The sequence below is a fragment of the Geomonas diazotrophica genome (assembly GCF_019063885.1).
Taxonomy (GTDB): Bacteria; Desulfobacterota; Desulfuromonadia; order Geobacterales; family Geobacteraceae; genus Geomonas; species Geomonas diazotrophica.
Window position 1 is genome coordinate 2,711,346 of record NZ_CP077684.1, and the last position, 57,671, is coordinate 2,769,016.

At 62.1% G+C, this 57,671-nt stretch carries 49 protein-coding genes (1 of these 49 only partly in view); 5 read left to right on the forward strand and 44 right to left on the reverse strand.

Annotated elements, in window-relative coordinates:
- Window positions 1-129: 129 nt before the first annotated feature.
- Window positions 130-1,590 (reverse strand): molybdate ABC transporter ATP-binding protein ModF, encoded by a 1,461-nt coding sequence (gene modF, locus KP003_RS11795; protein ID WP_217299635.1) that lies wholly within the window; start codon window positions 1,588-1,590, stop codon window positions 130-132.
- Between the two features lie 96 nt (window positions 1,591-1,686).
- Here modF and KP003_RS11800 point away from each other — a divergent pair, with 96 nt between their 5' ends.
- The gene (locus KP003_RS11800; protein WP_216497769.1) at window positions 1,687-1,920 is read left to right on the forward strand and encodes an RH3 domain-containing protein; all 234 of its coding nucleotides are present in this window, start codon (window positions 1,687-1,689) and stop codon (window positions 1,918-1,920) included.
- A gap of 120 nt (window positions 1,921-2,040) precedes the next feature.
- Here KP003_RS11800 and nifS read toward each other — a convergent pair whose 3' ends face one another.
- The 3 genes from nifS to KP003_RS11815 form a co-directional block, all read right to left on the reverse strand.
- Window positions 2,041-3,210, reverse strand: a complete 1,170-nt coding sequence (nifS, locus tag KP003_RS11805; protein WP_217299636.1) for a cysteine desulfurase NifS — start codon at window positions 3,208-3,210, stop codon at window positions 2,041-2,043.
- On the reverse strand, window positions 3,207-4,067 hold the full coding sequence (gene nifU, locus KP003_RS11810) for a Fe-S cluster assembly protein NifU (RefSeq protein WP_216788465.1): 861 nt from the start codon (window positions 4,065-4,067) through the stop codon (window positions 3,207-3,209). Before nifU ends, nifS begins: the two co-directional genes overlap by 4 nt.
- A gap of 468 nt (window positions 4,068-4,535) precedes the next feature.
- The gene (locus tag KP003_RS11815; protein WP_216788467.1) at window positions 4,536-5,960 is read right to left on the reverse strand and encodes a phosphoglucomutase/phosphomannomutase family protein; all 1,425 of its coding nucleotides are present in this window, start codon (window positions 5,958-5,960) and stop codon (window positions 4,536-4,538) included.
- Window positions 5,961-6,196: 236 nt separating this feature from the next.
- Here KP003_RS11815 and KP003_RS11820 point away from each other — a divergent pair, with 236 nt between their 5' ends.
- Complete coding sequence (locus KP003_RS11820; RefSeq protein ID WP_216497773.1) at window positions 6,197-6,490, forward strand: PxxKW family cysteine-rich protein; 294 nt, start codon at window positions 6,197-6,199, stop codon at window positions 6,488-6,490.
- An 84-nt stretch (window positions 6,491-6,574) separates the two neighbouring features.
- Window positions 6,575-7,033, forward strand: a complete 459-nt coding sequence (locus KP003_RS11825) for an NUDIX domain-containing protein (RefSeq protein ID WP_216788468.1) — start codon at window positions 6,575-6,577, stop codon at window positions 7,031-7,033.
- Between the two features lie 582 nt (window positions 7,034-7,615).
- Here the strand turns inward: KP003_RS11825 and KP003_RS11830 are convergent.
- The 39 genes from KP003_RS11830 to secA form a co-directional block, all read right to left on the reverse strand.
- The gene (locus KP003_RS11830) at window positions 7,616-8,437 is read right to left on the reverse strand and encodes a menaquinone biosynthetic enzyme MqnA/MqnD family protein (protein WP_216788470.1); all 822 of its coding nucleotides are present in this window, start codon (window positions 8,435-8,437) and stop codon (window positions 7,616-7,618) included.
- Between the two features lie 85 nt (window positions 8,438-8,522).
- Window positions 8,523-8,912 (reverse strand): glycine cleavage system protein GcvH, encoded by a 390-nt coding sequence (gcvH, locus tag KP003_RS11835; RefSeq protein ID WP_216788472.1) that lies wholly within the window; start codon window positions 8,910-8,912, stop codon window positions 8,523-8,525.
- Between the two features lie 2 nt (window positions 8,913-8,914).
- Entirely contained in the window at window positions 8,915-10,255 is a 1,341-nt protein-coding gene (gene accC / locus KP003_RS11840; RefSeq protein WP_216497777.1) for an acetyl-CoA carboxylase biotin carboxylase subunit, read from the reverse strand.
- Between the two features lie 122 nt (window positions 10,256-10,377).
- The gene (gene accB, locus KP003_RS11845; RefSeq protein WP_216497778.1) at window positions 10,378-10,854 is read right to left on the reverse strand and encodes an acetyl-CoA carboxylase biotin carboxyl carrier protein; all 477 of its coding nucleotides are present in this window, start codon (window positions 10,852-10,854) and stop codon (window positions 10,378-10,380) included.
- A 73-nt stretch (window positions 10,855-10,927) separates the two neighbouring features.
- The gene (locus KP003_RS11850; protein ID WP_216788474.1) at window positions 10,928-11,995 is read right to left on the reverse strand and encodes a M24 family metallopeptidase; all 1,068 of its coding nucleotides are present in this window, start codon (window positions 11,993-11,995) and stop codon (window positions 10,928-10,930) included.
- A gap of 21 nt (window positions 11,996-12,016) precedes the next feature.
- The gene (gene aroQ / locus KP003_RS11855) at window positions 12,017-12,460 is read right to left on the reverse strand and encodes a type II 3-dehydroquinate dehydratase (protein WP_216497780.1); all 444 of its coding nucleotides are present in this window, start codon (window positions 12,458-12,460) and stop codon (window positions 12,017-12,019) included.
- Window positions 12,457-12,816, reverse strand: coding sequence for a roadblock/LC7 domain-containing protein (locus KP003_RS11860; RefSeq protein ID WP_216497781.1), 360 nt, complete (start codon window positions 12,814-12,816; stop codon window positions 12,457-12,459). The genes aroQ and KP003_RS11860 overlap by 4 nt, the downstream gene beginning before the upstream one ends.
- Window positions 12,806-14,011 (reverse strand): tetratricopeptide repeat protein, encoded by a 1,206-nt coding sequence (locus KP003_RS11865; RefSeq protein WP_216788476.1) that lies wholly within the window; start codon window positions 14,009-14,011, stop codon window positions 12,806-12,808. Before KP003_RS11865 ends, KP003_RS11860 begins: the two co-directional genes overlap by 11 nt.
- A gap of 9 nt (window positions 14,012-14,020) precedes the next feature.
- Window positions 14,021-15,100 carry a 3-dehydroquinate synthase gene (gene aroB, locus KP003_RS11870; protein ID WP_216788478.1) on the reverse strand — a complete coding sequence of 360 codons (1,080 nt, stop codon included), beginning with the start codon at window positions 15,098-15,100 and terminating at the stop codon, window positions 14,021-14,023.
- Window positions 15,097-15,606 (reverse strand): shikimate kinase, encoded by a 510-nt coding sequence (locus tag KP003_RS11875; protein ID WP_239027519.1) that lies wholly within the window; start codon window positions 15,604-15,606, stop codon window positions 15,097-15,099. The genes aroB and KP003_RS11875 overlap by 4 nt, the downstream gene beginning before the upstream one ends.
- Window positions 15,607-15,755: 149 nt before the next feature.
- Window positions 15,756-16,937 carry a chorismate synthase gene (aroC, locus tag KP003_RS11880; RefSeq protein ID WP_216788479.1) on the reverse strand — a complete coding sequence of 394 codons (1,182 nt, stop codon included), beginning with the start codon at window positions 16,935-16,937 and terminating at the stop codon, window positions 15,756-15,758.
- 169 nt (window positions 16,938-17,106) lie between these two features.
- Window positions 17,107-17,409 carry a disulfide isomerase DsbC N-terminal domain-containing protein gene (locus KP003_RS11885; protein WP_216497785.1) on the reverse strand — a complete coding sequence of 101 codons (303 nt, stop codon included), beginning with the start codon at window positions 17,407-17,409 and terminating at the stop codon, window positions 17,107-17,109.
- Window positions 17,410-17,445: 36 nt separating this feature from the next.
- Complete coding sequence (locus KP003_RS11890; RefSeq protein WP_216788481.1) at window positions 17,446-21,573, reverse strand: Ig domain-containing protein; 4,128 nt, start codon at window positions 21,571-21,573, stop codon at window positions 17,446-17,448.
- A 38-nt stretch (window positions 21,574-21,611) separates the two neighbouring features.
- Entirely contained in the window at window positions 21,612-22,148 is a 537-nt protein-coding gene (locus KP003_RS11895) for a hypothetical protein (RefSeq protein WP_236026756.1), read from the reverse strand.
- 49 nt (window positions 22,149-22,197) lie between these two features.
- Complete coding sequence (locus KP003_RS11900) at window positions 22,198-24,942, reverse strand: type IV pilus secretin PilQ (protein WP_217299637.1); 2,745 nt, start codon at window positions 24,940-24,942, stop codon at window positions 22,198-22,200.
- A gap of 12 nt (window positions 24,943-24,954) precedes the next feature.
- Window positions 24,955-25,485: a pilus assembly protein PilP gene (locus KP003_RS11905; RefSeq protein ID WP_216791966.1), complete on the reverse strand. Its 531-nt coding sequence runs from the start codon at window positions 25,483-25,485 to the stop codon at window positions 24,955-24,957.
- Window positions 25,466-26,071: a type IV pilus inner membrane component PilO gene (locus tag KP003_RS11910; protein ID WP_216497790.1), complete on the reverse strand. Its 606-nt coding sequence runs from the start codon at window positions 26,069-26,071 to the stop codon at window positions 25,466-25,468. Before KP003_RS11910 ends, KP003_RS11905 begins: the two co-directional genes overlap by 20 nt.
- 75 nt (window positions 26,072-26,146) lie before the next feature.
- Window positions 26,147-26,695 (reverse strand): PilN domain-containing protein, encoded by a 549-nt coding sequence (locus KP003_RS11915; RefSeq protein WP_216497791.1) that lies wholly within the window; start codon window positions 26,693-26,695, stop codon window positions 26,147-26,149.
- Window positions 26,692-27,744, reverse strand: coding sequence for a type IV pilus assembly protein PilM (pilM, locus tag KP003_RS11920; RefSeq protein WP_216497792.1), 1,053 nt, complete (start codon window positions 27,742-27,744; stop codon window positions 26,692-26,694). Before pilM ends, KP003_RS11915 begins: the two co-directional genes overlap by 4 nt.
- 18 nt (window positions 27,745-27,762) lie before the next feature.
- The gene (locus KP003_RS11925) at window positions 27,763-27,960 is read right to left on the reverse strand and encodes a helix-turn-helix transcriptional regulator (RefSeq protein WP_041248407.1); all 198 of its coding nucleotides are present in this window, start codon (window positions 27,958-27,960) and stop codon (window positions 27,763-27,765) included.
- A gap of 257 nt (window positions 27,961-28,217) precedes the next feature.
- Entirely contained in the window at window positions 28,218-28,835 is a 618-nt protein-coding gene (locus KP003_RS11930) for a pilus assembly PilX N-terminal domain-containing protein (protein WP_216497793.1), read from the reverse strand.
- A gap of 12 nt (window positions 28,836-28,847) precedes the next feature.
- Window positions 28,848-30,026, reverse strand: a complete 1,179-nt coding sequence (locus KP003_RS11935; RefSeq protein WP_216497794.1) for a PilW family protein — start codon at window positions 30,024-30,026, stop codon at window positions 28,848-28,850.
- Window positions 30,023-30,433 carry a prepilin-type N-terminal cleavage/methylation domain-containing protein gene (locus tag KP003_RS11940; RefSeq protein WP_216497795.1) on the reverse strand — a complete coding sequence of 137 codons (411 nt, stop codon included), beginning with the start codon at window positions 30,431-30,433 and terminating at the stop codon, window positions 30,023-30,025. Before KP003_RS11940 ends, KP003_RS11935 begins: the two co-directional genes overlap by 4 nt.
- Window positions 30,399-30,893 carry a pilus assembly FimT family protein gene (locus KP003_RS11945; protein WP_216497796.1) on the reverse strand — a complete coding sequence of 165 codons (495 nt, stop codon included), beginning with the start codon at window positions 30,891-30,893 and terminating at the stop codon, window positions 30,399-30,401. Before KP003_RS11945 ends, KP003_RS11940 begins: the two co-directional genes overlap by 35 nt.
- Before the next feature lie 247 nt (window positions 30,894-31,140).
- Window positions 31,141-31,761 (reverse strand): pilus assembly PilX N-terminal domain-containing protein, encoded by a 621-nt coding sequence (locus KP003_RS11950; RefSeq protein WP_216788485.1) that lies wholly within the window; start codon window positions 31,759-31,761, stop codon window positions 31,141-31,143.
- Window positions 31,762-31,776: 15 nt separating this feature from the next.
- Window positions 31,777-32,964, reverse strand: a complete 1,188-nt coding sequence (locus KP003_RS11955; RefSeq protein ID WP_216788486.1) for a PilW family protein — start codon at window positions 32,962-32,964, stop codon at window positions 31,777-31,779.
- Window positions 32,965-32,978: 14 nt separating this feature from the next.
- Window positions 32,979-33,389, reverse strand: a complete 411-nt coding sequence (locus tag KP003_RS11960; RefSeq protein WP_216497799.1) for a type IV pilus modification PilV family protein — start codon at window positions 33,387-33,389, stop codon at window positions 32,979-32,981.
- The gene (locus KP003_RS11965) at window positions 33,361-33,846 is read right to left on the reverse strand and encodes a pilus assembly FimT family protein (protein ID WP_216788488.1); all 486 of its coding nucleotides are present in this window, start codon (window positions 33,844-33,846) and stop codon (window positions 33,361-33,363) included. Before KP003_RS11965 ends, KP003_RS11960 begins: the two co-directional genes overlap by 29 nt.
- A 3-nt stretch (window positions 33,847-33,849) precedes the next feature.
- Window positions 33,850-38,745 (reverse strand): pilus assembly protein, encoded by a 4,896-nt coding sequence (locus KP003_RS11970; RefSeq protein ID WP_216788490.1) that lies wholly within the window; start codon window positions 38,743-38,745, stop codon window positions 33,850-33,852.
- Window positions 38,746-38,808: 63 nt separating this feature from the next.
- Window positions 38,809-39,603: a DsbC family protein gene (locus tag KP003_RS11975; RefSeq protein WP_216788496.1), complete on the reverse strand. Its 795-nt coding sequence runs from the start codon at window positions 39,601-39,603 to the stop codon at window positions 38,809-38,811.
- Between the two features lie 219 nt (window positions 39,604-39,822).
- A complete protein-coding gene (locus KP003_RS11980; protein WP_216788498.1) occupies window positions 39,823-41,190 on the reverse strand; it encodes a sigma-54-dependent transcriptional regulator in 1,368 nt (455 codons plus the stop codon).
- An 81-nt stretch (window positions 41,191-41,271) separates the two neighbouring features.
- Window positions 41,272-42,747, reverse strand: coding sequence for a sensor histidine kinase (locus tag KP003_RS11985; protein ID WP_216497804.1), 1,476 nt, complete (start codon window positions 42,745-42,747; stop codon window positions 41,272-41,274).
- Between the two features lie 10 nt (window positions 42,748-42,757).
- Window positions 42,758-43,582, reverse strand: a complete 825-nt coding sequence (locus tag KP003_RS11990) for a prepilin peptidase (protein ID WP_216497805.1) — start codon at window positions 43,580-43,582, stop codon at window positions 42,758-42,760.
- A 123-nt stretch (window positions 43,583-43,705) separates the two neighbouring features.
- A complete protein-coding gene (locus KP003_RS11995; protein ID WP_216788504.1) occupies window positions 43,706-46,372 on the reverse strand; it encodes a valine--tRNA ligase in 2,667 nt (888 codons plus the stop codon).
- Between the two features lie 295 nt (window positions 46,373-46,667).
- Window positions 46,668-47,963 (reverse strand): response regulator, encoded by a 1,296-nt coding sequence (locus tag KP003_RS12000; RefSeq protein WP_217299638.1) that lies wholly within the window; start codon window positions 47,961-47,963, stop codon window positions 46,668-46,670.
- 237 nt (window positions 47,964-48,200) lie between these two features.
- On the reverse strand, window positions 48,201-49,349 hold the full coding sequence (locus KP003_RS12005; RefSeq protein WP_236026757.1) for a serine hydrolase domain-containing protein: 1,149 nt from the start codon (window positions 49,347-49,349) through the stop codon (window positions 48,201-48,203).
- Between the two features lie 66 nt (window positions 49,350-49,415).
- Complete coding sequence (locus KP003_RS12010) at window positions 49,416-49,823, reverse strand: DUF2914 domain-containing protein (RefSeq protein ID WP_216497809.1); 408 nt, start codon at window positions 49,821-49,823, stop codon at window positions 49,416-49,418.
- Window positions 49,824-49,909: 86 nt separating this feature from the next.
- Window positions 49,910-51,085, reverse strand: a complete 1,176-nt coding sequence (argJ, locus tag KP003_RS12015; RefSeq protein ID WP_216497810.1) for a bifunctional glutamate N-acetyltransferase/amino-acid acetyltransferase ArgJ — start codon at window positions 51,083-51,085, stop codon at window positions 49,910-49,912.
- Between the two features lie 110 nt (window positions 51,086-51,195).
- Window positions 51,196-54,075, reverse strand: coding sequence for a preprotein translocase subunit SecA (secA, locus tag KP003_RS12020; RefSeq protein WP_216497811.1), 2,880 nt, complete (start codon window positions 54,073-54,075; stop codon window positions 51,196-51,198).
- A 229-nt stretch (window positions 54,076-54,304) separates the two neighbouring features.
- Here secA and mnmH point away from each other — a divergent pair, with 229 nt between their 5' ends.
- Window positions 54,305-55,330 (forward strand): tRNA 2-selenouridine(34) synthase MnmH, encoded by a 1,026-nt coding sequence (gene mnmH, locus KP003_RS12025; RefSeq protein WP_216788507.1) that lies wholly within the window; start codon window positions 54,305-54,307, stop codon window positions 55,328-55,330.
- Window positions 55,331-55,626: 296 nt separating this feature from the next.
- On the opposite strand, the gene KP003_RS12030 is transcribed toward mnmH, so the two are convergent.
- On the reverse strand, window positions 55,627-56,532 hold the full coding sequence (locus tag KP003_RS12030) for a DUF2156 domain-containing protein (RefSeq protein WP_216788508.1): 906 nt from the start codon (window positions 56,530-56,532) through the stop codon (window positions 55,627-55,629).
- A gap of 237 nt (window positions 56,533-56,769) precedes the next feature.
- On the opposite strand from KP003_RS12030, the gene KP003_RS12035 reads away from it, so the two are divergent.
- A protein-coding gene (locus KP003_RS12035) for a cache domain-containing protein (RefSeq protein ID WP_216497814.1) crosses the window boundary here: on the forward strand, window positions 56,770-57,671 show its 5' portion. The gene runs 1,069 nt beyond the window's last position; only the first 902 of its 1,971 coding nucleotides appear in the window; it begins with the start codon at window positions 56,770-56,772; its stop codon lies beyond the right edge, outside the window.

The window sequence follows — 57,671 nt, forward strand, 5'->3', positions numbered from 1 at the left end:
CCCGCAGGGCGGGTGAGGGAGATGCCACGAAGCCAGTTGGTTGCCTTTTGCAACGCCCTCACCCCTGCCCCTCTCCAGGAGGGCGAGGGGAACCTTGGCGGGGAAAGCCTACAGTTCCTCTGAGCTTGCTTACGAGGTGATCGCCGCCGTAAACCCGCCGCCGTCCGCCGGCACGAGCTCCATGCTGTTTTCGATGCAGGGGATCCGATCCTCCGCGTGGTGGTTCACGTAGAGGATCTGGGTGTTGCCGGTGCGCCCCAGGTGGTCGATCAGCTTCAACACCATCTCCCGGTTCACGTCGTCCAGCCCCTGGCATGGCTCGTCCAGGATCAAAAGGTCCGGCTGTTTCACCATGGCCCGGGCCAGCAGCACCAGCCGCTGCTCCCCGTAGGAGAGATCCCGGAAAGCATGGTCCTTTCTGTGATCCATGTGCAGCAGCTTGAGCCACTCCAGCGCGATCTCCTGCTGGCGCAGGGTGTACTGGGAGTACATGCCGATGGAGTCGTACATCCCCGAGATCACCACGACCTTAACCGTCCCGCCGACCCGGTACTCCTGCTGAAGGGAAGTGGAGACCAGGCCGATGCGCTTCTTGATGTCCCAGACGCTCTCCCCGCTCCCCTTCCTGCGGCCGAACAGGCTGATGTCGTTGGCGTAGGCCTGCGGGTTGTCGCCGCTGATCAGGCTCAACAAGGTCGACTTCCCCGAACCGTTGGGGCCGCTGATCTTCCAGTGTTCCCCGGCTTTTACCGTCCAGTTGACACCGTTTAGCACGTACTTCTCACCGTAGCGTACCGTCACGTCCTTCATCTCGATAAGCGGCTGCCCCGGAACAAGCGGCGGCGCGCCGCGCGCCGTGTCGACCTCGGGCAGAGTTTCCGGGAGGGTGTAGTGAAAGGCGTGGAAGCGCCGCAGCGCCTCCGAGTTCAGCATCTCGTCCCTGGTTCCGGACCTGAGGATGCGGCACTCCTGGAGGTAGGCGATGTGGGTCGTTTCCGGCATGATCTCGCTGAAGCGGTTCAACAGCAGCACGACCTGGATGCCGCGTTCGATGCAGCGGCTGATCAGTTGGCGCAGCACGTCGGATGATTCCCGGTCCAGGCCGTCGAAAGGCTCGTCCAGCACCAGCAGTTCCGGTTCCTGTAACAGAGCCTTGCAGATGAGGGTCTTGCGCATTTCGCCCGTGGAGAGGAACTTGATGCCGCGCTCCAGAATCTTGGTGAAGCCGAGCTCCCGTGCCAGTTCGGCCAGTCTCGTCTCGTCGGCGTCGGTCCCGGCGAGGATGAACCGGTCCACGCGGGTCCCTTCCGTCACGTAACCGAGGAAGTCCGAGTCGTCGTTGTAGCGCTCCTTTTCCAGGATCTCGTCGATCTTCTCGAAAGAGACAAACCCCGACCGGGCCGGGACGCGGCTGGTGCCGGAGGTGACCGGCAGGTCGTTGCAGAGGAGTTTTCCCAAGGCCGATTTCCCCGACCCGTTCGCCCCGACCACGGCCCAATGCTCGCCGGGGTTGATCTGCATCGTTATCCCTTCCAGGAACCTCAGTTCCGTGATCCTTGCTTTTACCTTGTCCAAAATGATTTCGACCACTTTATTTCCCTTTACACCTTAAGTGGAATAATGCCTCCCAACGGCTTCGTTGACGTCATAGCGTCACTGCGTTATGCTCGGTGCGGAGGTAAAGACATGAGCGCACTAACAAAAAGAACAACTATTTACCTTGATCCTGCCATGCATCAGGCGCTGCAGCACAAGGCCTTGGAAACATCGCGTTCCGTTTCCGATCTCGTGAACGATGCAGTCCGCAAGACCCTTGCCGAGGACGCCGAGGATTTGGCAGCTTTTCAAGAGCGGGTCAACGAACCGCTGCTGACATACGAATCTCTGCTGAAAGAACTAAAGGCCGATGGCCGTCTATAGCATCCTGCGAGGTCTACCGCTAACCAGGAACCAGGAAAAGCAATGACAACAAACAAGGGGTGAGCACGACGTGCTCACCCCTTTTCTTTGGCTTCTTCTGCCCTGATGCCGCAGACGTTATTACTTGTTCAGGAACTCGCGCCCAAACGGGGACATCGCGCGCAGGCGCGAGATGATCGGGGGGAGCGCCTCTATTACAGCGTCGATATCGTCATCGGTGGTGAACCGGGAGAGCGAGAAACGGATGGAGCCGTGAGCGCAGGTGAAGGGGACGCCCATGGCGCGCAGCACGTGGGACGGCTCCAGCGAACCGGAGGTGCAGGCGCTGCCGGAGGAGGCACAGATTCCCTTCTCCGAAAGAAGGAGCAGGATCCCCTCCCCTTCCACGAACTCCATGGCGATGGAGAGGGTGTTGGGAAGACGCTCGGTGCCGCCGCCGTTGATCCTGGTGTTGGGGATCAGCGAGGTCAGCTCGCGCTCCAGGCGGTCGCGCATCTCGCGCACGCGCCCGGCCTCGTCCACCATGTACTGCTCGGCCAGCTGGCAGGCCTTGCCCATGGCGATTATGGAGGCGGTGTTCTCGGTGCCGGCCCTGCGGCCGCGCTCCTGGTGCCCGCCGACCAGCATCGGGCGGAACGGGGTGCCGCGCCGCACGTAGAGGACGCCGACCCCTTTGGGGGCGTGCAGCTTGTGCCCGGAGAGCGAAAGCATGTCGATGGCGGACTCGGCCATGTTCAGCTGGATCTTGCCTACCGCCTGCACCGCGTCGGTGTGGAACAGCGCGCCCTTCTTCTTCACGATCTTGGCGGCTTCCTCGATCGGGAAGATGACGCCGGTCTCGTTGTTGGCGTACATGAGGGAGACGATGGCGGTATCTTCATCGAGCGCCTTCTCCAGTTCGTTCAGATCCAGCTGCCCGTTGCCGTCCACGTTGAGTTCGGTGACGCGGTAGCCGCGCTTGGTCAGGTTGCGGCACTGGGTCAGCACCGCCGGGTGCTCGACGCGGCTGGTGATGATGTGGCGCTTCTCCGGGAAGACCTCCAGCGCCGAGCGGATGGCGGCGTTGTCGCTCTCGGTGCCGCAGGCGGTGAAGACGATTTCGTCCGGCAGGGCGCCCAAAAGGGAGGCGACACGGGCGCGGGCCTCGTCCACCTTCTTTTGCACCTGGCCGCCGAAGAAGTGCATGGAACTCGGGTTGCCGTACAGCTCGCAGAAGTAGGGACGCATCTCCTCGAAAACCCGCTCGTCCACCTTAGTGGTGGCGTTGTTGTCAAGATAGATCTCTTTCATCCCTGTACCTCCTGTACCGTGATGTCGGGGGAAACCAGCTCGCGCAGCTTCTGCTCCACGAACTTGGCGGTGTAGCCGGAGGAGGCGCAACCGGCGCAGGCCTTCCTGAAGGCGACCTGAACGTTGGAGCCGTCGATATCGATCAGCTCGAGGTCGCCGCCGTCAGCCCAAAGCTGCGGACGGATCTCGTTCTCCAGGGTCTCCTGGATCAGCTGCATCTTCCTGAGGTTTGTGAGCTTGGCCGGCTTTTCAACGGCCGCCTTCTTCTCCTCGCCCATCACCTCGGCGATGAGTTCCTTGATCTTCGGGATGCAGCCGCCGCAGGCGCCGCCAGCCTTGGTGAAGTGGGTGACCTGCTCCGCGGTGTGCAGCTTGTTGGAGGCGATCACCTTCTTCAGGAAGACGTCGGTAAGGCCGAAGCACTTGCAGACCAGCTCACCCTCGGTCTCGACATGCTCGTGGCCATGGCCGTGGGCGGGCGCGTCGACGCCGCGGTACTGGGCGATGGCGGCTTCCAGCGCCTCCTGCCCCATGACCGAGCAGTGCATCTTCTCTTCCGGAAGCCCACCCAGGAAATCGGCGATCTGCTGGTTGGTGATCTCCAGCGCCTCGTCCAGCGTCTTGCCCTTCACCATCTCGGTCAGCGCCGACGAGGAAGCGATGGCGCTGCCGCAGCCGAAGGTCTGGAATTTGGCGTCGACGATGCGCTCTTTGTTCTCGTCCAGCTTTATAAACAGCTTAAGGGCATCGCCGCAGGCCAGGCTGCCAACCTCGCCGACCGCATCAGCATCCGTTATCTCGCCCACGTTCCTCGGGTTGAGGAAATGTTCTTTTACTTTATCGGTGTAGTCCCACATAGACCCTCCCTCCTAATTAGTCCGGTTATCATAGCGCAAAGCTTGCGAAAAGAACAACCCCTAAACGACCACAATTCACAGCAGCGCGGTAGGGTACCCGGATTTACGTAACGTTTCCGGCAGGAACTGCAATTCCCGCTCCGCTTCAAGCCTCATCGGGCCAGCGGGCAATCACGAAGCGATAACTGCGGGAATATGCGTCGAAAGTTCTGCTGCGCGAATGAGCGGCTATCACCGATGCTTCCCCGAGGGTGCCGGCAACGTGACCGGCAACTGCCACACAAAAGAGCATCTGTAATAAAATGGGACGCAGTCACCGCCAGGCTGGAAGCCCTGCGCGGAACTGCGTCCCGGATGGGACAGGTGTTTCATCATGGCTTTACGGGAAGAACCGTTCCCTCTTGCCTCCCCCTCCATCGACGCGAGGGGGACGAAGCCAACGAGGAACCGGACCCGAAATAGTCGCTGTTACCCCTTGCCGAGAATGAACTCGCGGCCGGCATCCACCAGCGCCTGCAGGCGCTCTTCGCTGGACGCCTCGCAGTACAGCCGCACCACCGGCTCGGTCCCCGATTTACGGAACAGGAGCCAGCTGCCGTCTTCGAGGATGAACTTGTTGCCGTCTATGGTGATCTTCTCCTTGACCGGCTCCCCGGCAAAGCTGGCCGGCGTTGCGGCGATCCGCTCGGGGAAGACCTCTTCCAGTTCCGGAGAAAGGGTGAGGTTGATCCTCTTGGTGAGGTAGCGGCCGACCTTGCTGTAAAGACGCTCCAAAAGCGCCTTGACCGGCATACCCTCGTGGGCCACCATCTCGGCGACCAGCAGGCAGGCGAGGATGCCGTCCTTCTCCGGGACGTGCCCCTTGATGGTGAGCCCGGCGCTCTCCTCGCCGCCGATGATGATCTTGTCCTGGGCGATCAGTTCGCCGACGAACTTGAAACCGACCGGCGTCTCGTAAACCTTGACGTCGTGCATCTTGGCGACGGCATCTACCAGGTGGGAGGTGGCGACAGAACGTCCGACGCCCCCTTTCATCCCCTTGACACGGACCAGGTAGTCGAGCAGCAGCGCGATAATGTAGTTCGGTTCGATGAAGGTGCCGTCGCCGTCCACGATGCCGAAGCGGTCTGCGTCGCCGTCGGTGGCGATGCCGAGGGCGATCTCCGGGTCCTGCCGCACCAGCTTGATGAAATCCTGGATGTATTTCTCGCTCGGCTCCGGCGGGAAGCCGCCGAAATAGGGGTCACGGTTGGCGTTCATCTGCACCACCTTCACCCCGTGCGCCTTGAGCGGTTCGGCCAGATACCCGCGCGCCGTTCCGTAGAGGGGGTTCACGGCGATGGTGCCGAGCTTGGCGATGGCAGCGAAGTCGATCTTCATGGCCAGGTCGTCGAGGTAGTGCTGCATCGGGTCGATCTCTACCAGGAGCCCCTTTTTCACGGCCTCGTCGATGGAGCACTCGTTGTAGCAGATCTCCCCCAGCATCTCGTTGGCGCGGCGCTCTATGTCATCGGTGGTCTGCGGCAGGGCGGGCCCCCCCCAGGAGGGGGAGAACTTGATGCCGTTATACTCGGGCGGGTTGTGGCTGGCGGTGAAGTTGATGGCGCCAGCGGTCCTGCGCCGGAGAATCTCGAAGGAAATCACGGGTGTGGGGGTGTCGCGAACACAGAGGAAGGTGGTGATGCCGGAGCCGGTCAGGACACGGGCCGCCTCGCGGGCGAAGGCCTCGCCCATGAAACGGGAGTCGTAACCTACGATGATACCCTTGCCCGCCTCGCCGTTGCTCTTTACGTGATCCGCAATGGCTTGGGTCACGACCTTAACATTCTCAAAGATGAAGTCCTCACACAAGATACCGCGCCAGCCGGACGTGCCGAAAGTAATCCGCTGCATAATCCCTCCAGGAGAATTGATAGTAAGGTCACCTGAATCTGGCACAACGCCCGCCTCCGATGGATAACTTATCGAAAACAAAAGTGCCAAGCAACCCGAATGAATAATTACTAGAGCTTAATCCAGTCCTTTGGGAGAGTCAAGTTTTCGCTAAAAAAGTGGGTTGACATTTTTCTTTCGAAATTGGTAGAGTGTCTCTTATCAACGATTACGAAGCAATTTGAGGAGGCTTAAACATGCAATGTCAAACCGTACTTCCTGGTGCAGAGTGCACTTTCTGGGGTAAACAGGGTTGTGTATTCACCGAAGGTTCCTGCCAGCCGATCGTGGAAAACTGCGAAGGTTGTGACAGGATCGTAGACGGCTCCATCGGGAAGGTTTGCAGCGCATACCCGGCTCCCGAGAAGAAGTGGGTCGGCGGTATCTGCAACTTCGCGTCCCACGTCAAGGTCGAGATCAAGACCGACGACGCCAAGATCAACCCGCTCAAAGCTTCCAAGAAAGCTGCAGGCGCCAAGAAGAAGAAGTAGTACACGCAGTTATCTGCTGTACCCTAAAAAGGGAGGACCGAGGTCCTCCCTTTTTTTTGCCAACTACAGATCTGGAGGTGTGCGATGCCTTTCGACTTTCTGGCCTGCCCTGCGTGCGGTGCGAAGGTGAAGGAGTACAAGAACCCGCTGCCGACGGTCGACGTGATCGTCGAGCTCCCGGAAGGAATCGTCCTGATCGAGCGCAAGAACGAGCCCCTCGGCTGGGCCATCCCCGGCGGCTTCGTGGATTACGGCGAGACGCTGGAGCATGCCGCGGTGCGGGAGATGCAGGAAGAGATATCGGTGGAGTTGGAGGAGAAGGACCTGAGGCTGCTCGGCTGCTACTCAGATCCCGCCCGCGACAAACGCAGCCACAACATCTCGACCGTCTACGTCGCCAAGTCTATGGGCACCCCCAAGGCGGGCGATGATGCGGCAGCATTCGCCATCTTCCCCATCGACGCCCTACCCGAACCGCTCTGCTTCGACCACGCACAAATTCTGTCGGACTACCGCAGCAGGAAGGACGCGGGAAAGATATAAAAAGGGACCTTCCTTCGGCGGAGAACGGTTGGAATTTAAAAACCGAGGTTCAAAAGAAAAAAGAGAGACATACGAGTCGGGCCTGCGTTCAAAACATTAAAATGAAAGTTGAACTCGAAAAATAATCATTCAACTTCCAAAAGCGCGTGTTCAACTTCAAAATTAAAATCTCAAACGATTAAAAAATTGCGACAGCGCCTCGAACCGACGTTTAAACTTCCAAAAAAAAAGTTGAGCACCAAAAAAAATCGCTCAACTTCAAAAACCGCGCGTTAAACTTCCAAATTAAAATTTCAAACGATTAAAAAATTGCGACAGCACCTCGGATCGATGTTTAAACTTCAAAAAAGAAAGTTGAGCACCCAAAAAAATCGCTTAACCTCAAAAACTGCGCGTTAAACTTCCAAATTAAAATTTCAAACGATTAAAAAATTGCGACAGCGCCACGGACCGATGTTTAAACTTCAAAAAAGAAAGTTGAGCACCCAAAAAAATCGCTCAACCTCAAAAAAAAGAAGTTGAGCGCCAAAAAAGTTCGCTCAACTTCTAAAACCGCACGTTGAAATCCCGCCTTCGCCCCTACTACTCGAAAAACCGCAGCACCGGCAGGCTCGGAATGAGCCCCATCTCGAACGCGTGCCGGAAGAACAGCCGCGCCCCTTCGAGGTGCGCATCGGTCAACTCGTACGAAATGGTCTGCCAGTAATCCACCAACGCCTCCTCGCTGAGCCAGCCCCGCTCCTCGCACTGAGCCGCGATCTCGGCGTAGCTTGCGTAAGCGAGTTTCTTGGCCGCGACCAGGTCACGGGCGAGTGCCGCCAGTTCGGCGCGCTTCTCCAGCGCCGCCTCGCGCCGCACAATCCAGAGGGCGAAGACGAAGGGGAGCCCGGTAAACTCGTGCCAGAGCTGTCCCAGGTCGTAACAGAAGAATCCGGAACCGGAGGCGGCCCCTTTCAGGGCTGCGTCGCCGATAAGCAGCAGGCCGGGATACTCCTCCAGCGCCTGGTGGAGCGGCAGCGTGGTCCGTTCGAAGCTGTTACTGAAGCCGAATTTCCTGGCCAGCAGCACCTTCAACAGGTTCACCGACGTGTCGGATTCGGCGGTGAGGCCTATGACTTTGCCATCGAGCTCCTCGACCGGAACCCGGGAGAAGAGGAACACGCTCTTCACGGGACCGATGGCGCTGATGGAGAGCTCCGGGAGCAGGCAGTACTGCTCGTGCGCCATGGCGTATTCGATCGAGGAGGACGGGCTGAGATCGATCTCGCCGGCACGCAGCATGGCGTTCAGGCGCGCCGGCACTCCATCCACGAACCGGTAGCCGGTACAGTCGAAATTGGAGGCGAGAGCGGTGAAGATGGGGGTGCAGTTCGCGTACTTGATGTGTCCTATGTTGATGGTCACGGGAAAACTCCAGGATAAGGCTGAGGCAAAAGGAAAAGGCGAGAGGATCTCTCGCCTTTTCAGGTCTATCTGAAACAACTAGCTGTTACTCTTCGGAAACGGAAACGGTGTCCTCGTACAGCTCGGCGGACATGAGAAGGTTCAGCTCCTCCGGATCGGCCATTTCGATGACGACCAGCCAGCCGGCGTCGTAGGGATCGTCGTTGACGAATTCCGGCGCGGTGCCAAGTTCGGTGTTCACCTCGAGCACCGTGCCCGAAAGCGGCGCGTAGAGGTCGGCCACGGTTTTTCTCGCCTCGATGGAGCCGAACGAATCGTCCTGCTCCAGCTCATCTCCCGGCTCCGGGAGCTCGACCGAGGTGACGTTGCCCAACTCCGACTGCGCGTAGTCGGTGACCCCGATTACGGCACGGTCACCCTCGACGCGGACCCACAGGTGCTCTTTGCTGTACTTAAGCTCTTCTGGAAAGTCCATAGTTACTCCAATACCAGCCTTTCGATGAAGCCGGTGTCTATGTTCCCTTCTATGAAGTCTTTGTTGGCCATGATCCGCTTGTGGAACGGGATGGTGGTCTTGATGCCGTCCACGATGTACTCGTCCAGGGCGCGTGCCATGCGCTTGATGGCCTCTTCCCTGGTGTCGGCGTGCACGATGAGCTTGGCGATCAGGGAATCGTAGTGCGGCACGACGGTGTAGTTGGTGTACACGAACGAGTCGACGCGGACGCCGAGCCCGCCCGGGGTGTGGTGGTCGGTGATCTTGCCGGGGCACGGGGTGAACTTCACCGAGTCTTCGGCGTTGATGCGGCACTCGATGGAGTGCCCCTTGATCTTGATGTCATCCTGGGTGTAGCGGAGCTTTTCGCCGTAAGCGGAGCGAATCTGCTCCTTCACGATGTCGACGCCGGTGATCATCTCGGTCACCGGGTGCTCAACCTGCACGCGGGTGTTCATCTCCATGAAGTAGAAGTTGTTGTTCTTGTCGACCAGGAACTCCATGGTCCCCACGCTCGAGTAGTTGACGGCCTTGGCAGCGGCGACCGCGGCCTCGCCCATCGCCTTCCTGAGCTCGGGGGTGGTGACGGTGGAGGGAGCCTCCTCGATCACCTTCTGGTGACGGCGCTGGATGGAGCAGTCGCGCTCGCCCAGGTGGATCACGTTGCCGTGCTTGTCGGCCAGGACCTGGATCTCGACGTGGCGCGGGTTCTCGCAGTAGCGCTCGATGTACACTTCCGGGTTGCCGAAGCCGGTCTGCGCCTCGGTCCTCGCGGTCATGAACGCATTGGGGAGGGCCGCCGGGGAGTGCACGATCTTCATGCCGCGCCCGCCGCCGCCAGCCGTCGCCTTGATGATGACCGGGAAGCCGATCTCCTTGGCGACCTTGATCGCCTCAGTGACGTCGTGAACCCCCTCCTTGGTGCCGGGAAGGATGGGCACGCCGACCTTGATGACCGCCTGACGGGCGGAGATCTTGTCCCCCATGATGCGCATGCTCTCGGCGGTGGGGCCGATGAAGGTGATGCCGCACTTCTCGCAGATCTCAGCGAACCTCGGGTTTTCCGAAAGGAAGCCGTAGCCCGGGTGGATCGCCTCCGCGTCGGTCAGTTCGGCAGCGGAGATGATGGCGTTGATGTTCAGGTAGCTGGAGAGGCTGGGAGCCGGACCGATACAGACGCTCTCGTCGGCGAGTTTCACGTGCAGCGACTCGGCGTCGGCGGTGGAGTAGACGGCGACCGTCTTGATCCCCATCTCCTTGCAGGTCCTGATGATCCGGAGGGCGATCTCCCCCCGGTTGGCTATAAGAATTTTATGAAACATGATGTCTCCAGAAACAGATTAAGATTGAGACTAAGATTAAGGATGAGGCTAAGACCAAGATCGAAGGTGAGACAGCCACAACGAGATCTTCGTCTTAATCTTTATCTTTATCTCAATCTGCCTTAAAGCTTCTCGACCACGAACAGGGCGTCGCCGTACTCGACCGGCTGCGCGTTCTCCTTGCAGATCTTGACGATCTTGCACTTGAACTCCGCCTCGATCTCGTTCATGAGTTTCATCGCCTCGACGATGCAGAGTACCTGCCCCTTCTCGACGATCTGGCCGACTTCCACGAAGGGAGCGGCGTCCGGAGCCGGAGCGCGGTAGAAGGTGCCGACGATGGGGGAGGTGATCACTTCGCCCTGCTCCTTCTCGGCAGCGGCGGGAGCAGCCGCGGCGGCGGGAGCGGCAGCCGGAGCTGCGGCGACGGGAGCGGCCGGAGCGTACTGGTAGGCGACCGGTGCCTGCATCTGGAACTGAGCGGTACCGCTGCAGCCCCTCTTGATGACCACCTTGTCATCTGCGTTCTCCAGCTCGAACTCGGTGATGTCGGTCTCCGTTACCATCTTGATCAGCATCTTCAGGTCTTTTATATCCACATCTTTCTCCTTTTCATTACGTTATTGCATGGTTAAAGGCCTTCCGAACGACGCCGGACAGGCCTGCCTACTCTCAGAGGATCATCAACCCCTTGGGAACCCTGGTGATGGGACGGCAGCAGTTCTGCTCGACCACCACGGTGTCCTCTATCCTGACGCCACCCCACCCCGGGATGTAGATCCCCGGCTCGATGGTGAAGACCATCCCCTCCTGGATGACGTGCTTGCTGCGCGGCGAGGCCGTTGGATGCTCGTGGATGTCGATGCCGACTCCATGCCCCAGGCCGTGGCCGAAATACTCCCCGTACCCCTTCCCGGCGATATGGTCGCGCGCCTTGGAGTCGAGGTCGCGGAAACTGAGGCCGGGGTGCACCGCATCCAGGGCCGCGCGCTGCGCCGCCAGGACCGTCTCGTACACCTCGCGCTGCTTCGCGTCGGGCCGGCCCAGACAGACCGTCACCGTCTCGTCGGAGCAGTAGCCGCGATAGATGGCACCGTAGTCGATGGTGACCAGCTCTCCCGCCACCAGTTTCTTCTCCGACGCGCGGCCGTGCGGCAGCGCGCCGCGCTCACCGGAGGCCACGATGAAGTCGAAGGATTTCCCTTCCGCTCCCCTCTCCCGCATGGCGACTTCCAGCATCCAGGCCACTTCGCTTTCGGTCATCCCGGGCTTCAGGCGCGCCACCGTATCCAGGAGCGATTCCGAGGCGATCGCCGCCACCCGCTCGAGGATCTCCAGCTCGCCGGCGTCCTTCACCGTCCTCAGGGCGGTCAGCTCGCTGTCGGCGGGCAGATACTCGATCTGCGGCGTCTTGGCGCAAAGCTCCTGGTAGAAAGCGACTGTGGTGGAGCCGGCTTCGAAGGCCACCCTGGTCGCGCCGCTTTGCTGCAGCCGCTCAACCAGCGCATCCATCCGGTTCGAGAACTCGATAACCTTCGCGCCCGTGACCTCGGCGCCAGCCTGTGAGGTGTAACGGGAGTCGGTGAAAAACCACCCGTCTTCTGGAGAGAGTACAAGCAGCGCCTCGCTGCCGGTGAATCCGGTAAGGTACCTGATATTGCTGAGATTCAAGACCAGCAACAGATCGGCATCCAACCGCTTCAGGCATTCTCGGGCCGCAGGGATTCTGTTACCTATCATAATTCCGCCCGTATGACAATCTTATTTTCCCAGCCGTTTGGCAAGGGCGCGCAGCCCTAAAAGGTAGCTTTCCGGGCCGAATCCACAGATCTGACCGACGGCTACCGGGGCGATGAAACTGTGGCTCCGGAAGGGCTCCCGTGCGTGCACGTTGGAGAGGTGAACCTCGACGGCGGGAAGCGCGGTCGCGGCAATGGCATCGCGGATGGCGACGCTGGTGTGGGTGTAGGCTGCGGGGTTGATCAGGATTCCCTGGCACTCCCCCATGGCCCCTTGGATGGCGTCCACCAGGGCGCCTTCGCTGTTGCTCTGCACGATCTCGAGCTCCAGCGACAGCTCCGTCGCCAGCTCTTCGAGCGCCCGGTTGATCCCGTCGAGGGTGGTGGTGCCGTAGACGCCGGGCTCCCGAACCCCCAGGAGGTTCAGGTTAGGCCCGTGCAGGACCAGGATCTTGACGGCGCTCATTGCAGCGACTCCCGGAAGCCGGGGGCCGCGCGCTTCAACAGGAAACGTGCCTTTCCGAAGTTGCCGTCGGAGGGGAGCACCAGCGCAGCGAAAAAGTCGTCGCTGATACCGCGCACGATGATGCAGCACTTCTCCGTGATAATGGAAACCTCTTCCAGTTCCCCGGTCTTGAGCACGCCGACCGTCCTCTTGATCTCCTTGAGCACCGAAGCGTACTCGATGGTCATGGTCTGCACGTCCACGCCGGTACCCTCGCGCAGGTACTCGTCGATGGCGATGCCGTCATACCCCATGATGACCCCGCCCAGGCCGCCGCTCTCCGCGACGATCTCCTTGAGAATCCCCTTAAACCCCATCTTTTCTTCTCCTTATGTTTTCCAGCCAGCGTTGCAGCGAGCTCTCCAGGTCCTCGTCGCCATGCGCCTCCTCCTGCACCTGGGGCCGCTCAAGCGGCGCCGATTCCAACTGCGCCGGCGACTCCATCCCGGCAAAAGCGGCGGGTGTAGCTGCCTCCTCGATGCTGATGGGCACCTCCATGGCGGCCGGCCCTTCATGCGCCTCGAACGCGGCGGGCGCCGATACCGCAGCTGCAACAGGTACTGCAGATGCGACCGGCGCCGAAGCAACAACAGGTGCCGCGGGAGCGGCAGTCGCTTTAGGTGTTCCAAGAGATGCGGGGGCAGCGACCGGCTCAGCCGGTGCCGGCTGTGCGGAGGCCACCTGCTGCAACTGCTGCTGTTCCACGAGCTCCTCGCAGCGGAGCCGGTACTGCGGGTTGTCAGGGTGCGCCGCAATGAGCTCGCGGTAGATGCCCATCGCCTTTTCCAGGAACCCCTGCGAAACGTAGAGTTCCGCCAGGGTCGCCGTGGTCAGCGGGTCCGGTACCGCGCCGCGCGGCTGGGACGCCGCTGGAGCGGGCGCTTCGGCAAGCTCCTCCAGATCCTCAATGGCCCAGATGTCTTCCGCTGCATCGGCCGGAGGCTGGACGGCCGCCGCGACGGGCGCGGTTCGCGGCTGCGAAGGCGCCGGTACGACCTCTGCCACCGGTTCCTCGACCAGCTCTTCCAGCTCCTCGATTATCTCCAGCTCTTCGAGCACTTCCTCCTCGGGCTCCGCTGCCAGGGGCGAGGCCGGTGCCGAGGCGATCGATCCGAGGAGCGTGGTGCTCTCCAGGTCCTCCGGGTCCAGCGCCAGCAGCTGTCCCAGCACCTGGCGCGCGAGCGACAGCTCGCCGAGCTCGGCGTAGAGCTGGCTCAGCACCTTCATGGCCTGGATGTGATCGGGCTTCAAGGCAATGGCCTTTTCCAGGGCCTGCCGCGCCTCCTGGGCCATCCCCTTCGCGTAACAGGCGTTGCCCAACGCGACGAACCCGAGGGCGTACTCCGGATGCGCCGTGCAACCTTTCTGCGCCACGGAGACGGCATCGTCCAAAAGGCCGAGCTTCCGGTACAGGTCGGAGAGCGGTGCGAAGCAAAGCGATTTCGCGTCCGCCGCCAGCATGTCTTCGTAACGCTGAATCTCAGTCCAAAACGATAACGCGTCCTCTACCATGTCACGCTCCTATGCGCAGATCTCCAGAAGTGCTTTGAGGTCGGTGACCCTTTCCATCTTGTAGGCGCCGATGCCGCGGTTGCAGATGAAGAGCAACCCCTTGTCGCGCACCTTCTTGTCGTGGGAGAGAGCCTCCACGTACTTTTCCGACGGGAAAGCGGGGAGCTCGGCGGGGAGCCCCAGTGCGGCGATGAGCGCTTCGATCCGATCCCGGTCGGCCTGGTTGCAGTAGCCCAGTTGCTGGGAGATCTTCGCCGCCTGAACCATGCCGATGGCGACCGCCTCGCCGTGCAGGTAGGTGGTGTATTCGGTGAGGGTCTCGACGGCGTGCCCCAGGGTGTGCCCGTAGTTCAGGACGGCGCGCACCCCCCCTTCCCTCTCGTCCACCGCCACCACCTTGGCCTTGATGGAGCAACTGCGCGCGACGGCCTGGATGAGGGCCTCCTTGTCGCGTGCCAGGAGCAGGTCGACGTTTTCCTCGAGGAATCTGAAGAAGTCGCCGTCCAGGACGGCACCGTACTTGACGATCTCGCCCAGCCCGGCACGGAACTCCCGCTCCGGCAGCGTGCCCAGGGTCATCACATCGATCAGTACTGCCTTGGGCTGATAGAAGGCGCCGATCAGGTTCTTGCCGCGGGGGTGGTTGATGCCCGTCTTGCCCCCTACGCTCGAGTCGACCTGGGACAGAAGCGTGGTTGGGAGTTGCACGAAGGGGATGCCGCGCAGGTAGCTCGCGGCGGCGAAGCCGGCCATGTCCCCGATCACCCCGCCTCCCAGGGCAAGGATGAAGGAGCCGCGGTCGAGCGAGGCGTCCACCAGGGCGTCGTAGATCAGGTTCAGCGTGGCGCTGTTCTTGTGCGCCTCACCGTCAGGGAGCGATACCAGGAGCACATGGTACCCTGCCGCCTCCATGGAGGCGCGCACGGTTTCGTAGTAAAGCGGTGCCACGGTGGTGTTGGAAACGACGGCCGCGGTGCCGGTGAGCCCGAGATCGCGGCAGAGGGTGCCGACGGTCCCCAGTATCCCGGCGCCAAGCTGAATGTCGTAGCTCCGTTCTCCGAGTGCCACTTTTATCTGTTGGACGTTCACAAAGACCCCTTACAGTAATCCAGTACTTGCTCGACGACCGCGGCGATCTCCTTGCCGGTGGTGTCGATCCGGACGTCGGCATCGGCGTAGAACTGCTCGCGGCCATCCAGCATGGTACGGATCTTCTGCACCGATGCGTCGTCCGCCAGCAGTGGTCGCTCGCTGTCGCCGCTTACCCGCTGTGCGATGGTTTCCACACTGGCGGTCAGATTCACGATGCAGCCGTGGCTGCGCATCACGGCCCGATTGATGGGCGCGATCACCACGCCGCCTCCGGTGGAGACCACCTGGTCCGAGCCGGTCGCCACCCGTTCCAGGGTTTTGGACTCCAGTGTCCGGAAGCAGGGCTCGCCCTCTTCGGCGAAGATCTCCTTGATGCTCCGCCCAGCCTCCTGGACGATGACCTGGTCCAGGTCGACGAAGGACCACCCCAGCCGCTGCGCCAGCACCTGCCCGACGCTGGTCTTGCCGCACCCCATGAAGCCGGTGAGAAAGATGTTTTTCAAAGGACGATCCCTCTAGACTAGGTTCCCTCTCCCCCTGGGAGAGGGTGGCCGGAGGCCGGGTGAGGGCGCCGCTCGATCGCACGGCCTGACGCTGATGCAACTCCCCTCACCCCGACCCTCTCCCAGGGGGAGAGGGGGTGCTGGTATCTTTAGAATTCCCGCAGGTACTCGATGTACGACGAATAGTTCCTGGCGGTCTCGGCCACTGAGTCGCCGCCGAACTTCTCCATGAAGGCGTTGGCGATCTCGACGGCGACGACGGCCTCCGCAACCACCGAAGCCGCGGGTACGGCGCAGCAGTCGGAGCGCTCCACGGTCGCCTCGAAAGGCTCCTTGGTCAGGATGTCCACCGACTTGAGCGGCGTGTACAGGGTCGGGATCGGCTTCATGGCGCCGTACACCACGATCTCCTCGCCGTTGCTGATCCCACCCTCCAGGCCGCCGGCACGGTTGGTGGTGCGGTAGAAGCCGGTCTTCTCGCCGCGCGCCATGCGCTGCTCGTCGAAGTAGATCTCGTCGTGCACCAAGGACCCCGGCAGCCGCGCCGTCTCGAAGCCGGCTCCGATTTCGACCCCCTTGAATGCCTGGATGCTCATCACGGCCGCGGCCAGACGCGCGTCCAGCCTGCGGTCCCACTGCACGTGGCTCCCGAGGCCCACCGGCACACCGGTCACCCTCACCTCAACGACGCCCCCCAGGGTGTCGCCGACGGCCTTGGCGCGGTCGATGGCCTCGATCATCTCCACCTCGGCCTTGGCGTCGTAGGTGTAGACCGGCGAGGAGGCGATCGCTTCCTGCAGCGCCTTGACGGAGAGCTCGGGACGCTCCGCCTTCACCCCTCCCAACTCGACCACGCAGCCGGTCACGGCGATGCCGAACCGGGCGAGATACGCCTTGGCCACCGCCCCCACCGCGACGCGGACCGCGGTCTCGCGGGCGCTGGAGCGCTCCAGGATGTTGCGCACGTCGCTTTGGGCGTACTTCATGGCGCCGGGGAGGTCGGCGTGTCCTGGCCGGGCGCGGGTGACGCGGATGGAATCGTCGCGGTGTTCGGCGTCGACCGACATCCGCTGTTCCCAGTTCACCCAGTCGGAGTTTTCCACCACCAGGGTGATCGGGGAGCCCAAGGTCTCGCCCCAGCGTACGCCCGAGCGGATGCTGGCGCGGTCGGTCTCGATCTTCATGCGTCCGCCGCGACCGTACCCCCCCTGCCTGCGGATGAGATCGGTGTTGATGTCTGATTCGTTGAGCTTGAGCCCGGAGGGGACCCCTTCGATGATGGCGGTCAACTGCGGCCCGTGAGACTCCCCCGCGGTAAGGTATCTGAACATGCCTACTCCTCGTGTTTCTAATTCAACGCCCCGGCCGGGCTAGGGTCCGCCTGCGCGTCGCAGCGGATATTAGCAGCAAATCAGGCCACAGGCAAAACAATATGACCGGATAAACGAAAGCCAGGATCGTCCCCTGGCTTTCGCATACTTCTGGTTATGGTCGGTACGGCTACTTCGCCATGAATTTCTTCTGTGTCTCCACGGTAAGGTTCGCCTTGGTCTCAGCCGACATCATGCTGCCCGAGAAAAGGTACTGGCAGTTCTTGTCGACGTAGAAGACGACCGGTTCTTTCCTGATGCCGATCACGACTTCATAGAGGCCGGCATAGGGCTTCTCGGAGATCTGCAGCACCTCGAAATCCATCGGTACGAACTTCTTGATGGTTTCCTGTACCTGCTCCTTGGCGGGAGCCTTGGAGCAGGCGGTAAGGGTCATGGTGATGAAACAAAGAACCAGCAACTTCTTTAACATCAAAACACTCCTGAAAATCAGATTCCGCAGGCAAACCTACTGCTGCACGCTCTCTCTGGCCGGTGCCGCCACCCGCAGGTTGCGCAGGCGACGGAAGAAGGCGCCGACCGGCAGGAGCAGCAGGACCAGCGGATACTTCACCGCGAAGATGAGCGGGGTGAGCGCCCAGCGGGTCAGCATCCTCAGGAAGCCGTGCTCGTAGATGAAGTCCGCGATCGGGGGGCTGTTCTTGTAGTAGAAGCGGACGAAGGCGCGGCCGGGTTCGGACTTGAGCAGCACGTTGTCGCGGAAGTGCCTGAGCACCACGACCTGCGGATCGAGGTAGCTGCCGTATGCGGCGGTCGCGATGAAGCAGCCGCTCTTGCCGGCGGAGGAAGCCGGAGGGGTGTTGGTGCCGGTATCGCCGCCGCCGGTGGTGCCGGTGCTCCCCACCACGATGGGATCCTGGATGAAGCCCGGCCTGGTGTCGGAGTCCTGGGTCACATCGTTGTCAGTGATTGCAAAGGTGACCTTGTTGCCGCTGCGGGCGAAGGGCGTGATCTGGGTCCAGGTGCCGTTGACCACCTTGTAGAACACAGGGGATGCCGGCAGCGAGTTGTAGGTCACGTCGACGTAGACGGTGCCGTTGGGTACCACGTTGTCCAGACGGATGTTGATCGCCGAGCTGATGGTGAAATCGGTGAGGCTGACCGGCTTGGACTTGCCGATGAAGACCACGTCCCCGTCCGAATAGGCGACCGCGGTGGTCCCGGTAGTCCCGGTTGTACCGTTGACCGCCGCTACGGAACTGACGCCGAAACCGGTCAGGGTAAGCGGATAGGTCGTCAGGTTCGAGTCGGTGATGTTCAGGGTAGCGTTGTAGGCCTTGACGGCCTGCGGCGTGAACTGGATGCTGACCGGAACGGACTGCCCGCTGCCCAGGATGTAGTTCTGCTGTGTGCTTCCCTGGAAAGCGCCGGCATCGGTGCTGGAAATGGACTGGATGGTGACCGGGGTGGATCCGTTGTTTTTCAGCATCACGGTTCCAGACGTTGTGGCGCTGCCGGTCAATTTGCCACCGAAGGCGTAGGAACTGATCGGCGTACCGCTGCCGTCGGTGAAGACCACCGAGCTGGAGACGACACCGGAGTTGTTAACGGTGATGGTGAAAAGCTTGCTGACGGAAGAACCGTCGCTATCGGTCAACTGGGCGTTGAAGTCGTAGTCGCCGGCGCCCGAAGCGGTGCCGCTCAGGTAGCCGTTGGTGGTAAGGGAAATGCCCGGGGGGAGGTTACCCGAAACACTCCAGGTGTAGGGCTTGGTGCCGCCGCTACCCACCAGTTGCTGCTGATAGGTGGCGCCGGCTGTGACCGGAGGCAGCGACGAGGTGGTAATGGAGAGCGTCGGGTTCACCACGATGCTCAGGTCGCGCTTCGCGACGGCGCCGGTGCCGTCGGTCACCTGAACGGTGAACAACGAGGTACCGGGGCCGCTGGGGGTGCCGGTAAGGTCGCCGGTGCTCGGGTTCAGCAGGATGCCGGACGGCAGGAACGTGCCGGGGACGACGGACCAGGTGTACGAGGGGGTGCCCCCCACCATGGTCAGCTTCTGGGTGTAAGTGGTGCCGACGACGACGGCGGGAAGGCTCGTAGTGGTGATGAAGAGCGCCGGGTTGACGGTTATGGTCAGCGATTTCGTCGCCGTATAAGTTTTGTTGGCGACGGTGTCCGTATAGGTTGCCTTGACGGTCAGGATGTTGGCACCGGAAAGGACAGGCCCGGTGACCGGGGAGGTGATGCTGCCGTCGCTACCGAGGACGAGCCCCTGGGGCACTGCACCTACTGCCGTCCAGGTCACCTGGTCCTTGGGTAGCGTGACCCCGCCGACGGAGGCGGTCAGTTGCTCAGTATACCCCGGGTTCCCCTGGGTCCAGGGAGCCAGGGAGGTGTTGTTGATGGTAAGCGAGGTGACGTTGAGGGTGAACGACTTGGTTGCCTTGTTCCCCGCGTTGTCGGTCACCGAAACGGTGAAGGTATACGTGGGGAGCGCAGCCAGGTCCAGGGTACCGCTGAGGGTACCGGAACCGCTGTTGAGGGTGAGTCCCGGCGGCAGGGTGCCGGAGGTAACAGTCCAGCTGCCGTAGGGAATGACCCCGCCGTTGGCGGTCAGGGCGGTGGCCGGGTAGGCCTGACCTGCCGTACCGTCAGGAAGCGCGGTGGTAGCGATGGACAGCGGTTGGGTACCGACGCCGGCGCCGGAGAGGTAGATGACTGCCTGGCCGCCGTCGGAGTTGAAGACCATCTTGTAGCCGTTGGAGGAGTTACCCGAGTAGGAACCGGAACCGGTCGGGGCAAAGCGGACCGTCATGTCCGCACTCTGGCCCGGGCTGATGGTGACCGGTTTCGGCGTGATGAAGGAAAACGGCAACGCCGGGTCCGTGATGGAGTCGATGGTCAGCTGGGTGTTGCCGTCGTTGCGGATCTTGAACTGCCAATCGGCGTACGGGGTGGCGGAAGCGATGTCGACGTTGCCGAAATCATGCGAGCCGCTCAGTACGGGGTTGCCAAGGCTGTCGGTGATGACCAGCTGCGGCAGGGCGGAGAACTCGAGGAGCTGGCCGTAGATGTCGGAATTGGTGAGCGTACGGCCGTCCTTCCAGACCACGAAGAACTTCCTGAAGTTCACGTCGCCGAAAGCGACCGCAGGGGCCAACTGGTTGCCGGTAGCCACAGTCACGATGGAGTAGCCGCCGGAAAGGTTCCCCTGCGGGTCCACGAACTGGCCGTAGAGATCGATGTTGCTCAGGTTGGCGCTCTGATTCCTGGCATCCTCCCAGACCACCAGGAAGCGCTGGTTGACGTTGTCGAATGCGGACGTGGGAGCGGTCTGGTCCCCGACGGCACTGGAGATGTTGACTCGATCACCGTAAGGGGTGAAACCGGAGAGGTCCATGAGCTGCGCTACGATGTTCTTGCCGCTGTCGGTGCCGCCGTTGTTGTCCTCCCAGGTGACCAGGAGCCGGTTGGTGTTGGGATCGACAGCCAGGGTGGGGCTGGTCGCGCTGAAGGTCTTGGTACCGAACGACATGTCGTTGATGAAACCAAGACCCTGGTTGCGGCGCAGCTTGATCTTGGTCGGAGCATCGTCTTGCGGTGTCCAGGTGAATACGGCGCTCTGGTACACGGCGGTGGTGATACCCCCAACGGTCCCCTTGGTATAGGTGATGGTGAGCTTGACGGTGTTGGTGGAGCCGCTCCAGGCCACGAACACCTCGCCGTCCACGGGGCTGTACGCGAGTTTCGGATGCGACTCGTTCACTTGCACTGCCCAAGTGTCGGTAATGTTCGAGGAGCCGTTATCGGTTATAGACGCAGTCCGGATGGTTTCCGAGACCGACTTCATGTTGGCGAGGGCGCCGGTCAGAGGGTCGACCTCGATGGTGCGGACCAGGTTGTTGTCTGCCGCCGGGACCGGGATATGGGGCACGACGATGGAGTTGATGGCACCGGCCGCGGTGTAGGTCACGTTGTTTTCCGGTACGTTGGCGTCGGTGTCGTGGATCGTGGTATCGATCCAGGCAACCACGAATTTGCCGGTCACCTCGTCGTAGATGAGGTCGGGGTCGTTCTGGTTGATGTCGACGTTGGGGGTGTGGGTGGAGATGGGGAAGTTGCCGCCGATCAGGGTACCGGTCATGCTGACGAACTGCCCGTAGATCTGTCCGTAGCCGTTGCGCGAGTCGGTCCAGACCACCAGGTACCGGCTGTTGTTGGCCGGATCGGTCGTATCGCGGTAGAAGACGACCTTGGGCTGCGACTTGTTGCCGTTGACCGCGGTGATGGCGAAATTGACGGGGTTCGCGGCCATGGTGGTCACGTTGCCCGGCACCCCCTGCCCGAGGGAGTCCGACCCCACCGAGATGGCGCCGTAGATCTGCTGGCCGCTCCTGCTGTCGACGAAGACGCTCAGGTAACGGTTATGGTTCACGGTGTCGTAGGCGACGGCAGGCTGGGACTGGTCCGTGGCGTTGCTGGTGACCTGGAAATCAGTAGCCAGGACTTTGCCCGTGGTTTTACCGCCGGTTGCCGCGGTGCCGGAAGTCTTGCCGGTTTCCCCTGAACAGCTGAGCATCACGGTGCAGATAAGCAACAGCAACGCCCAGAAAATTTTCTTGGAAAATCTCATTTCACACCCCTTCTTAGACATCAATACATGGGACTTGTTTAGGATCTATCCGCCACGGCCAGGTTGGTCTTTGCGACGATGGTGCGTACCTTGCCGTTGCCGCCAGGTTCGGATGCTTCGAAGATGATGTCGACGTAGTACTCGAAAACGGTCGAGCTGCAAAGCGGCATCGGCAGCGTGGTGCGGTCCAGGAGGGCGATCTTCTGTGCGTCGGTGAGGATCGGAACCGAGATGGTCGCGGTGGTACCCGGAGCCACGGTCTGGGACGTGTTCAGGAAGTAGTCGGGAATGTCAGGCGTGGTGGCCCGGTTTACGGGTGTGTAGTGGACAGTGACCTTGCTGATGACCAGGTTGAGAGCGCCCGAGCTGTAAAGCTGGGTCGAGGTGAAATCGACGTCGATAGCGTCGGTCTCTATGGTCCCACCGGTGGAACCGCTCGTGGAGCAGGAGTTCCCCTTTACGACGTCGGACTCAAGTCTCGGGGTCTTCGCTACCGCCGACGCACTCACCGTGGTGAACTCGCCGACTCCCCCTCCGATATCGCCTCCGCCGCATGAGGTCAAAGCGGCCATCATACATACTCCGCACAGCAACAACGCAAACCGTTTAAACATTTGAGTCTCCTTAAAGTACAATCTTCGGCGTAATGAAGATGAGCAGTTCGGTCTTGGTCTTTTGTTTCGAGTTCGACTTAAACAGCCAGCCCAGCAACGGGATGTCGGCCAGGAACGGCACACCGGTGTCGGAGTCGGTGTCGCTGTCGACGTAGATGCCGCCGATGACGGTGGTGTCCCCGTTGGAGACGACCAGCTCGGTGGTGGCTTCCTTCTTGTTGATCGGCGGAGGGGAACCGGTGCCCGGGGAGTTGTTGCTCGCCTTGATCTTCATGCTGACGGAACCGTCTGCGGTGATGTGCGGCGTGACCTCGAGGGTAAGTGCCGCCTCAACGAACTCGGTCTTGGTCCCCTCGGCGGAGGTGGTCTGATACGGGATCGACTGCCCCTGCGAGATCTTCGCGGCCTTGTTGTTCAGGGTGACCACCTTCGGGGTGGAGATGATCTTCACCTGGCCGATGGTGGCGGCCGCCGCGATCCTCATGTCGAGCTGCACGTTGCTGGTGAGCTTGCCGAAGGACATGCCAAGACCCAGCCCGCCGGAGCCACTGGTGCCGGGGCCGGCCGTGGAAACGACGCCACCGAAGGCGGTCTCGACGTTGTTGATGTTGGCCACGGAGGCGGAGGCGTCCTTGTAGGAGAGACCCCACTGCACGCCGAGGTCACGTGTGAAGGTCGAGGTCGCCTCGACGATGCGGGCTTCTATCTGAACCTGCTTCTCGGGCAAGTCCAGGTTCTTCAAAAGGGCCCGCATGTCGTCCAGGGCAGGCTGGATGTCCTTGACGATGACGCGGCTCGTGCGGTCGTCCTTGGTGATGATGCCGCGCTCGCTTTTCAGGATGTTGAACTGCTGGGCGACCTCGCTGGTCGAGGCGTAGTTCACCTCGAACACGGCGGTCTTGAGCTCCATCAGGCGCTCGGAGGCCTTCTTGGCGGCCAGTTCCTCGTCGGCCTGGTTCTGCATCTTGTTACGCGGCTTGATCTGGATGATGTTCCCCTGCTGCACCATGGCGAGCCCCTTGGCGTCCAGGATCACGTCCAGTGCCTGGTCCCAGGGGACGTTGACCAGCTTGATGCTGATGGTGCCGGTGACGTCGTCGGAGATGAGGAAGTTCAGGTTGCTGACCTCGGCGATCAGCTGGAAGATCTTCCTGATGTCCGCGTCGGAGAACTCGAGGGTCACCCTCCTCCCCTTGTACACCTTCTTCAGCGCACGCTTCTCCACGTTTCCGGAGATCTCGGTCACCTGCTCCTCGGAGCGCGCCGGGGCGGCCAGTTCGTCGCCGACCTCGTTCGCCCTGGACCTGGCAACCGGGGCCTGCGGCAGTTTCGCCGCCACGGCCGGTCCGGGGTTCACGATGTCCAAGGTCAGCACGTCCCCCTTGCGGCTGGTCGTGTACTCGGGGCTGCCCTGCACCTTGACGGCGATCTTGGTCACGTACCCCCCTTTGACCTTCACCTGGTAGGGGGTAACCGAAAGGACGGGGGAGCCGAACTTGGAGGTGTCCATGGCGCGCTGCAGCGGCTTGGGCACCTGGCAGTTGCTGATGGTCAGGGTCAATCCCTGGGGTCCGCGCACCGGTTCGCCCGGCTCACAGGTCCCGTGGAGTTTCATCGATATGCGCGAAAGACCGTCGACGATCTTGAAGTCGACCGCCTCCAGCGCGCCCTTCACGTGGCGCCCCGGCAGGACTTCGGTTTTCATGGCGGCTACAGGAGCCGGTTTGACGACCGGAGCAGGAGCCGGTGCGGGAACCGGTGCTGCGGCCGGGACGGGAGCGGGCGCCGCCGCGGCGACCGCCCCTTTCGCCTTCAGCTTGATCTTCACGCCGAGGTCGCTCTTGACGACCTCGAAGCCAGGAAGCCCCTCGCCGGACGCGTCGAGCACCACGCGCACCTTGTCGGGGGTGGACCCGACCCGGGCGTTGGCGACGCCGAAGGCGCCGATGGGAATCACGTTCTGGGCCAGTGCATTCTTCACCTTGAAAAGGTCAACCACGATGCGGTCAGGCTTGGCGAGCTTGAAGGAGTTGAAGGTCTCCACGCCCCCCTGGACCGACAGCTCCACGCCGTCAGCCGTGGTGAGAACCGCGTTGAGCCGCGCTCCGGTGCCGTTCTCGGCCTCCTTTTTCGGGGCCGGGGTCACGTTGCCGGCGGCTTTTTGGGCAGGCGGTGCGGGCGGTTCGGGGACCACCGGCTTCGCATCGCTGACCTTGGCAGGCGCGTCGGCCACCAGGGTCTTCTCCTCGATGCGCGGTTCGGCGATGGGAGCCTCCTTGACCACCACCGGCTCGCTCTTCGCCTCCGCGTCGCGCGGCAGTGTGATCAGGAGCTTGTTTTTGTTGGCGGGGTCGGTGGCGACCGAGAAGTCGACGTCGCGGCTGAGCACGAGGGCAACCCGGGTCAGCACGCTCCCCCCCACCGGCTGGCGCTCCACTTCGATGCGCTTCACGCTGCCGCGGTTGACTTCGACCGACGAAGCTACCGCGCCGGGCTCGGTCTGGGAGATGTCGACGATGATCTTGGCCGGCTCCCCACCCTTGTACGAGGTATAGGTGAGCGGTTTGTCGCTGGTCAGCTCGACGCTGGAACCATCGTCTGACACCGCCACGGAGCGCAGTGTGGCAAAAGCCGCGGACTCTGCCTGACCAGGCTCATTGACGGCCGTCATTCTCTTGACGCAACCGGTAGAAACCGTCAACAGGACGATGAGTGCCATGGCATGACGAAGAATTCTGCTCTGGTACATGGTCATCTGAAACGCTCCTTACCTTTTCTTGGCCAGCGTAAGCACGATGGTTTTACTCTTGCGACCGCTCTTCTCCACGACCTCAACCGTCGAGGCGGTGATCCTGGAGATTCTGCCGTTGGCGTTGCCTATCTGCATACCCACCTTCACGACGTACCCTTTGCCGTTGGGGTCGATCACCAGGGCCTTGTTTTCCCTGAGCCCGGCGATGATCCCGGTGACCTTGAACTTGTTCACCTCGAAGCTCTGGATCGGCAGCAGGTCGGCAGGCGGAGGTCCGCTGGGCCGGGCGCCCTGGCCGGCCGGCGCGACCGGCGCCTGGGGCACCAGCAGCGGCTTGAACGGATCCTTCTTGAAGGAGACCGCGGTACCGACCTTGGCTGCGGACGAGAGCTGCTGCTGCACCGGCGGCGCAGGCTTGGGAGCGGGCGCAGGGGCCGCAGCGGCGGGGGCGGGAGGGGGAGCCGCGGGTGGCTCTTCCTTCTTGCAGCCGGCCGAAAGCGCCAGCAGCAGCATCAAAAGCGGCGTGCTATTTCGGTTTATTGGCATTCGCATTCTTGCTCTCTTTGGGATCGAGGAAACGGAAGGTGGTGGCCAGGCAGTTCACCTTGAGGACGGTGCGCCCGGCGGTTTCCTTGATGTCCATGACGTTGACGTTGGTGATGTTCACGATGCGCGGCAGCTTGCCGACCGCGACGAAGAAATCGGCCACGTTGTAGAAGGTCCCGGAAACGGAGATGTCAACCGGCACCTCGGCGTAGAACTCCTTGGGAACCTCGGGCTTGGGCCTGAACAGCAGGAAGTCGAGTCCCGCCCCCTTGCCGGAGTTGGAGATGCTGGTCAAAAGCGACGGGATCTCCTTCTGGTTGGGGAGTTCGGTCAAGGCGTTGTCGAGGTCACGCTTCAACTGTTCGTACTCCGCCTTGAAACGCGGCAGGTTGTTGGCGATGCGACGGTTCTCGTCGATCTGCTTTTGCAGGTCCTGCTGCTGCGACTTGAGCGCGTCCAGCTCCTGGAGCCTTGGGCGGTGCAGCCCGTAGTACAGGCCGGCCCCCTCGAGGAGCAGCAGCAGTATCAGGAGCGCGACCTTCTCCTTGGTCGGGAGCTTCAGCAACTTCTCTATCTGTGGATCCATGGCAATGCCTCTGATTCAGCTTCTTGGTTTGAGCGCCGCCTGGTAGCGCCGCATCCTGTGCCGGCAAACCCGGCGCTACGGCTTCTGGTCCTTGATCTGGAAGGCCAGCTCGAAACGCTTGTACTTCGTCCCGGCCATTTCCGCCTGCTCGGAGACCACCAGCTCCACGTTGGTGAAGGAGCCGGAGGCCTGCAGCGTCTTCATGAACACCGCGATGAGTTCCTCGCTCATGGCACCGCCGGCGAGCGACACCGCCGACCCGTTCTCGGTGTACTTGGTGAGCCAGAGCTTGTCCGGCACGGATTCGGAAAGTGTGGCGAGCCGCGACGCCGGGCCGGTCTTGCCGCGGCGCAGGCGGTTCAGCACGTCGAGCTTCTTCTTGACGTCGGCCTGCAGCTTCTTCAGGTTGTCGATGACCCCGATCTTGGTCTTCAGTGAGGCGAGCTCGGTCTCCGAGTTCGTAATTTCGGTCTTCACCGTGTTGACCTGGCTGCGCAGGTAGATCCACCAGCCCAGCCCCACCACCAGGAGGGTCACCAGGGCGACCACCAGGATGGCGATCTGCTGGCGCATCGTTTCCTTCTTCTTGGATGCCCGTATCGGGAGGAGGTTTATCTTAATCATTTGTCTCCAGCCCTCCTCGTAGCGAGCCCCATCGCTACCGACATGAGCGGAGCGATCTCCTCAAGGTACCTCGAGTCGAACTCCTTCTCGTTCACGGTGACCCGGGCCAGCGGGTTCAGGATCTCGACCGGCAGCGCAAGTCTCTGCTGCACCGCTTCGATCAGGTGCTGCGTCTTGGCGGCACCGCCGCTCAAAAAGACCTTGGTGATGCGTTCCTCGCCGGCGGTGGAGTTGTAGAAGTCCAGGGAGCGGCGCATCTCCATGGCGATGGTGTCGTTCACCCGTTGCAGCACCTCGCTCAGGCGCGGGTCCTCGGAGTGCCCGGCCGCCAGCTTCATCTCTTCGGCCTCGCCGCTACTGATGCCGAACTGTTTCTGGATCTCCTCGGTGTAGAGGTTGCCCCCCATCTGGACGTCGCGGGTGAAAAGGGAGACCCCGTCCCTGACGATGTTCAGGTTGAAGATGCTCGCGCCGATGTTGACCAGCGCAACCACCTGGTCCGGATCGACCGGGTAGTTCAGCTCGAAGGCGTTCTGCACGGCGAAGGAGTCCACATCGACCACGACCAGCTTGAGCCCGGCCTCCGCGAACACCGAGATGTAATCGTTGATGATGTCCTTCTTGCTGGCGACCAGCAGGACGTTCATCTTGGAGGGGTCCTGCTCGTCGGGGGAAAGGATCTGGAAATCGACGTTAACGTCGTTGATGTCGAAGGGGATGTACTGCTCGGCCTCCCAGTGGATCTGGTCCTCCAGTTCTTCGACCGGCATCACCGGCAGGGAGATCTTCCGGATGATGACCGAGTTGCCCGAGATCGAGCAGACGGCTTCTTTGGCCTTGACGCCGAGGGTGCCCAAAAGCTGCTTGACCGTCTCGACGATGGAAGAGCTGTCCATCAGGGTGTTGTCGACGATCGCCTCGGCCGGCAGCGGCAGGATCCCTATCTTCACCAGCTGGAACCCCCCCTTGGCCGGGCGCAGCTGTACGAGCTTCACCGCGCTCGATCCTATGTCGACCCCTACTATGTCCTTCTTCTTGGAGAAAAGCATCGTGTGGTCCTATCGCTCCTAGTCCTGGAATACCTTGTTTTTGTCGGAGAGGGAAAACCCAAGAGCAAGCAGGATCTTGCGCTTGGTCTCCATCCTGCAGTCCTCACCCCGTTCGATCCGGTCGATGGTGATGGGCGATACCCCGGCCAGCCGTGCCAGCTCGGCCTTGCTCATCAGGCGTTCTTCCCGAAGTTTCTTGACGCTGTTCATGATCATAAGTAGGCACCGCGCGAGACAGACATTGCAAATTTTTGCACACATTCTCATCATTAAAAAGGAAAGTCAACCTTTTATTTAAAGTTATATGTAATTATATTCCAAAGACGCACTTTAACCCGTCTTTGGTGCCTACCTGTCTGCATACGGTTTTCTAATGGGTAGAATGGGGAGATGATACCAATAAAAAAACGAGATGCAATTTAGGAGCTTTTTCTGAGATTCGGGGTGAAGCACCCGCCGCAGCGGCTGGCTTCTCAGTAAGCGTACAGCACCGACAGGCGCGCCTTTTCCCGTGCCGACGGTTCCTCCCGGGCGCCCTGCACGGCAAGGTTGTACATGACCGGTACGTGCTGCGGCCGGACCACCTCGTCCTGGGCCGCAACCGCCCCTCCCGCGTCGAGCAGGTCGAAACCGCTGCGGTCGGTATTGCCCGGGACGGTGTCGACGATCTTGGTGCTGATGCTGAACCCTTTGGCAGGCGGCACACCGGCCAGCCTAAAGGAGAGGTCCGGGGAGCTGGCGGCATCGGCCGAGGAGCGGGCAGCACTGCACTTGTTCCAGGCGCCGGAGGAGAGAAACAGCTTCTGCTTCAGACAGTCGTCCCCGCTGATGTGCAGGTCAATGACGGCGTACTCTCCTTGCAAGGTTGCGGCGTCCACCCCCTGGAAGAGCCGGGGCATGATCTCGCCGGTGAACAGCTCGAGCCCCCCCTGCGCCGCGGTGAGGGAACTGCGGTAGCGTTTCTGGCTGGCGGACACCTGGGTACCGGTCGAAACCAGGGTGAGCAGGGAGAGGGCGATCACCAGTGACAGCACGGTCAGCATCAATGCGGTTATCAGGGCCGCGCCCCGCTCACAGCCGAGGATCTGCATCGCCCCTCCCTGCTACAGGTTCTTGGGCAGCACGGAAATGGCGTACACCTTCCAGCGGTAGTTGCGCCACTCCGGACCGAAGGTTTGCTTCAGCGCCCGCTCGCTCCAGACCTGTCCCGCATCGTCCGGCAACTCCGGGTCTCCCACGACGATGACTCGCGCCGGATCCTCGACCGGAAAACTATAGGACGGGTCCTTTTTCCCCTGCTGTGCCAGGATGTAGACCCTGATCTCGCGGAGTTCCTCGCGCAGCGTCTGTGCGTTTAGCAGGGCGTCCCCCGGCTTCGGGTGGTAGTCTACCTTGCCGTCGGCATTGGTGTCGAAGTACAGCACGGCCTGCAGATCGCCGGCACAATCCAGAATCGGGTACTTGGTGGGGCTTCCTTGATGGTTGATGACCGCCTTGTAGAGGGTTCCGGTGCCCGGGCTGCAAAATGCCGACATCTTGTCGACCTTTCGGTTGATGAAGTAATCCGAGCGGTTGAAGGGAAAGCTCAGCAGCCCCCCGGCGGAGTCCTTGGGGGCGACGCCGTAGACAAGGTAGTGGTCGGTCCTTTCGCGTGGGGAAAACTCGGAGGGGAAAGGGAGTTGGAAGGGGACGGTGAAATTGGTCCCGCTGGTAACCAGAACCCGGGTCGGCCTGCCGGAGACCACCTCGTTCTTCAGCACGATGACGCGGTCCTTGCCGCCGTTTTTCAGCTCCGGCTCCACCCGCGAGGGCCTGGTCACCGAACTGTAGGTAAGGTAACACCAGCTGCGGCACACCGCGCTCGCCCCCAGCGCGGTTCCCTTCAGCACCAGGTAGTCGGAACCGTTGTACCCCACATTGTCGCCGATGCGGTACGGAGTCGGCGCGTCCAGGTGCGGCGCATCGTTGTAGTTGCCGGGCCTGGCATCGGGGCAGCCGCCGGGACAGCTGGTGACCAGTTGCAGCCCCTCCTCGGCCTCCACGTAGTTGAGCCCTTTGGTGCCGCTGTAGGGTAGCCCGAAGCCGGCAAGCTCCAGGTCGGTACGAAGCAACTCCAGCCCGATCATCCCGCCTATGTCCGTTTCGGTCGATTTGCCTATGGCCTTCGAACCGGTCACGATCCTGGCGAAGGAAGCGCTTATCAGCGTCATGGTCACCGAAAAGACCACCAGGGCAACCAGCACCTCCACGAAGGTGTATCCATCCCTCCCTGCCGCCCTCATTCTCCTGCTCTCCTTGTCCTCAGTGCGTAGATCTCATGACGAAGGTTCTCCCCCCGCACCTTCCATGTCACGCTGACCGAAAGACGCTTGGTGTCGCCGCCCCCAAGCGGGCTCGCTTCCTTGCTCACGGTGTAGCTCCAAGGCGTGCCTCCCACCAGCTTCGAAGCGGTCGAGGTTCCGCCGCCGCTGATCGACCCGAACGAGAGTTTCTGCCAGCCGTGCATCTGCTCCTCCGCCACCAGCACCGCCTCCCTGTTGAGCCGGTCTCGCAGGTTGTGCCGGTAGGCCAGGTTGACCGACTGCAGCAGCCCGAGCAACCCCACCGTCAGCACCAGCATGGCCATGAGCATCTCGACCAGGGTGAAGCCGAGGTCATTTGATGGTGATGTTTTCACTGTCGCAGTCATTGCCCCTATCCCTTTTGCCGACGCTGATCCTGGTCGCCGCTATGACGATGCTGTCCACGCCACCGGCGTCCCCGGCGGGGTCCACGCAGATCGAACACCAGTCGTCCGTCACGCCGGTTTCCTTGAAGTCGATGACCGCCCCGCTGCTCCATCCGGATGCGTTGCTGTCAAGAAGGTTCGTCAGTCGAAAGACACGCACCGGCTTCACGCCGCTGTCGCCGTCGCATTGCGAGGAGTAGACCTCGAAGCGTTCGGGGTAGACCCTGACCCGGGTCCCCCTCCTCTGGCAGATCGCCTGCACCCTCGACCGCTGCAACTCCGAGAAGAGCAGGCTGATCTCGGCCTCGCCGCGAGCGCCCTTCAGGTAACGCTGGAAACGGAGCGTCGCCAGCCCGATCAACACCGACGCGATGGCAACAACGACCACCATCTCCACCAGTGAAAACCCGCGTGCTGTCATGCCCCCCCCTATGTGCGACCCTGCCGCTTTGGTTAAAATTTGAACTTTCCAATCTTAACAAACTCGGACGGAAAAAAAAGGAGCCCTCTGCACGGGAACGTCCCGGAGAGAGTAAGCGGCATCCCGAAGCTTCACAGAAGGGGCGCCGCCCCTCTGCGGGAGGGGGTAAGGGGCGGGGGAGGATGGCAGGCAAAAAAAAAGACCCTCCCGGTCGGGAGGGTCTTTCGGTGCGAGGCGGCACCGGCTGCTAATAGGCGTAGAGCACCGAGAGAAGCGCCTTCTCCTTGGGGGTGGAGGCGCGCTCACCCTGCACCTCGATGCTGTAGAGCGCGGGGTTGTGCTTGGGAGCGATGCCGGAACCGACCCCGGCCACGCCGGCGCCGGAGTCGAGGTAGTCGACCCCGGTGGGGTCGGAGTTGCCGGGTATGGTATCGACCACCTTCGCGTAGATCTTGAAGTTGGTGTTCGCGGAGAGCCCCCGGAGGGTGAACTGCAGGTCGGGCACGTCCTTGGCGTTGCTCGTCTTGGACAGAGATCCCCAGTCCGCGGTCGCGTTCGCCAGCTTTGTCTTCAGGCCGCTCCCGACGACGAGCCCGATATCCCCTATCCCGCCCGAACCGTAAGCGGTGAGCAGCGGGCCAATCCCGGTCGAGTAGTTCGAGAAGAGCTTGGGGATGAACTCGCGGGTGACCAGTTCGGTCCCCCCGTAGGAGGCCTCGAGGGCATTGCGGTAGTTCTTCTGGCTGCCGGAGACCTTGGTCTCCAGGAGCAGCATCTGCATCAGCGCCGCCACGATCCCCAGGCAGATCAGGGTGAACATGAGGGCCGTCACCAGCGCGATACCGTCTTCGTTGCCGATCTTTTTCATAATCGTACCGTCTCGTTATTGGATGAGGTTCTGCGGCCGCACCACGATGGAGTACAGCTTCCAACGGTAGTTCTGCCAGCCTGTCCCGATCAGGGTGGCGAGGTTGAAGGCCCTCCCCTGAAGCGTGCCGCCGAAGTTCTCCCCGACGTTGATGATGGAATCGGGATGGGTGTAGCTGGTGTCTTTGCGGCCGGTATGAGCCAGGATGTAGACCCTGATCTCCTTCAACTGCTCCCTGATATCCTGGGCGCTGCCGGTGCCAGGGAGGGTGGTCTGGTGCAGGTTGACCTCCTTGGATCCGGCCGGGCCGATACCGTAGACCACCTGCATGTCGGCCACGCAGTCAAGCAGCGGGTACTCGGTGAAACCTCCCCCCTGGTTCACCACCGCCTTGTAGAGGACGCCGGTATTGGGGGCGCAGGCCGGAGGCGGGTTGGCGGGCCGGTTGACGTAGTAGTCGGCGCGGTTGAAGGGCATCCTGGGCTCGGTGGCGGCATCCACCCCGTAGACCTCGAACATGTCGCCCGATGAGTGGGGGAGCGTGAGGCTCGTGTACTGGTTCTGCTTGAAGTAGCTGGAGAAGTTGCCTCCGTTCACCTGCAGCTGGCGCGTCGGAATCCGGTCGATGAAGGTGTTCCTGAGCACGATGACCCGCTCGGTGGCACCGGTCACGGTCTGGAAGTCGCGGGTGGCGTCCCCCCAGTTGGTGGTACTCCGGCCGCTGTCCGTGTAGGCCACCTGCACCGATTTCTTCTGCGTCCCGGTGGTGGAACTCGCCACGGAGAGCGACTTGATCACCAGGTACTGCGCCCCGCCGTTGAAGGTGGTGGAACCGCTCAACACGGCGCGCGGCACGCCGGAGCCCACCCCGGCGTCGTTGTAGTTGAGGGGACTCTGCCCGCCGGACCAGAAGGTCGCGGCCATGGCCCCGCCGGAGTCGCCGCTCACCACCTCGGTGTACTTTGCCGAAGACGGGGTGGCCTGGAAGGACCAGGGGAGGCCGTAGCCGGCATTTTGCAGGTCGGAGCGAAACATCTCCAACCCCACGACGCTGCCGATGTCGGTCTCCATCTGTTTGCTCTGCTGCCCCACCTGGGTGAGCACCGTATTGAAGCCACTGGAGGCCACGATCAACACCGAAATGAAGATGGCCATGACCACCACCAGCTCGACCAGTGTGAAGCCCCGGCTGTTTTTGAGCATAGTTACCTCACCCCTCATGGTCTGGCCACCACGGATACCACGCGGTTTTGCGAGGTCATGTTCCTGTAGGCCCACTTGACCACTACGGTGACCTGGCGCGAGGTGGACTGGGCGCTTTCCGTCCGCAGCACCTGGCTGCTGCGCTCCACCACGTAGTTCTTGTTCGCCCCCCTCACCCGCCTGGTGACGTTGGTGACGGGGTAACTGTCGGCGATGGCGTCGAAGTTCATCCCTCGGAAGTCGGCCATGTATTTCTCGCCGAGCTTGATTGCCTCGTTGCGCAATTCGTTCCTTAAGTTGTGCTGCAGGCTCACGTTGAGACACTCCAGCACCCCGAACATCCCCACGGCGATGATCACCAGGGAGACCAGCAGCTCTATCAGGGTGAAGCCGCTGTTATTTTTGATCGATGCTGGCTGGAGCACAGGCACCTCCTGTTCTTCTTTTCCCCATTTTGCTGCTCACCGCGGAGACCACGACACTGTCCATGTTCCCTGTGGTCGCGGGGGCCCCGCCGGGCTCGACACAGATGGAGCGCTCGGTGAGATTCATGATGCCGGCCGCGTCGTAGAGCACCCGGTTGGCACTGGAACTGACCACCACCGGGAAGGAGAGGCTGACCACGGAAACCGGGGGAGCTGTGCTAACGTCGGCGGGGTAGATCGTCATCTGGTTGCCGTTGAAGAGCACGAGGCGCGGGGTTTTGGTATACATCGCCTCCAGCCGAATCTCCGTGAGCTTGCTGTAGATGGTGCGCACCTCAGCCTCCACGGCGGCTTTCTTCTGCATGGCACTGAACTGCAGCATGCCGATGCCCAGCAGTATCCCGCTGATGGCCATCACCACCACCAGCTCGACTATGGTAAAGCCCTTTTCTTTCATGCCTCAGCGCTCCTGGATGTGCATGATCCGCTTCACCGGCTTGTTGGCGCTCTTGCTGACCACGGGGAAGGCGTCGGCCGGCGGCTTGCCGGTCATCGGGGTCGTGGTGCGCCGCATCAGACGCGACGCCCCGCTGCCGAAAGCCTGGGCCAGGTCGACCTCCTTGAATTCGCCCGTGGAGAGCTGGATCAGCGCCTTGCCTGCCAGTGCGGCGTCGCTGGGCCTGCCGCCGGTATCGTAGCCGAGGGCCCAGAGGAAGGAGTTCCCGCCGAACCCGCAGGCATCCGAGGTCGGCTCGAAGGTGGTCACGAAGACGGTGCCGTTGGTCAGGGTGACCGCGTCGGAGACCACGCGTTCGGCGCCGAAGGCAGTGGTGGAGGCGTCCAGCTGGATCTTCCAGCCGCCGGAACCGACGCTGCTCGAGATAGAGGTGGACTGGTCGGTGACGTCCCCGAGGGCGACGGTGGTGCTGCAGCTCGCATCGTAGATGTTGCCCGGCAGGTTGCTGGTGTTGTAGCAGGGCTCCTTGACGCCGTAGATCCACCGGCGCGTCGAGTAGTCGTCGATGTCGGTGCCGGAGCGGTAATAGTACCTGCCGCTGCCGAAGTAAAGCCAGAGCTTTTTGTTCTTGCGGTCCTGGAGCCTGGCTATGGAGGTGACCACAGGGCCGGTCCCCTCGATGACCTTGCTCCAGGTCCAGTGGGCAGGGTCGGTGTCGTTGTGGGTGACGATCCTGATCACGCCGCCGTCGGTCCAGGTGGCCGGGGTGCCGGCGACCTTCTTGGTGTATCCGGCGAAGACGGCGTCATCCTGGTAGAATCCGTTGGCGCTGGAGTCCCAGCGGTCGGCGTCGATGGCACCGCCCATCATGGAGCCTGCGAACGCCTCCGCAATTTCGGTGTCGATGGCCCGGACCATCTCGCCGGTTTTCAGGTCGACCACGAAGAACTTCAGGTTCTGGTTGGAGCGCCCCTGGAACTGGTTGCCGTCGGTATCGATGGGGCCGGTGGGCCCGGATCCGAAGATGGCGAACCAGCGCCCGTTCTTGGCGCGGTCCCCTACCCTGACGATGGCCGGGCCGGTGGTGGCGAAGCCGAGGTCGTTGTCCGCAGCGCGGTTGAACTCCCACATCAGCGAGGGGTTCTTCGGGTCGCTCACGTCGAGAGCGAAATAGGTGGAGAAACCGAGCCCCTTGCTGGTATCGGAAGGGTCGGTGCGCGGCGTCGGTACGCAGTTGCTGGTGGAGGGGGTGCTGCAGCTGGACGAGGAGGCGCCGCCGATCCCCATGGACCCGATCAGGATGCTGCGCCAGGGGTTGGCGCTGCCGTCAAGCGAGTTGGCGCCGTCGACCACCGAGGTCAGCTTGGTGCAGTTCCAGTAGCTGGTGGCGTTGCAGCCGGAAACGCCGCTGGGCGCGCCGATGCTGGCATCCAGCAGGAGGGTCGGGCCGTCCACGTAGTACAGATGGTTGTATTTCGGATCGCCGAAGTATTTCAGATACGGAAGGGCCTGTTTAGGGATGTAGGCCCACATCTCCTCGCCCAGGGCAGGGTCGGAGTTGGAGAGCTTGCTCAGGGTCGCCTTCTGGGTCCCGCTCGCTGTGACGTTCAAGAGGCCGAAGTTGAAGGCATGCAGCATCCCGTCGTTGCCCCCCACGTACACCATGCCGCGATTGTGGTAGTCGCTGGACTGGATGTAGGAGGTGTACGAGGTGTCGCTGTAACCGCTGGGAGGCTGCAGGTTGTAACCGTTCAGCCTGAGGTTCGACTGGATGCGCGGCGTGGACGAGATGATGTCACCCAGGCGCCAGACCCCGGAGCTTGCCACGTTGGTGCTCTTGTTGAGGATAGAGACGGTCCTGGAGCGGTAGCCGGTCTCCTCCAGCCCGTGCACGTAGTCGATCAGGGTGGGCGCATCCGTGGTGGACACGTCCAGGTAGGACGCGAGGGTGTTGGCATTGTTCCCGCCGCCGGTATTGGGGAAGGTCGCCGACGAGAACTGGATCAGCGAAGTCCCGTTGGTCGAGGTGTAGATCTTGCGCGGCCTGGCGCCGGTGCCGGTGAGCGGGCGTTGCCACAGCGTCTTGCCGGCGCGCCAGATACTGAGCACATCGTCGCTGTCCTCCTTGGTCTCCGCGGTGTCCCCCGCCCCGTCGCCGTTGGTGTCCTGGGAGACGTAGGCATAGGTGACGTTGTCGGTAGGGTCGAAGCGGAAACTGACCACCTTGTCCGCGATCAGGTCGAAGGCGTTGTTCTGGTCGGTATCCTCCCTGATGGTGGAGCGGTTGACCTGCGGGTCGACGTAGTACCAAAGGTTCTGCATTTCACCGATCCAGCTCGCCTCTGTCTGGTTGTAGAAGACCTTCTTGGGATAGAACACCGCCTGCAGGATGTTGGCGCCGCTACCCTCGGAGTTGCTGAGGATCGACGCCGCGGTACCGGAGGAGGCGCCCGCCGCGATGCTCTCCAGGGCGGCCTTCAGCTCGGTTCTCAGTTGGGTCGGGTTGTTCGGGTTGTGCAGCGTAGTCCCGCCGTTCACCGCGGTCATGTTCATCTGCACGTATGGATCGCAGACGTTGGTCGTGCCGGTGCTGGACGGCGCGTTGTACACCACGTGGGTCTTGATGGTCTGGGCGTTCTCGCAGGCGGTGGCGCCGGTGCCGTGGCAGACCTGGCTCGGATCGAAGAGGTTGCGGTGATAGGCGAAGTAGCTCAGGTCGTGGATGTAGGGACTCCCCGCATAGCTGCCGCATACCCCGGAGGTGGAGCCGCTCTCGGCCAGCGTGTTCGGGTCCCTGAAGTAGCCGGAGCTGTCGGTGACCTTGTTCCTCATGGTGTCGTTCTTGTCCGCGGTGGATGTGCCGTCCGTGATCAGCATGACGTTGTTTTGCTGGCAGCGGAACTGGATCGGGTTGTGGTTTGTGTAGTCATCCGTACCGGTCAGGGGCTCCTGGATGGCTGCCGTCGTCGGGGTGAACTTGGTCGAGTTCAGGGTCGCGGTAGTCGCGGTGGCATCCTTGACGAAGTAGGCGATGGCGTTGTAGAAGGCCTCGGCAAAGGGGGTCCACGAGACCGCCGGGATGCCGTCGATGGTGTTGATTAAGCCGGAACTGTGGTCGCCAACGGCTGTGCCGATGTGGTCGAGCACCTTGCTGGCGTCCTTGTTGGTGGCGGCCTGGCAGGTCCCTTCGCTCAAGCTGGAGAGGCAGTCCGAGTCGGTGCTGCACATCTTGTTCTGGTTGCCGGAGCAGAACTTGGGACAAGGCATGCCGACGGTGCTGCCACACTCGGTCGCCGAGCCGTAGTTATTGAAGCTCATGACCCCAAAACGGATGCTGCTGGCGAAGTCATTGATGAGGCCGGTCGGGGCCGACGAGACCCCCACCTTTCCGTAGAAGGGGTTGTTACAGGTCTGGGGGACGCAGGTCCCCGGCGAGGTGCAGTCGGAATTGCTGGTGCAAGTGGTGGCCGGTGCGTTGGAGCAGACCTTGGTGGAGCAGTCCGCATCTGTGGAGCAGGTGGTCGTGGTCCTGCGGGAGCAGTAACCAGGTTTGCCTGCGGGGCCGACCGGGGAGCCGATGGCGCGCACCCCGGCATCCATCAGTACCGACGGGATGTTGCCGCTGGTGGGGATGACCGAGGAGGGGTCGGTCACTTCCGCGAAGTTCTGCCCCATGCAGTAGTGCAGGATCTCGTTCTTGACGCAGGTATCGCCGTCGTTCAACCACTTGTCGCTGTTGTTCCTCCAGCATTTCCCCATGAAGCCGGTGGTGTCAGAACTGGTGCCGATATAGGGCGCGACCGGAGCCGAATGGGTTGCCGCGCTGGTGCAGATGTAGTTGCCGCTGGACTCGTCGGTTAGAGCCGCCGGTGCGATCGGGGTCTTCGGGTCCGAGTAGACGTTGGCACAGGCCGTCTGCAGGGAGTTGACGCTCACACCCTGCCAGATATCACCGCCGGTCCTGATATTGTCCTTGATCTTCCAGCATGCCTGCTGGGTGTGGTTGATAGTGGCCAGCGCGTTGTCCGCGTTGGTGGTGTCCAGACAGTTCTTGGTATCGGTGCTGGCCTGACCGTAGTTGCCGTTACTCCAGTTGTAGACCGCGCACTGGCAGTCGGACTGGTTGTAGGTCCCCTCGAAGATCTCGATGCGGGTCCCCCCCCCCTGGGTGCTCGGGTCATAGTTCGGCTCGACCGCGGTGGGACCGCGGACCGCGAAGGAAAGGCCGGAGATGGCCGGCACCACCTTGACGAAACGCCGGCCGACACACCCCCTGGTCTCGCCTTGCAGCAGGCTGCTTCCGGAGACGTACTTCCCGCCGGTCAGGATCTTCTTCTCGATGTCGAATTTGGAGGCAGCAAGCCAGTTCAGGAACTTTCCGCTGGCGATGAAGGTGTCGATCACCCTGGTGGGAGGCGTTACGGTATTGTCGCCGGACATGGCTATGTAGACGTAGCTGGTCCGGTAGATGCCGGTGCCGGTGGTCGTGGGTACCCCGGTATTGATCTCCACGAACTTCCCGCCCGAATACTGGTAGACGGGATAGGTGAAGGTGCCGTCGCTGTTGAGCTTGCTGAAGTACCCCTCGTAGTCCTTGGTGTCGTCGTAGGTGTTATCGAAGCAATAGGATGAGGAGACCGTCGCGGACCCCGCCCCGGTGCCGCAGGTGTAGGTCGGGGCAGCCGATGTCGATCCCGCGATGTAGCCGAGGTCGTACATACTCGCGGAGTTGTCGATCATGAGCAACAGGTTCGGCTTGATCCCGCCGGTGATGAAGGGAGGGGTGATGCACCAGTTGTCGCCCGGATCGGCAGCGAGCGCCGCGCCGGGTAAAAGCATGGCAGTGAGGATCAGTAGCGGCAAGTTCTTGATCAAGAGCCTGTTCAGAGTCTTTCCCATTGAACACCTCGTATAGATGGGCATGAAAGCTTCAGTCGAAGTCGGACGAAAATTCACGGTCGGTTACCTCGCCAGCAGTTCCCGCATAGCGGCGGCATCCTTGTACCCTACCAAAATCTTCCCGTCTGGCAAAACCAGCGTCGGCGTCGAGACAATCCCGTTCGACTCGGCGAACTTGATGGTCTCCTCCACCGGCTTTCTGGCGTCCTTATCGGTAGCGGTGGGCAATGGCTCGCCGGCGAACGATTTCTCCAGGAGCTCCAGGGACCCCTGCGCCAGGATCACCCGCGACTTGTCGTACGCCTTGGGATGCATCTTCAGGGGGTAGAGCTTGATGTAGATGGCGAGGTCGGGCTCCAGGGCCGCCAGCTTCTTCAGCTCGACGTGGGCCTTGGCGCAGTAGGGGCACTCGGGGTCGGTGAAAACGAACAGCTTCTTTTTCCCCTTCGGGTTCCCGAGGATGAGCGCGTCGGCGGTGGTGAGGGTGGCCGGATCGAGACGCTCCTTGCGCTCCGTTTTCGCCTGCTGGGCCGAGCCCCCCACCGGCTGCCTGGAGGCGATGTCGAAGACCTGGCCGGCGATGATGTGCTTTTTGCCGTAGTCGAGATAGGCGACCCCGGTCTTGCCGGCCTGCTCGAAGGTCACCTCGTACAGCCCGCGCACCGGCGCCGGCTTCACATCCTTGACCGGCCCGATCTCCTTCAGGAGACCGCTCGCCTCCTGGAGCGTGATGGAGTGGCAGGAGGCGCAGTCCCCGCTGCATCCTTCCGACATGGCGAAGGCGGGTGCGGCAAAGGCGATAGCGACCAGGGTGAAGCAGGCTGCAAAGAGACGGGTGAGATTTTTTGCGAAGGACATTCAGCTACCTCATGGGTGATTTCGTTGCTCGGGAAAGGTGAGCAACAACCGTGCCTTGGCCTCCACCGCGGCGCGGAAGCATCTGTTTCGGCGTCAATACGGTTAGTTGTGGCATACCATAGCACGGGGATACAGCAAAAAACTACGCATTTTTTTCATAGCAGAAGCACCTACCCCGCAAAAAATTGGCACCTTTTCGGTGCCGAGGTCCGCCGGGTGCTAGCCGAGGTCGTACTCCTTGAGCTTGTACAGCAGGGCCCGGTGGCTGATCTCCAGGAGCCGCGCCGCGTGGGTCCGGTTCCCCGCCGTTTGTTCCAGCGCGCGCACGATCAGTTGCCGCTCCAGCGCCTCCGCCCCCTTCTTTATCGAGAGGGAGTCGACCAAGTCCCCTCCCCTGGCCTCCAGCCCCGCTCCCCTGCGCACCGCCTCCGGCAGGCAGGCAAGCCCCAGCGTGCCACCATCGCAGAGCACCAGCCCGCGTTCGATGCAGTTCTCCAGTTCTCTCACGTTACCCGGCCAGCCGTAGCGCACCAAGGCCTGCAACGCCTCGGGCGTGGGGCGCACCCCAGGCATCCCCATGCGCTCTCCGTGCTTCTCCAGGAAGTGGTCCACCAGGAGGGGGATGTCCTCCACGCGCTCCCGAAGGGGCGGCAGGGACAGTGCGAAGACGTTGATGCGGAAATAGAGATCCTCGCGGAACCTTCCTGCCGCGACTTCCCCGGCCAGGTCCCTGCTGGTGGCGGATACCACCCTGACATCGACCTTTTGCGCGGCGGAAGCGCCGAGCCTTCGGATCTCCTCCTCCTGCAGCACCCGCAGCAGCTTGACCTGCAGCGAAAGCGGAAGCTCCCCTATCTCGTCCAGGAAAAGGGTGCCGCCGTTCGCCTCTTCGAAGAGGCCGATCTTGTCGTGTCCAGCATCGGTGAAGGCCCCCTTGACGTGCCCGAAGAGCTCGCTCTCCAGCAGGGCGGCGGGTATGGCGCCGCAGTTCACGGCGACGAAGGGGCCCTGGCGGCGCACGCCGCAGTTGTGCAGCGCCCGCGCCACGAGTTCCTTGCCCGTTCCTGACTCCCCCTGGATCAGGACGGTGGTCTTGTGCTCGGAGAGCTTCTTGACCAGCTCCATGATCTCCGCCATCCGGGCGTTTCTGCTTATGATGTCGGGGAAGGCGCGTCCCCGCACCGCGTCGCGCAGCCTGCGGTTCTCGTCCTTTAGCCGCTCCCGCTCCTCCGCCTTTTTCAGCACCAGCGAGATCTCGTCGCTGTTGAAGGGTTTGGAGATGTAATCGTAGGCACCAAGTTTCATGCACTCGATGGCATCGTCGACGGTGCCGTAGGCGGACATCATGATGATGGTGGCGCCGATGCCGGATTCGTTGCAGGCAGTCAGGAATTTTTTGCCGTCCATGACCGGCATGCGGATGTCGCACAGGATGAAGGCGTAGCCTCCCTCGCGCGCCTTGGCCAGGGCGTCCGCGCCGTCTGCGGACTGCTCCACCAGGTAACCCTGCTTTTTCAAGAGGACCTGGAGCATGTGACGCAGGTTCGCCTCGTCGTCCACCACCAGGATTTTCTTTTTCTCGCTCAAAACGTGCTCCTTGTCGGACTGGTCGGGCTGGTCGGACTGGCCGGAATGCTGAAAAAGCCGCCAACTGCCAGCAGCAAGCCCCTACCCCCTAGCCCCCTGTCCACTGGCCGGCAGCGTCAGGGTGAAGCGGCTCCCCTTCCCTAGCTCGCTCTGCACGCCGAGCCTGCCACCACAGGACTCGGCTATCCGCGCTGCGATCGCCAGCCCCAGACCGGTCCCCTTCCCGGGCTCCTTGGTGGTGAAAAACGGATCGAAAACCTTGCTCAGCAGCTCCGGAGGCATCCCCTCGCCGTTGTCCGCCACCTCGATGACCACTTCGGCTCCGGAGCGCCTCCCCTTTAGCCACAGGTTGCCCCCCTTCGGCATTGCGTCCCGCGCGTTCACGATGAGGTTGATCAGCAACTGTTCGAGCTGGTGCGGGTCGGCGTGCACTGCGGCAAGCCCGTCTTCGACCTCGACGGATACCTCGAGGTGCTTCAGCACGCCCTGGCCTGCCAGCAGTTCCACCACCTTTTCCAACAGGGTGCGTATCTCCACTTCCTCCCACTGCACACGCTTGGGACGGGCGTAATCCAAAAGCCCCCGCACGATGCGGTCGATACGCCTTGACTCCTCATCGATGCGGCGCAGGTAGTCGGACTTTTCCGGGTCGGCGGCCAGCTCATCGGCGAGGATGGTGCCGTACCCCATGATCGCGGCAAGGGGCGTGCCGATCTCGTGCGCCATCCCGGCAGCCAGGAGCCCGACGGAGGCCATCTTTTCGGAACGAACCGCCTCGTTTCTCGCCTCGACCAGCTCCTTGTTGGCCCACTTCAGCGAGGCGACCTTCTCCTCGACCTCCACCCTCTTCTCCCGAAGCGCAACCATCATGCTGTTGAACCCGTCCGAGAGCTCGGCGACCTCGGAGCTCCCCGCCACGTTGACGGAAACACCGAGATCCCCCGCGGTGATGCGACGGGTGGCCGAGAGAAGACGCTTGATGGGCGAGACCACGGTGCGGGACAGCAGGTAGGATCCGAAAACGAGGAGCAACAGGAAGTCCAGGGCGAAGTAGGCGAGGAACAGGTGCCTTGACGTGGACAGCCGATCCTGGACCGGTTGCAGCGACAGCGTGAGGCGCGCGGCCCCGACCACCTTCCCCTGCTGCACGATGGCGACGTAGCAGCGGCCGCTCGTCTTGTCCGGGGAGATCTGGAAAAAGGACCGCCCGCTTGCAAGGACAGCGAGAAGGTTACTATCCGTATCGCTGCCATCGGCAACCGCGTAGAGCCGCCGCCCCCCCTGGTCGACCACCACCAGCCCGGCGAAACTCCGGTCGCGTCTCAGCTGCTCGAGATACTGCACTACCTGGCTTTCGGGGTCCGGCGGGGCCAAGGGACGCGGCAGGGCCGACACGATGGCGGCCAGGAGCTGCTTGGCGTCCTCTCCCTTCTGGGCCAGGAGGTCGTTTTCGGAGGTTTTGAAGGAGATCAGAGAGAGGAGGGCCCAGGTGAGCACGAGCAGCATGCTCAGGGCGGAGAGGATGTAGAAAGTGAGGCTGAACCGGAATGGTCTCATAGCCGCCGCTTCAGCTTCCCACGTTCAGGTACCAGTTGATGATGCGCCTGCCGTAGAAGACGTACAGCACGGCGCCCCCCGCGAGGAACGGGCCGAACGGTATGGCGAGTGTGGAGTCCTTCTTGCGGATCAGCATGAGGGTGACACCTATGATCGACCCCAAAAGGGAAGACACGAAGACGATGAACAGGATCGATTTCCAGCCGAGGAAGGCCCCCATCATGGCCAGGAGCTTCACGTCGCCCCCTCCCATGCCGTCCTTCTTGGCGACGACCTGGTAGATCCAGGCGATGAGGAGCAGGCTGCCGCCTCCGGCAATGATGCCGATCAGGGAGTTGAGCCAGCCCAGCTGCGGGATGAAGAACGAGATGAGAAAGCCGAGGACGATGCCGGGCAGGGTGATGCGGTCCGGGATGATCTGGTGTTCCAGGTCGATGAAGGTGACCACGACCAGGGCGCTGCAGAATACGAAGAGCACCCCGAAGTAGAACAGACCGGTGAACAGGAACTGGACCGGGGCCCCTTCCTCGAACAGACGCTGCGGGAAGAACTTGAAGAAAAGGGCCAGGGAAAGTAGGCCGTTCAGGAGCTCGACCAGCGGGTACTGGATCGAGATGCGTGCGCCGCAGGAGCGGCACTTTCCCCCGAGCAGCAGGTAGCTCAGGATCGGGATGTTGTCGTACCAGCGGATCTGGTAGTCGCACTTGGGGCAGTGCGACGGGGGTGACACCACCGACTCGTCGTGCGGCATCCGGCAGATGCAGACGTTCAGGAAGGAGCCTACCACGGCCCCCAGCAGGAAAGCGAATACGGCGTAGATGATGTAAGGAGTCAAGGAAACCTCTTAACGGCCGTTCTAGGTTCTACGTTCTAAGTTCTACGTGAAAAGCCCTCCTAACTGCTCCTGTGACAGCGGCAAGGACAACTTAGAACATAGAACGTAGAACCGGTTTTTGGTCTACTTGAGCCTCAGGATCTTCTCCAGGCTCTCCTGGAGGAGCTTCTTCTTGTTGCCGAACTCGGCGATCTTCTCGCGCTCCTTCTCGACCACGTCGGCGGGCGCACGCTCGATGAAGCTCGGGTTCTCCAGTTTCTTGGAGAGGAACTCGATGTCCTTCTCGATCTTGGCGATCTCCTTGTTGAGACGCTTCTCTTCTTCCTCGACGTTCACGAGCCCCTTGAGCGGCACGATGATCTCGACGTCGCCTGCCACCTGCAGCGAGGCCTCGGCGGGACGCTCGATCCCCTGCCCGATGGCAAGGTCGGAAAGACGGGCGAGGCTCATCACGTAGACCTCGTTCTTCTTGAGCAGCTTGAGGCTCGACTCGGACTTGCAGTCGAGGATGGCGGCGATCTGCTTGCTCGGGGCAACTTCCATCTCGCCCCTGATATTCCTGATCCCCTTGATGACTTCCATCACCAGTTCCATCTCGACGGCGGCGGAGGCGTAGCCCGCCCACTCCTCGCGCGGGGTCGGGAAGTCGGAGATCATGATGGAATCGGCGGCGCCCTTCTTCTTGGGCAGTGCTTGCCAGATCTCCTCGGTGATAAAGGGCATGAACGGGTGCAAGAGGCGCAGGAGGTTCTCCAGCACCAGCCAGAGCACGTATTTCGCCGCCGCCTGGCGCTCGGCGTCACCCTTGTAGAGATCGTCCTTGGCCAACTCGATGTACCAGTCGCAGAACTCGCTCCAGGTGAAGCGGTACAACTCGCTGGCCGCCTCGTTGAAACGGAACCCGGTCAGCGCCGAGTCCAACGAACCTGCAGCCTCGTTGAGGCGGTACAGGATCCAGCGGTCCGCGTTGGAGAGCTTGAGCGACGCCACATCGACCTGGTCCGGTTCGAACCCTTCCAGGTTCATCATGGCGAAACGCGATGCGTTCCAGATCTTGTTGGCGAAGTTGCGGTAGCCGGCGATCCTCTCCTCGGCTAGCTTGATGTCGCGCCCCTGCGCGGCGAAGGCAGCCAGGGTGAAGCGGAAGGCGTCGGTGCCGTAGGCGTCGATGACGGTCAGCGGATCGATCACGTTCCCCTTGGACTTGGACATCTTCTGCCCCTGCGCGTCACGCACCAGGGCGTGGATGTAGACGTCGGTGAAGGGGACCTCGTCCATGAAGTGCAGCCCCATCATCATCATGCGGGCCACCCAGAAGAAGAGGATGTCGAAGCCGGTAACCAGGCAGGAGGTCGGGTAGAAGGCGGACAGCTCCGGGGTCTTTTCCGGCCACCCCATGGTGGAGAAGGGCCAGAGGGCCGAGGAGAACCAGGTGTCGAGCACGTCGGTTTCCTGGCGGATCTCGTCGGAGCCGCACTGGCTGCACGCGGTCGGGTCTTCCTTGGCCACGGTGATGTGACCGCAGTGGTCGCAGTACCAGGCGGGAATCCGGTGTCCCCACCAGATCTGGCGCGAGATGCACCAGTCGCGGATGTTCTCCATCCAGTCGTAGTAGGTGTTTTCCCACTGCTGCGGCACGATCTTGGTGCGCCCGTCCTTGACGGCGCCGAGGGCGCGCTCGGCAAGCGGTCCCACCTTCACGTACCACTGCAGGGACATGTACGGCTCGACGACGGTCTTGCAGCGGTAGCAGCCGCCGACGGAGAGGGCGTGATCCTGGATCTTCTCGAGAAGCCCGGCAGCCTCGAGGTCGGCCACCACCTGTTTCCTGGCGGCGAAGCGGTCCATCCCCTCGTACTGCTTGCCGGCGGCGTTTACCACGCCGGACTCGTCGAAGACGTTGATGCGGTCGAGGTTGTGCCTGAGGCCCATCTCGAAGTCGTTGAAGTCGTGCGCCGGGGTGATCTTCACCACACCGGTGCCGAACTCGCGGTCTACGTAGTCGTCCCCGATGACCGGGATCTCGCGGTTCACCAAGGGGAGCATGACCTTCTTCCCGATCAGGTGGCTGTAGCGCTCGTCCTCGGGGTGCACGGCCACGGCGGTGTCCCCCAGCATGGTCTCGGGACGGGTGGTGGCGACCACCACGTACTCGTCGCTCCCCACCACCGGGTAGCGCAGGTGCCAGAGGTTCCCCGCCTTGTCCTCGTGCTCGACCTCGATGTCGGAGAGCGCGGTGTGGCAGCGCGGGCACCAGTTGATCAGGCGGTTGTCGCGGTAGATCAGCTTCTCCTGGTACAGGCGCACGAACACCTCGCGCACCGCCTTGGAAAGACCGGCGTCCATGGTGAAGCGCTCGCGCTCCCAGTCGCAGGAGGCGCCGAGCCTTTTCAGCTGGCCGATGATCTGCCCGCCCGACTCGCCCTTCCACTGCCAGACCCGCTCGATGAACCCTTCGCGGCCCAGTTCGAAGCGATCCTTCCCTTCGGCGGCGAGCTGGCGCTCGACCACGTTCTGGGTCGCGATGCCCGCGTGGTCGGTACCCGGCATCCAGAGCACGTTGTAGCCGCTCATCCGCTTCCAGCGGCACAGGATGTCCTGCAGGGTATTGTTTAGGGCGTGCCCCATGTGCAGCACGCCGGTGATGTTCGGGGGGGGGATGACGATGGAGTAGCTCGGCTTATCCGAGGGGACGGTGGCGTGGAAGTACCCCTTCCCTTCCCACTCCTGGTACCACTTCTGCTCAACGCTTTTCGGCTCGTAAACCTTTTCCAGCTCTTTGTTTGCCATCTAATCTACCTCATTTTAAAAATGCTCTAGCAGGGTTGGCCCTGCACAGCTTGAAATCTTCGTTAGCGCCTGCGCGCCAGCCCGCCCGAGGTCCCCTCCTCCCTCCGGGAGAGGGTGACCGAAGGCCGGGTGAGGGAGACGCCGCCAGGGACATCGCCTATCGCATCGCCCTCACCCCGTCCCTCTCCCGGGGGGAGAGGGTGGCTAGGCCATTAACGGTGGGAGTGCCCCAGTATGAAAAAAGGGGATCGTAAAATCCCCTGTTTCATAAGCGGATGCGCGTAAGACGTCCGCCTTAGCCGCGTACGCCGCTCTTCAGTTTCCTGATTTCTTCCTTGATGATCACCTCGGCCAGATCGGGGACCACTTCCCAGACGATCCGCTCGATCACCTCGCGGGACACCTTGGAGAGTGCGGCCACCAGTTGGTCCTCGGTCAGTTCGGCAACGGCCGCGGGCTGCGGGGCTGCGGCCTGCGGGGCTGCCGCCTGAAGTGGCGCCGCTGGGGCGGGGGCCGCAAAGACGGGTTCGGGCTGTGCCGCTGCAGCAGGCGCTGCGGCCTGCGGCGCGGGTTCCTCCGCCTCGAACTCGAAGGGCTCGTACTCCGGCACCCCGAACGCCTCGGCCTCGGCCTCGGTCTCGGCCTGCGCGGGTACCGCCACCGCGGCTTCCGGCTCCTCGCTGAAAGCGAAGAACTCCTCCTCGCTGACGGTGAGCGAGGAATCAACGGCCGGCTCCTCCAGGTCGAGCGCCGGGCCGGTCTCTTCGATCTCTTCGGTTTCGTCGAAGTTGAAAATCTCTTCAGCCTCGAACTCGGACTCGTCCGCCGCCTCCGGCTCCACCACTCCGAACAGCTCGGACGGCGCCTCAACGGCAGCGGCGGGAGTCTCCTCCTCCAGCTCGAAGGCACCCCACAGGTCGTCTTCCATGCTCGCCTCGACCGGCTCCACCTGCGCGGCAGGAGCGGCGGCTGCAACCGGGGCCTCCCAGGCCGGCTCTGGCGGAGCGGCGGGGGCCTCCCAGGCGGGCTCGGTTTCGATGCCGACGCTCTCCCAGATGTCTTCCTCGGCGGCAGCCGGAGCAGCGGCGGCCGGTGCTGCGGCTACCGGGGCGGCTGCGGCCGGGGCCATGGCGTCCAAGGAGGAGAGATCGCCCCAGATTTCCTCGGCTGCGGGAGCCGGGGCTGCCGGCTGTGCCACCGGGGGAGCGGTCTTTCTGGTCTTGCCCAGTTCCAGCATCTCCTTGACCCTGTCGATCAACTGCTGCGATTCGAAGGGCTTGGAGATGGTGGCATCGGCACCGCATTCCCGCGCCTTCTCCTCGTCCAGCGGCTCGAAGGCGCCGATCAGGAGGATGATGGGGACCGCGCCGAGCACGGGGTCGCGACGGATCTCGGCGCAGACCTCGTAGCCGGTCTTGCCGGGCATCAGCGCGTCGACCAGCATCACGTCCGGCTTGGTCTCCCGCGCCTTCTCAAGGGCAGCAGTACCGTTGTCGACAACGGTCAGCTCAAACTCCTCATTGGCGAAGATGATCGCCACGACCTTCTGAATGGTGATGCTGTCATCGGCGAGGAGCAGTCTATTGCCCATCTATCCCCCCTCTACTTAGGAAGCTTACTTCAGGAGTTATTGTTGCCACGACAAATTCGAGTCGTCCGGCTGATACAGAGCTGATCCGGGAAGTGCTCACAGGATTTCTCGTGCGTAGGACAGACAGAAATGGCAGTTCGTAATCAGGCGCAAATACATCCAGTATGACACTAAAAATGGTAAAAAAAGCTAGCATAAAGGGCGTAGGGTGTCAAGGTTTTTGCCCTTTCTTATTAATCACTCGTCATTGAAACGGGCCATGTCTCCGAACTCAACGGGAATGCCGAAGATCTGGGCGGCCAGCGTCGAGATATCGCCACGCAACTTGTTGATCTCGTGCACCTTTTTGTATTCAAGACGCGAAGTGAGCAGAATGACGAAGGTGTCGGTGGCCGGGTCGATCCAGATCGACGACCCCGAGTACCCGGTGTGGCCGAAGGAGACCCGGGAGAATCCCTGCCCGCGGGGCGCGGAGAAGGGAGAGGAGATGTCCCACCCAAGCCCCCTGACCACGGTGCCGCCGCGCGAGAAGTAAGGCGCAGTCATCTGGTCCACGGTGCGCTGCGCGAGAACGCGCCTCCCCTCCAGGGTCCCGCCGGAGAGCATCATCCGGCAGAAGCGGGAGAGGTCCCGGGCGGTGGCGAAGAGCCCGGCATGCCCGGCCACGCCTCCCAACTGGCGGCAAAGGTAGTCCTGGGGTTCGCCGAAGAGGACGCGCTCGTCGCTGATCGTTCCGGAACAGCGCCCCGTCTCCTTGGGATGGAAGGCGGTGTCGGCCATCCCCAGCGGACGGTAGAAGGAGACCTGGGCGTAGAGGTCGAGCGGAGCGCCGGTGGCGCGGCGCACCAACTCCGCGAGCAGGATGAAGTTCAGGTCGGCATAGCGGAAGCGGCTTCCCACCTCCCCCTTGAGCTTCTGGGCGGCGGCGCCCTCGATGGCGCTTTGCATGGGATTCACGCTGGAGAGCGGGATGTCGTCCAGTCCGGAGGTATGGGTCAAAAGGTTCATCACCAGGACCGCATCCTTCCCCTTCCCTGCCAGCTCCGGAAACCACCTGGTTACGGGGTCGAGCAGCGAGATCCTGCCCTCTTCCGCCAGCTTCAGGATGGAGGGGGTGGTGGCGATGACCTTGGTCAGCGAGGCGACGTCGAAGATGGCGTCGGCCGCCATGGGAGGTGCGTCGGGGAACGGGGAGAGGCGTCCGTACGCCTTCTCGAAGAGGATCTTGTCGCGGTTGCCTATGAGGACGACCCCGCCGGCGATGAGGTTGCGTCCCATCGCCTCATTCATCAGCGAGTCGATGCGGGGCTGGTCGGCGGCGCGGCAGGCGGTGGCGAGGAAGATGGCCAACAGACAGCCGCAGATACTGCTCAGCAGGGGGCGCAAGCGCACCCTAAAATACGTGTTCAATCTCAATGTGACTCTCTCGGTCCTTGCGGGGTACTGCCGTGGTTAATTCATCTTGAAGGTGACCGACTTGAGGACCTTCCCCTCGCTGTCCACCGCATCGCAGCGCCAATCGCCGGAGAGCCCCTTTTCGACCACCTTGCGGCTGTAGGTGCGCCAGTGTGCCCCCTTGACCGGCAGCTCGTATTCCGCCACTGCCTCGTCGTTTATGTACCAGATCTGCTTGATGGTGGTGTTGGTATCTTCGGGGGCCGAGAACCTGGTGAAGCAGTAGAGCGCCTTGACCGAGGTGGACGAGATGCGACGGACCGAGTCGATCGGGTTGCCTTTTACGATCTTGGTGGTGACTGCCATCTCGGTGATTTTCAGGTCGCCCGCCCACGACTGGCTCCAGCCGGCGAGGGTTGCCAACAGTACAGCGGTTGCGATCGAAACAATCGTGGTACGGCTCATTGTGCCTCCAGCAGCGTTTGCGGAGAGTGTAGATACCGGCGTTGTGCCGGTGCCGCCCCGGGCGGAAAGCGGCAGCGTCAATAGTATCAGGTCCTGTAGTCGGCGTTGATGCGGACGTAGTCGTAGGAGAGATCGCTGGTGTAGACCACGGCCTCTCCGCCGCCGATCTTGAGGTCGATGGCGACCTTGAATTCCTTTTGCTGCAGCACGCGGGTACCGGCCGCCTCGGCGTCGCCGCCGGCGAAAATGCCGCCGGTGGCCATCAGCACGTCGTCGAAGCGGATCTCCACCCGCTCCTGCTCCACCTGCGCCCCGGAGTACCCGATCGCCGCGATGATCCTGCCCCAGTTGGCGTCCTGGCCGAAGAAGGCGGTCTTGACCAGCATGGAGTTGGCGACGGCGAGCGCGGCCTTCTTGGCGTCCGCCTGGGTCGCGCCACCTTTCACCCTGATTTCGACGAACTTGGTCGCCCCCTCGCCGTCCTTCACGATCAGCTTGGCCAGGGAGAGAAGCAGGTCGTGCAGGAGAGCTGCGAAGTCGGCCCCTTCCGGAGTCCCCCCCTTGATAACCGGGTTCCCCGCCGCGCCGTTGGCGAAGATGAGGGCTGTGTCGTTGGTGGAGGTGTCGTTGTCCACCGTGATGGCGTTGAAGGAGCCGTCCACCGCCTGGGCGAAAGCGCTCTTCAGGAAGGCCCCGTCCACCTCGGCATCGGTTACCAGGAAGGAGAGCATGGTGGCCATGTTGGGATGGATCATCCCGGCCCCCTTGGCGATTCCCCAGATGCTGTAGGGCTTGCCGCCGGCCTCGCCGCTGCGCCTCTCGATCTTCTCGAAGGTGTCCGTGGTCATGATCGCCTTGGCCACGTCGTCCAGCGTGCCGTGGTCGAGGCCGTCCACCAGGGGCTGGATCCCCTTCCTGAAGCGTTCCATGGGGAGGGGCTGGCCGATGACGCCGGTCGAGGCGATCAGGAGTTCCTCGTCGGAGAGACCGAGCGCCTCGGCGGTTTTCCTGCCGCACTCGAGCGCGTCCGTCATCCCCTGTTGGCCGGTGCAGGCGTTGGCGTTGCCGCTGTTGACCAGGAGCGCGCGGCACTTGCCGTTATGCGAGCGCTGGCGCGAGATGATCACCGGCGCCGCCTGCACCTTGTTGGTGGTATAGACCGCCGCCACCTGGGCGGGGAAATCCGAGAATATCAGCGCCAGGTCGAGCCGTCCCGGCTTCTTTATGGCCGCCTCGACGGCCGAAAAGCGAAAACCTTTCATAGTTGAACCTCAGGTTTAAGGTTAAGGTTGAGGTTAAGAGAAGCTTTAAACGCGGGTTTTTCTCAACCTCAGCCTGTGAGCGAAGCGAACGGAAACCTCAACCTCGCTTTTTACTTGCCGCAGCACTTCTTGTACTTCTTGCCGCTGCCGCAGGGGCACGGCTCGTTGCGGCCGGCGCTCCGCGCACTCTTGGCGGGGGAGTGGCCCACCGCTTCTTCTTCGTTTTCCTCCACCAGGTTGAAAACCATCTTCTGCGGGCTGGGCTGCTCCAGTTCGTACTGCTCCAGGTCTTCCTCGGTCCCTACCTGCACCCAGAAGATCTTCTCCACCACTTCCTGACGGATCCTGTTCATCATGTCCATGAAGAGCTGGTAGGCCTCACGCTTGTACTCCTGCTTCGGATCCTTCTGACCGTAGCCGCGCAGGCCGATGCCTTCCTTCAGGTGGTCGATGGAAAGGAGGTGATCCTTCCACTGGGTGTCGATCACCTGGAGCATGATCACCTTGATCAGGTGATCCATGAGCTCGTCGCCGAACTCGGTCACCTTCTGGTTGAAACGATCGCGGGTGCCGCTTCTCAGCGTCTCCTCGAAGTTGACCGGGGTGATGCGGTCGAAGAGCTCCGGGGTGAGGTCGAGGTTGAAGCCGAACAGCTTGAACACGGTGTCGGTGATCCCCTGCCAGTCCCACTCGCGCGCCGGGGTGCGGTCGATCACGAAGGCCTGGACCACGTCGGTCACGGTCTCGTCCAGCATGCCGACGAAGCTCTTCCTGATCTCGTTGCCGGCGAGGATCTCCTTCCTCTGGGTGTAGATCACCTCGCGCTGCTTGTTCATGACGTCGTCGTACTCGATCAGGTGCTTCCTGATCTCGAAGTTGTGCGCCTCGACCTTTTTCTGGGCGTTCTCGATGGCCCGGGTGATCAGGCCGTGGGTGATCGCCTCCCCCTCTTCGATGCCGAGTTTGTCCATGATCATGGAGACGCGCTCGGAACCGAAGATGCGCAAAAGGTCGTCCTCGAGCGAGAGGTAGAAGCGCGAGGAGCCCGGGTCGCCCTGGCGGCCGGAACGGCCGCGCAACTGGTTGTCGATGCGGCGCGACTCGTGGCGCTCGGTGCCTAGGATGTGCAGGCCGCCCAGGGCCACCACCTCGTCGTGCTCTGCGGCGCAGATCGGCTTGTGTTTGTCGACGATGGCGTCGAACTGCTTCTTGAATACGGGGAGCACCAGTTCCTGCAGCTCCTCGAAGTCGATTTCGTCATGCTGGTCCAGATACCCGGCGACGGCGGCGGAACTCCCGGGGAAATCCCGCTCCAGTGCCTGGAGCAGTTCCTTGTCTGCCGCCCCCTCACCCTGCGCCTTGGCGAAGGCTTCCACGAAGGCCTCGGCCTTCACCTCCGGCGTGCCGCCGAACTCCTGGCGCGCCAGACCGTCGGGGTTCCCCCCGAGGACGATGTCGGTACCGCGGCCGGCCATGTTGGTGGCGATGGTGACCATCCCCTTGCGCCCGGCTTGGGCCACGATCTCGGCCTCGCGCTCATGCTGCTTCGCGTTGAGGACGAAGTGCGGGATCCCCTCGCGTTTCATAAGCTCGGCGAGCTGCTCGGACTTCTCGATGGAGATGGTGCCGACCAGGATCGGCTGCCCCTTGGCGTGCAGTTCCTTGATCTCGGCGATGACCGCGTTGAACTTCTCGCGTTCGGTCTTGTAGATCACGTCCGGGAAGTCCGGGCGCAGAAGCGGGCGGTTGGTCGGGATGACCACGACGTCCAGCTTGTAGATCTTGTGGAACTCCTCCGCCTCGGTGTCCGCGGTACCGGTCATGCCCGAGAGCCTCTCGTACATGCGGAAGTAGTTCTGGAAGGTGATGGTGGCGAGGGTCTGGTTCTCGTTCTCGATCTTCGCCCCTTCCTTGGCCTCGATGGCCTGGTGCAGGCCGTCGGACCAGCGGCGCCCCGGCATGAGGCGGCCGGTGAACTCGTCGACGATGAGGACCTCGTTGTCGCGCACCACGTAGTCCACGTCGCGCTTGAACAGGGCGTGCGCCCTGAGCGCCTGCTGGGTGTGGTGCAGGATCTCCATGTTCCTCGGATCGTAGAGGTTGTCTATCTTGAGGAGCTTCTCGACCTTGAGCACCCCTTCCTCGGTCAGCGCCGCGCTCTTCGCCTTTTCGTCGACGGTGAAGTCGCCGGTGTAGGTCTTGCGCTTGCCGGAGAGGGTGTTGGCCTCGACCTCGATCACCTCGCCCTTCTTGAGCATCGGGATGATCCGGTCGATGATGTAGTACTTGTCCGTGGAGTCCTCGGTCGGACCGGAGATGATGAGCGGGGTCCTCGCCTCGTCGATGAGGATGGAGTCCACCTCGTCGACGACCGCGAAGTTGAACGGGCGCTGGACGTAGTCGGCCAGGTCGAACTTCATGTTGTCGCGCAGGTAGTCGAAGCCGAACTCGTTGTTGGTGCCGTAGGTGACGTCGGCTGCGTATGCCTCGCGGCGCTCCCAGTCCTCAAGCCCGTGCACGATCACCCCTACCGACAGCCCCAGGAATTTATGGATGCGCCCCATCCAGTCGGCGTCGCGCTTGGCCAGGTAGTCGTTGACCGTGACCACGTGCACGCCCTTGCCGGAGATGCCGTTCAGGTAGGACGGAAGAGTCGCCACCAGGGTCTTGCCCTCGCCGGTCTTCATCTCGGCGATCTTGCCGGAGTGGAGCACCATGCCGCCGATCAGCTGCACATCGAAGTGGCGCATCCCGAGCACGCGCTTGCCCGCCTCGCGGCAAACGGCGAACGCCTCGGGGAGCATGGAGTCCAGGCTCTCCCCCTTGGCATAGCGCTCTTTGAACTGGGCGGTCTTGCCGCGCAGCTCGTCGTCGGAGAGCTTGAGCATCTCGGCTTCCAGCTGGTTGATGCGATCCACAATGGGCCAGAGACGCTTCAACTCCCGCTCGTTCTTGCTCCCGACAAACTTCTTTATAAGCGCGCCAAACATCTATGAAATCTCCTTAGCCGTGAAAACAGGATAAAAAAAACAGTGTACGCTACCATAAAAGTGAGAAACCCTCAACTGAAAAGGCGCCTGCTATGGAGGGGATTCCGGGGTTTTAGGAAAAGGTGCAACAGGGGCGGAGGCGACGGCAGGGACGAATAATAATTCGTCCTGATTGTTGCAATCAACGCGGTGCATCTCTATAATGAGCCCGCCAAAGGAGCCAACAGTAGTGGAAACAACACCGTTTAGCGAAGAACTCATCGACAGTCATCTCCTGGTGGACGTCCGCACCCCCCTGGAATTCGAAGAGGACCACATCCCCGGAGCCATCAACGTCCCCCTGCTCACCAACGAGGAGCGGGTCGAGATCGGCATACTGCACAAGGAGTCCGGACCCTACGCCGCGCGCCGGCGCGGTCTCGAGCTGACCGCGCATCGCTTCCCGGAGATGGTGCGGTACATCGCCGACTCCGCCGCGGGGAGGCCCATCCTGGTCTATTGCTGGCGCGGCGGTCTGCGCAGCAAGACGGTCACCTCCATTCTCGACCTGGCCGGGTTGAAGGCCACCCAGCTGATCGGCGGCTACAAGAGCTACCGCCACGTGGTCAGCGAATACTTCACCCCCTACCTCCCCAAGACGCCGCTCATCGTGCTGCACGGCATGACCGGCATCGGCAAGACCACCTTGCTGCAGCTCCTCAAGGAGCGGGGCAACTCGGTGCTCGACCTCGAAGGTCTCGCCTGCCATCGCGGCTCCGCCTTCGGCCAGCTCGGCCTGAACCAGGATCTCACCCAGAAGCGCTTCGAGACGCTTTTGTGGGACGCCTGCCGCAAGGCTCCCGCGGGACAGCCGCTCATCCTGGAAGGGGAGAGCGAGCGCATCGGTCGCGTGTCGCTGCCCGGTGACTTCTACCAGAAGATGGCGCAGGGCATCAGGGTGTGGTGCCACGCCACACTCGAGACCAGGGTGCAGAGACTGATCGACGAGTACGGGCTCCCCGCCTACAAGGATGAGATGGGGGACGCGCTGCAGCGGATCAGGAAGAAGCTCGGGGGGAAACGGTGCGAGGAACTTGCCGGCAATCTCGAGCGCTGGGAGATGGACGAGTTCATGAAGGGGCTGGTCTGCGACTACTACGACAAGGTCTACTACAAGAACCGGACCTGGGAGGCGGACTACCAGCTCGACATGGAGGATTTCGACCATGCCGCCCAAGAACTGGAGCGTTTCCTGGCGCAGCGGTCGGCAGGGTAAGGTCTCGCCGCGATAACCGACCGACGCTGCCGCCGACGACCAACCGAGGCGGCCGCAGACAACCACCCGAGGCGTCTACCTGTAGGGGCGAATAACCATTCGCCCTGGCGCCCACCGCGGAGCCGCATCTACCTGTAGGGGCGAATAATCATTCGCCCTGGCGCCCGCGGCGCCTCATCTCCCACCGCGGAGCAAGGTGCACCAGCGGCTGGGCAAATGATTATTTGCCCCTACCGGGAACCGCACCCCCTGGCCCTGATCCCTGATCCCTGATCCCTGATCCCTGCCCCCTCCCCCTACAGCCCCTGCCTCTTCACCCTGTACTTCACCACCAGCTCCACCGGGTGGTAGGAGAGCTTCGCCTGTCTGAGCGACTCCTCCCCGAGGTCCTGCTCGCGGTTCAGATAGGTGCAATCGGTGAACAAGAGCCGGGAAAACTCCCGGTCCAGCAGTTGGTACAACCCCTCCATGAAGAGGTCCCCCTTCTCGAAATGGCAGACCGCCGTCTCCCGGTTCAGCCTTTCCCCCAGCGCGAAGCCGCGCACCACGTCATCCACCAGGACCACAACCCCGGAAAGCCCCAGTTCGCGGTACAGCCTGAGCGCCTCCGCGGCCCCCTCGACCTCCCCCTGTACCGAGCCTCCCTGTGCCGCCCCCCGCGGCACGATCTCCGTCCTGACGCGCCCCCACTCCTCGAGCAGGGCCAGCGCACCGGGGAGATGCCCGTCATCGAGGAACTCCACCCGGTGCCGGTGCCGGTTCAGGAAGTAGTTCACCCGGTTTTTCTTCTTGTGGTACTGCTTCCCGTTTAGCTGCGCCATCTCGTCCTTCAGGTGCAGGTAATCGAAGTTGTTGCGGTCCGCAATCGCCTCTACGCCGTCCCCCCCGTCGAGATGGCGCGCGAGGAACAGGTCGTCCGCACCGTACAGGGTAAGTCCAAGGTCCAGCAACTCACGGGTCGCCGCGGCGATGTCACCGCCGAAGGGTGGAAGGAAATAGGCGGAGCCGTCGTAGCCGCGCCCGAGCGCGACGACCGCGTCCCCCAGGTGCGTCAGCCGGTACTCGTGCGCCTTGCGAAACAGGTACAGGTTCGCGAAGGTCAGCTCCGAGATGCGGGGCTGCAACTCGGCAAAGAGCCGGTCCAACAGGGGCTTGTCTTCCAGGGCGATGCCCCGGGTCTGCGGGTAGCGCGGGATCTCCATGTCTCTCTCCAGAAAAAAAACTGTCTCAGTATACTCATTTTTTTGCAGAATTGCGAAAAAATGACTGGCATTTCCCATACCGTATACGGTAGTATCGCGCTTACTCTACCGGTAGTGTTTGCAAAAAGCTGTTTGGCAAAGCTCAAAGCCAGTAATGACAGAGAGAATGCACCTCTCACTCGGATAGAGAATCAGAATGAATGTAGCAAAAAGAAAACGGATTTTCCCGGGGGAGCCGTGCAGAGATATCTCTTCGACTTCATAAAGAACCTGAAACTGCGCTGGAAGATGGTGATCCTGGTGCTCCCCCTGGTGATCATCCCCATCTTCCTGGTCGGCGGCATCATCGGCTACATCTCCACCAAACAGGCCTACCTCGGCATCACCCAGACCAGCAAGGACGACCTGCAGCACATGGCCTCCTTCACCGTCGACCTTTTGAACTCTCATTACCAGCAGTTCCAGGTCTACAAGCAGGACAAGGAAAAGACCTTTCACGAAGAGCTGAAGACGGTGAGCGAGCTGGCCTACAACGTGGTAAAAAGCCAGCACAACCTGCAGAAATCCGGGCGCACCGACGTGGCCGGCGCCATGCGCGAGGCGAGAAACGCGCTCTTGAAGGTGAACGTCGGCAAGACCGGCTACATCTACGCCATGAACAGCCGCGGCGAACTGAAGGTCCACGTGGCCCAGGAGGGCGCCAACGTCTCCGAAAGCCGGGACGAGACCGGCCGCTACTTCATCAAGGAGATGATCGAGAAGGCGCACCGCGCCAAGCCGGGAGAGGTCCTCTACATCGTCTATCCCTGGAAGAACGCAGCCTTAGGCGACAAGTCCCTCAGGAAGAAGGTGGTGGCCTACCGCTACTTCAAGGAATGGGACTGGATCATCGCCGCCGGTGGCTACCTCGAGGAGACCTACGAGGACTCGGCCTTCGAGCGCCGCTCCTTCGAGGCGCTCAAAGAGAAGATCAAGAGCAAGAAGGTGGGCAAGACCGGCTACATCTACGCCATGGACACCTCCGGCAACTTCATGATCCACCCCACCGGCGAGGGAAGGAACTTCCTCAACGCCGTGGACTTCAACGGCCAGCACTTCATCAAGGAGATGTGCGAGAGGAAAAACGGCTGGATCCGCTA

Excerpts from the sequence above, each read along its gene's own strand:
- KP003_RS11860 (WP_216497781.1), bottom strand. The coding sequence starts at position 12,816 with ATGGGGTTTAAGGGGATTCTCAAGGAGATCGTCGCGGAGAGCGGCGGC.
- aroC (WP_216788479.1), bottom strand. The coding sequence starts at position 16,937 with ATGTTCAGATACCTTACCGCGGGGGAGTCTCACGGGCCGCAGTTGACC.
- KP003_RS11940 (WP_216497795.1), bottom strand. The coding sequence starts at position 30,433 with ATGACTGCGACAGTGAAAACATCACCATCAAATGACCTCGGCTTCACC.
- secA (WP_216497811.1), bottom strand. The coding sequence starts at position 54,075 with ATGTTTGGCGCGCTTATAAAGAAGTTTGTCGGGAGCAAGAACGAGCGG.
- KP003_RS11935 (WP_216497794.1), bottom strand. The coding sequence starts at position 30,026 with ATGAGGGCGGCAGGGAGGGATGGATACACCTTCGTGGAGGTGCTGGTT.
- KP003_RS11945 (WP_216497796.1), bottom strand. The coding sequence starts at position 30,893 with ATGACAGCACGCGGGTTTTCACTGGTGGAGATGGTGGTCGTTGTTGCC.
- KP003_RS11995 (WP_216788504.1), bottom strand. The coding sequence starts at position 46,372 with ATGGCAAACAAAGAGCTGGAAAAGGTTTACGAGCCGAAAAGCGTTGAG.
- KP003_RS11985 (WP_216497804.1), bottom strand. The coding sequence starts at position 42,747 with ATGAGACCATTCCGGTTCAGCCTCACTTTCTACATCCTCTCCGCCCTG.
- KP003_RS11825 (WP_216788468.1), top strand. The coding sequence starts at position 6,575 with ATGCCTTTCGACTTTCTGGCCTGCCCTGCGTGCGGTGCGAAGGTGAAG.
- KP003_RS11950 (WP_216788485.1), bottom strand. The coding sequence starts at position 31,761 with ATGAAAAAGATCGGCAACGAAGACGGTATCGCGCTGGTGACGGCCCTC.
- nifU (WP_216788465.1), bottom strand. The coding sequence starts at position 4,067 with ATGTGGGACTACACCGATAAAGTAAAAGAACATTTCCTCAACCCGAGG.
- KP003_RS11820 (WP_216497773.1), top strand. The coding sequence starts at position 6,197 with ATGCAATGTCAAACCGTACTTCCTGGTGCAGAGTGCACTTTCTGGGGT.
- KP003_RS11965 (WP_216788488.1), bottom strand. The coding sequence starts at position 33,846 with ATGAAAGAAAAGGGCTTTACCATAGTCGAGCTGGTGGTGGTGATGGCC.
- KP003_RS11915 (WP_216497791.1), bottom strand. The coding sequence starts at position 26,695 with ATGATTAAGATAAACCTCCTCCCGATACGGGCATCCAAGAAGAAGGAA.
- KP003_RS11975 (WP_216788496.1), bottom strand. The coding sequence starts at position 39,603 with ATGTCCTTCGCAAAAAATCTCACCCGTCTCTTTGCAGCCTGCTTCACC.
- KP003_RS11890 (WP_216788481.1), bottom strand. The coding sequence starts at position 21,573 with ATGAGATTTTCCAAGAAAATTTTCTGGGCGTTGCTGTTGCTTATCTGC.
- KP003_RS11910 (WP_216497790.1), bottom strand. The coding sequence starts at position 26,071 with ATGGATCCACAGATAGAGAAGTTGCTGAAGCTCCCGACCAAGGAGAAG.
- KP003_RS11885 (WP_216497785.1), bottom strand. The coding sequence starts at position 17,409 with ATGTTAAAGAAGTTGCTGGTTCTTTGTTTCATCACCATGACCCTTACC.
- accC (WP_216497777.1), bottom strand. The coding sequence starts at position 10,255 with ATGTTTCATAAAATTCTTATAGCCAACCGGGGGGAGATCGCCCTCCGG.
- pilM (WP_216497792.1), bottom strand. The coding sequence starts at position 27,744 with ATGCTTTTCTCCAAGAAGAAGGACATAGTAGGGGTCGACATAGGATCG.
- KP003_RS12000 (WP_217299638.1), bottom strand. The coding sequence starts at position 47,963 with ATGGGCAATAGACTGCTCCTCGCCGATGACAGCATCACCATTCAGAAG.
- KP003_RS11895 (WP_236026756.1), bottom strand. The coding sequence starts at position 22,148 with ATGATGGCCGCTTTGACCTCATGCGGCGGAGGCGATATCGGAGGGGGA.
- KP003_RS11925 (WP_041248407.1), bottom strand. The coding sequence starts at position 27,960 with ATGATCATGAACAGCGTCAAGAAACTTCGGGAAGAACGCCTGATGAGC.
- KP003_RS11955 (WP_216788486.1), bottom strand. The coding sequence starts at position 32,964 with ATGCTCAAAAACAGCCGGGGCTTCACACTGGTCGAGCTGGTGGTGGTC.
- KP003_RS12010 (WP_216497809.1), bottom strand. The coding sequence starts at position 49,823 with ATGAGCCGTACCACGATTGTTTCGATCGCAACCGCTGTACTGTTGGCA.
- gcvH (WP_216788472.1), bottom strand. The coding sequence starts at position 8,912 with ATGGACTTTCCAGAAGAGCTTAAGTACAGCAAAGAGCACCTGTGGGTC.
- argJ (WP_216497810.1), bottom strand. The coding sequence starts at position 51,085 with ATGAAAGGTTTTCGCTTTTCGGCCGTCGAGGCGGCCATAAAGAAGCCG.
- nifS (WP_217299636.1), bottom strand. The coding sequence starts at position 3,210 with ATGAAAGAGATCTATCTTGACAACAACGCCACCACTAAGGTGGACGAG.
- KP003_RS12030 (WP_216788508.1), bottom strand. The coding sequence starts at position 56,532 with ATGGAGATCCCGCGCTACCCGCAGACCCGGGGCATCGCCCTGGAAGAC.
- KP003_RS11815 (WP_216788467.1), bottom strand. The coding sequence starts at position 5,960 with ATGCAGCGGATTACTTTCGGCACGTCCGGCTGGCGCGGTATCTTGTGT.
- KP003_RS11930 (WP_216497793.1), bottom strand. The coding sequence starts at position 28,835 with ATGCAGATCCTCGGCTGTGAGCGGGGCGCGGCCCTGATAACCGCATTG.
- aroQ (WP_216497780.1), bottom strand. The coding sequence starts at position 12,460 with ATGAGCGCCGTCAAGATCCTGGTCCTGCACGGGCCTAACCTGAACCTC.
- KP003_RS11865 (WP_216788476.1), bottom strand. The coding sequence starts at position 14,011 with ATGGTAGAGGACGCGTTATCGTTTTGGACTGAGATTCAGCGTTACGAA.
- KP003_RS11900 (WP_217299637.1), bottom strand. The coding sequence starts at position 24,942 with ATGACCATGTACCAGAGCAGAATTCTTCGTCATGCCATGGCACTCATC.
- KP003_RS11850 (WP_216788474.1), bottom strand. The coding sequence starts at position 11,995 with ATGATAGGTAACAGAATCCCTGCGGCCCGAGAATGCCTGAAGCGGTTG.
- KP003_RS11905 (WP_216791966.1), bottom strand. The coding sequence starts at position 25,485 with ATGCCAATAAACCGAAATAGCACGCCGCTTTTGATGCTGCTGCTGGCG.
- KP003_RS11970 (WP_216788490.1), bottom strand. The coding sequence starts at position 38,745 with ATGGGAAAGACTCTGAACAGGCTCTTGATCAAGAACTTGCCGCTACTG.
- KP003_RS11800 (WP_216497769.1), top strand. The coding sequence starts at position 1,687 with ATGAGCGCACTAACAAAAAGAACAACTATTTACCTTGATCCTGCCATG.